This is a genomic window from Streptomyces sp. NPDC052910 (assembly GCF_055585605.1).
This window is the reverse complement of sequence record NZ_JBVJJR010000001.1, coordinates 768,965-826,635: the sequence shown is the minus strand read 5'-3', so window position 1 is coordinate 826,635 and position 57,671 is coordinate 768,965. Positions and strand designations below refer to the sequence as shown.

At 70.1% G+C, this 57,671-nt stretch carries 43 protein-coding genes, 1 tRNA gene and 3 pseudogenes (2 of these 47 running past the window's edge); 24 read left to right on the top strand and 23 right to left on the bottom strand.

All coding sequences use genetic code 11. The features are described from left to right. The 3 genes from ACZ6X9_RS03510 to ACZ6X9_RS03500 form a co-directional block, all read left to right on the top strand. Window positions 1-307 carry the 3' portion of a PhoH family protein gene (locus ACZ6X9_RS03510; RefSeq protein WP_469776226.1) on the top strand. Its footprint begins 1,016 nt before the window's first position, so 307 of the gene's 1,323 nt are visible here — the last part of the coding sequence; the start codon falls outside the window, past its left edge; its stop codon occupies window positions 305-307. Window positions 308-790: 483 nt separating this feature from the next. After that, on the top strand, window positions 791-1,525 hold the full coding sequence (locus ACZ6X9_RS03505) for an aggregation-promoting factor C-terminal-like domain-containing protein (RefSeq protein ID WP_469776225.1): 735 nt from the start codon (window positions 791-793) through the stop codon (window positions 1,523-1,525). 182 nt (window positions 1,526-1,707) lie between these two features. After that, window positions 1,708-3,156, top strand: a complete 1,449-nt coding sequence (locus ACZ6X9_RS03500) for an AI-2E family transporter (protein WP_469776224.1) — start codon at window positions 1,708-1,710, stop codon at window positions 3,154-3,156. A 79-nt stretch (window positions 3,157-3,235) separates the two neighbouring features. Here the strand turns inward: ACZ6X9_RS03500 and ACZ6X9_RS03495 are convergent, their stop codons facing one another. Together ACZ6X9_RS03495 and ACZ6X9_RS03490 are read right to left on the bottom strand one after the other, a co-directional pair. Beyond that, window positions 3,236-3,769, bottom strand: coding sequence for an alkyl hydroperoxide reductase (locus ACZ6X9_RS03495; RefSeq protein ID WP_469776223.1), 534 nt, complete (start codon window positions 3,767-3,769; stop codon window positions 3,236-3,238). Between the two features lie 11 nt (window positions 3,770-3,780). Continuing rightward, a complete protein-coding gene (locus tag ACZ6X9_RS03490; RefSeq protein ID WP_185941816.1) occupies window positions 3,781-4,335 on the bottom strand; it encodes a peroxiredoxin in 555 nt (184 codons plus the stop codon). 132 nt (window positions 4,336-4,467) lie between these two features. On the opposite strand from ACZ6X9_RS03490, the gene ACZ6X9_RS03485 reads away from it, so the two are divergent. Further along, window positions 4,468-5,490, top strand: a complete 1,023-nt coding sequence (locus ACZ6X9_RS03485; RefSeq protein ID WP_469776222.1) for a LysR substrate-binding domain-containing protein — start codon at window positions 4,468-4,470, stop codon at window positions 5,488-5,490. A 31-nt stretch (window positions 5,491-5,521) separates the two neighbouring features. On the opposite strand, the gene ACZ6X9_RS03480 is transcribed toward ACZ6X9_RS03485, so the two are convergent. The 6 genes from ACZ6X9_RS03480 to ACZ6X9_RS03455 all read right to left on the bottom strand — a co-directional run bounded on the left by ACZ6X9_RS03480 (window position 5,522) and on the right by ACZ6X9_RS03455 (window position 11,246). Next, a complete protein-coding gene (locus tag ACZ6X9_RS03480; protein WP_469776221.1) occupies window positions 5,522-6,127 on the bottom strand; it encodes a Uma2 family endonuclease in 606 nt (201 codons plus the stop codon). A gap of 136 nt (window positions 6,128-6,263) precedes the next feature. Beyond that, complete coding sequence (locus ACZ6X9_RS03475) at window positions 6,264-8,705, bottom strand: FtsX-like permease family protein (protein ID WP_469776220.1); 2,442 nt, start codon at window positions 8,703-8,705, stop codon at window positions 6,264-6,266. Further along, the gene (locus ACZ6X9_RS03470) at window positions 8,702-9,388 is read right to left on the bottom strand and encodes an ABC transporter ATP-binding protein (RefSeq protein WP_469776219.1); all 687 of its coding nucleotides are present in this window, start codon (window positions 9,386-9,388) and stop codon (window positions 8,702-8,704) included. The genes ACZ6X9_RS03475 and ACZ6X9_RS03470 overlap by 4 nt, the downstream gene beginning before the upstream one ends. Beyond that, window positions 9,385-9,909 carry a PadR family transcriptional regulator gene (locus ACZ6X9_RS03465; protein WP_469776218.1) on the bottom strand — a complete coding sequence of 175 codons (525 nt, stop codon included), beginning with the start codon at window positions 9,907-9,909 and terminating at the stop codon, window positions 9,385-9,387. The genes ACZ6X9_RS03470 and ACZ6X9_RS03465 overlap by 4 nt, the downstream gene beginning before the upstream one ends. Window positions 9,910-10,017: 108 nt before the next feature. Further along, entirely contained in the window at window positions 10,018-10,290 is a 273-nt protein-coding gene (locus ACZ6X9_RS03460; protein WP_469776217.1) for a type II toxin-antitoxin system antitoxin, read from the bottom strand. Then, window positions 10,287-11,246 (bottom strand): SPFH domain-containing protein, encoded by a 960-nt coding sequence (locus tag ACZ6X9_RS03455; RefSeq protein WP_469776216.1) that lies wholly within the window; start codon window positions 11,244-11,246, stop codon window positions 10,287-10,289. The genes ACZ6X9_RS03460 and ACZ6X9_RS03455 overlap by 4 nt, the downstream gene beginning before the upstream one ends. 204 nt (window positions 11,247-11,450) lie before the next feature. Between ACZ6X9_RS03455 and ACZ6X9_RS03450 the strand changes: the two genes are divergently transcribed. The 4 genes from ACZ6X9_RS03450 (at window position 11,451) to ACZ6X9_RS03435 (ending at window position 19,728) form a co-directional block, all read left to right on the top strand. Then, complete coding sequence (locus ACZ6X9_RS03450) at window positions 11,451-13,748, top strand: transglycosylase domain-containing protein (RefSeq protein ID WP_469776215.1); 2,298 nt, start codon at window positions 11,451-11,453, stop codon at window positions 13,746-13,748. A 491-nt stretch (window positions 13,749-14,239) separates the two neighbouring features. Then, entirely contained in the window at window positions 14,240-14,635 is a 396-nt protein-coding gene (locus ACZ6X9_RS03445; RefSeq protein ID WP_469776214.1) for a hypothetical protein, read from the top strand. A gap of 232 nt (window positions 14,636-14,867) precedes the next feature. Further along, on the top strand, window positions 14,868-19,004 hold the full coding sequence (locus tag ACZ6X9_RS03440) for a NocE (RefSeq protein WP_469776213.1): 4,137 nt from the start codon (window positions 14,868-14,870) through the stop codon (window positions 19,002-19,004). Between the two features lie 190 nt (window positions 19,005-19,194). Further along, on the top strand, window positions 19,195-19,728 hold the full coding sequence (locus ACZ6X9_RS03435; protein WP_469776212.1) for a hypothetical protein: 534 nt from the start codon (window positions 19,195-19,197) through the stop codon (window positions 19,726-19,728). Here ACZ6X9_RS03435 and ACZ6X9_RS03430 read toward each other — a convergent pair. From ACZ6X9_RS03430 to ACZ6X9_RS03415, 4 genes and pseudogenes are all read right to left on the bottom strand, one after another. Beyond that, window positions 19,718-21,825, bottom strand: a pseudogene (locus ACZ6X9_RS03430) (SpoIIE family protein phosphatase). The gene ACZ6X9_RS03435 and the pseudogene ACZ6X9_RS03430 sit on opposite strands and share 11 nt — an antisense overlap. After that, the gene (locus ACZ6X9_RS03425; protein WP_469776635.1) at window positions 21,806-22,486 is read right to left on the bottom strand and encodes a class I SAM-dependent methyltransferase; all 681 of its coding nucleotides are present in this window, start codon (window positions 22,484-22,486) and stop codon (window positions 21,806-21,808) included. Before ACZ6X9_RS03425 ends, ACZ6X9_RS03430 begins: the two are co-directional and overlap by 20 nt. Window positions 22,487-22,622: 136 nt before the next feature. Continuing rightward, window positions 22,623-23,315, bottom strand: a complete 693-nt coding sequence (gene fomD, locus ACZ6X9_RS03420; RefSeq protein ID WP_469776211.1) for a cytidylyl-2-hydroxypropylphosphonate hydrolase — start codon at window positions 23,313-23,315, stop codon at window positions 22,623-22,625. Window positions 23,316-23,458: 143 nt separating this feature from the next. Further along, complete coding sequence (locus ACZ6X9_RS03415) at window positions 23,459-24,853, bottom strand: class II fumarate hydratase (RefSeq protein WP_469776210.1); 1,395 nt, start codon at window positions 24,851-24,853, stop codon at window positions 23,459-23,461. 108 nt (window positions 24,854-24,961) lie between these two features. Between ACZ6X9_RS03415 and ACZ6X9_RS03410 the strand changes: the two genes are divergently transcribed. After that, a complete protein-coding gene (locus ACZ6X9_RS03410) occupies window positions 24,962-26,488 on the top strand; it encodes a ricin-type beta-trefoil lectin domain protein (RefSeq protein ID WP_469776209.1) in 1,527 nt (508 codons plus the stop codon). 174 nt (window positions 26,489-26,662) lie between these two features. Here the strand turns inward: ACZ6X9_RS03410 and ACZ6X9_RS03405 are convergent, their stop codons facing one another. After that, window positions 26,663-28,348, bottom strand: coding sequence for a fumarate hydratase (locus ACZ6X9_RS03405; protein ID WP_469776208.1), 1,686 nt, complete (start codon window positions 28,346-28,348; stop codon window positions 26,663-26,665). A 209-nt stretch (window positions 28,349-28,557) separates the two neighbouring features. On the opposite strand from ACZ6X9_RS03405, the gene ACZ6X9_RS03400 reads away from it, so the two are divergent. Continuing rightward, window positions 28,558-29,226 (top strand): DUF1707 SHOCT-like domain-containing protein, encoded by a 669-nt coding sequence (locus ACZ6X9_RS03400; RefSeq protein ID WP_469776634.1) that lies wholly within the window; start codon window positions 28,558-28,560, stop codon window positions 29,224-29,226. A gap of 270 nt (window positions 29,227-29,496) precedes the next feature. Beyond that, a complete protein-coding gene (locus ACZ6X9_RS03395) occupies window positions 29,497-29,802 on the top strand; it encodes a WhiB family transcriptional regulator (RefSeq protein WP_469776207.1) in 306 nt (101 codons plus the stop codon). Window positions 29,803-29,997: 195 nt separating this feature from the next. On the opposite strand, the gene glpX is transcribed toward ACZ6X9_RS03395, so the two are convergent. Further along, a complete protein-coding gene (gene glpX, locus ACZ6X9_RS03390; protein WP_469776206.1) occupies window positions 29,998-31,029 on the bottom strand; it encodes a class II fructose-bisphosphatase in 1,032 nt (343 codons plus the stop codon). A gap of 210 nt (window positions 31,030-31,239) precedes the next feature. Here glpX and ACZ6X9_RS03385 point away from each other — a divergent pair, with 210 nt between their 5' ends. Then, a complete protein-coding gene (locus ACZ6X9_RS03385; RefSeq protein WP_469776205.1) occupies window positions 31,240-31,782 on the top strand; it encodes a DUF4245 domain-containing protein in 543 nt (180 codons plus the stop codon). 147 nt (window positions 31,783-31,929) lie between these two features. Here ACZ6X9_RS03385 and ACZ6X9_RS03380 read toward each other — a convergent pair whose 3' ends face one another. The 4 genes from ACZ6X9_RS03380 to ACZ6X9_RS03365 all read right to left on the bottom strand — a co-directional run bounded on the left by ACZ6X9_RS03380 (window position 31,930) and on the right by ACZ6X9_RS03365 (window position 35,783). After that, window positions 31,930-32,520 (bottom strand): malonic semialdehyde reductase, encoded by a 591-nt coding sequence (locus ACZ6X9_RS03380; RefSeq protein WP_469776204.1) that lies wholly within the window; start codon window positions 32,518-32,520, stop codon window positions 31,930-31,932. Between the two features lie 154 nt (window positions 32,521-32,674). Continuing rightward, the gene (locus ACZ6X9_RS03375) at window positions 32,675-32,947 is read right to left on the bottom strand and encodes an exodeoxyribonuclease VII small subunit (RefSeq protein WP_469776203.1); all 273 of its coding nucleotides are present in this window, start codon (window positions 32,945-32,947) and stop codon (window positions 32,675-32,677) included. A gap of 40 nt (window positions 32,948-32,987) precedes the next feature. Next, on the bottom strand, window positions 32,988-34,205 hold the full coding sequence (gene xseA, locus ACZ6X9_RS03370) for an exodeoxyribonuclease VII large subunit (RefSeq protein WP_469776202.1): 1,218 nt from the start codon (window positions 34,203-34,205) through the stop codon (window positions 32,988-32,990). A gap of 198 nt (window positions 34,206-34,403) precedes the next feature. Next, the gene (locus ACZ6X9_RS03365) at window positions 34,404-35,783 is read right to left on the bottom strand and encodes an APC family permease (protein ID WP_469776201.1); all 1,380 of its coding nucleotides are present in this window, start codon (window positions 35,781-35,783) and stop codon (window positions 34,404-34,406) included. A 126-nt stretch (window positions 35,784-35,909) separates the two neighbouring features. Between ACZ6X9_RS03365 and ACZ6X9_RS03360 the strand changes: the two genes are divergently transcribed. Beyond that, on the top strand, window positions 35,910-36,923 hold the full coding sequence (locus ACZ6X9_RS03360) for a 4-hydroxy-3-methylbut-2-enyl diphosphate reductase (protein ID WP_469776200.1): 1,014 nt from the start codon (window positions 35,910-35,912) through the stop codon (window positions 36,921-36,923). 30 nt (window positions 36,924-36,953) lie between these two features. Beyond that, window positions 36,954-37,718 (top strand): polyphosphate--glucose phosphotransferase, encoded by a 765-nt coding sequence (gene ppgK, locus ACZ6X9_RS03355; protein WP_469776199.1) that lies wholly within the window; start codon window positions 36,954-36,956, stop codon window positions 37,716-37,718. Here the strand turns inward: ppgK and ACZ6X9_RS03350 are convergent. Further along, a complete protein-coding gene (locus tag ACZ6X9_RS03350; protein WP_469776198.1) occupies window positions 37,615-38,238 on the bottom strand; it encodes a DUF6542 domain-containing protein in 624 nt (207 codons plus the stop codon). The genes ppgK and ACZ6X9_RS03350 overlap by 104 nt on opposite strands. A gap of 210 nt (window positions 38,239-38,448) precedes the next feature. Here ACZ6X9_RS03350 and ychF point away from each other — a divergent pair, with 210 nt between their 5' ends. The 3 genes and pseudogenes from ychF (at window position 38,449) to ACZ6X9_RS03335 (ending at window position 40,498) form a co-directional block, all read left to right on the top strand. Then, window positions 38,449-39,537, top strand: a complete 1,089-nt coding sequence (gene ychF, locus ACZ6X9_RS03345; RefSeq protein ID WP_469776197.1) for a redox-regulated ATPase YchF — start codon at window positions 38,449-38,451, stop codon at window positions 39,535-39,537. Window positions 39,538-39,817: 280 nt separating this feature from the next. Beyond that, window positions 39,818-40,103 (top strand): annotated as a pseudogene (locus ACZ6X9_RS03340) (hypothetical protein). Continuing rightward, the gene (locus tag ACZ6X9_RS03335) at window positions 40,085-40,498 is read left to right on the top strand and encodes a PIN domain-containing protein (protein ID WP_469776196.1); all 414 of its coding nucleotides are present in this window, start codon (window positions 40,085-40,087) and stop codon (window positions 40,496-40,498) included. Before ACZ6X9_RS03340 ends, ACZ6X9_RS03335 begins: the two are co-directional and overlap by 19 nt. A 305-nt stretch (window positions 40,499-40,803) precedes the next feature. Here ACZ6X9_RS03335 and ACZ6X9_RS03330 read toward each other — a convergent pair. Together ACZ6X9_RS03330 and ACZ6X9_RS03325 are read right to left on the bottom strand one after the other, a co-directional pair. Beyond that, window positions 40,804-42,041, bottom strand: a pseudogene (locus ACZ6X9_RS03330) (IS3 family transposase). Between the two features lie 399 nt (window positions 42,042-42,440). Next, window positions 42,441-44,189, bottom strand: coding sequence for a DUF6119 family protein (locus ACZ6X9_RS03325; protein ID WP_469776195.1), 1,749 nt, complete (start codon window positions 44,187-44,189; stop codon window positions 42,441-42,443). Between the two features lie 352 nt (window positions 44,190-44,541). Between ACZ6X9_RS03325 and ACZ6X9_RS03320 the strand changes: the two genes are divergently transcribed. From ACZ6X9_RS03320 to ACZ6X9_RS03290, 7 genes are all read left to right on the top strand, one after another. Continuing rightward, window positions 44,542-46,707 (top strand): hypothetical protein, encoded by a 2,166-nt coding sequence (locus tag ACZ6X9_RS03320; RefSeq protein ID WP_469776194.1) that lies wholly within the window; start codon window positions 44,542-44,544, stop codon window positions 46,705-46,707. Between the two features lie 17 nt (window positions 46,708-46,724). After that, complete coding sequence (locus ACZ6X9_RS03315) at window positions 46,725-48,359, top strand: class I SAM-dependent DNA methyltransferase (RefSeq protein ID WP_469776193.1); 1,635 nt, start codon at window positions 46,725-46,727, stop codon at window positions 48,357-48,359. Continuing rightward, a complete protein-coding gene (locus ACZ6X9_RS03310) occupies window positions 48,352-49,572 on the top strand; it encodes a restriction endonuclease subunit S (protein WP_469776192.1) in 1,221 nt (406 codons plus the stop codon). The genes ACZ6X9_RS03315 and ACZ6X9_RS03310 overlap by 8 nt, the downstream gene beginning before the upstream one ends. Then, complete coding sequence (locus ACZ6X9_RS03305) at window positions 49,569-52,877, top strand: type I restriction endonuclease subunit R (protein ID WP_469776191.1); 3,309 nt, start codon at window positions 49,569-49,571, stop codon at window positions 52,875-52,877. Before ACZ6X9_RS03310 ends, ACZ6X9_RS03305 begins: the two co-directional genes overlap by 4 nt. 158 nt (window positions 52,878-53,035) lie before the next feature. Then, window positions 53,036-53,221, top strand: a complete 186-nt coding sequence (locus ACZ6X9_RS03300) for a hypothetical protein (RefSeq protein WP_469776190.1) — start codon at window positions 53,036-53,038, stop codon at window positions 53,219-53,221. Window positions 53,222-53,424: 203 nt separating this feature from the next. Next, window positions 53,425-54,624 carry an N-6 DNA methylase gene (locus tag ACZ6X9_RS03295; RefSeq protein ID WP_469776189.1) on the top strand — a complete coding sequence of 400 codons (1,200 nt, stop codon included), beginning with the start codon at window positions 53,425-53,427 and terminating at the stop codon, window positions 54,622-54,624. Between the two features lie 103 nt (window positions 54,625-54,727). Further along, entirely contained in the window at window positions 54,728-55,798 is a 1,071-nt protein-coding gene (locus ACZ6X9_RS03290; RefSeq protein WP_469776188.1) for a restriction endonuclease subunit S domain-containing protein, read from the top strand. A 123-nt stretch (window positions 55,799-55,921) separates the two neighbouring features. Here ACZ6X9_RS03290 and ACZ6X9_RS03285 read toward each other — a convergent pair. Next, window positions 55,922-55,993: transfer RNA gene (locus ACZ6X9_RS03285), tRNA-Arg, on the bottom strand. A gap of 513 nt (window positions 55,994-56,506) precedes the next feature. Next, window positions 56,507-57,671, bottom strand: the 3' portion of a protein-coding gene (locus ACZ6X9_RS03280; RefSeq protein WP_469776187.1) for a M1 family metallopeptidase. It continues 239 nt past the right edge of the window; the window shows 1,165 of its 1,404 coding nt (coding positions 240-1,404); the start codon falls outside the window, past its right edge — the gene reads right to left on this strand; it ends in the stop codon at window positions 56,507-56,509.

The following is a 57,671-nucleotide window of genomic DNA, read 5'->3' as shown; positions in this document are numbered from 1 at the left end:
GCTGCCGCTGACGCACATCCGGGGCCGTTCGCTGCACGACGCGTTCGTCGTCGTGGACGAGGCCCAGTCGCTGGAGCGCAACGTGCTGCTCACCGTGCTCTCGCGCATCGGCGCCAACTCCCGTGTCGTCCTCACCCATGACGTGGCGCAGCGCGACAACCTGCGCGTCGGGCGATACGACGGGGTCGCGGCCGTAGTGGAGAAACTGAAGGGGCACCCGTTGTTCTCGCATGTGACCCTGACGCGTTCGGAGCGGTCACCGATCGCGGCACTCGTCACGGAGATGCTGGAGGACGGGCGCATCTGACGCGGCGCCCGATCACGGCCCGGCGAAGGTGAGGCGGTCTTTCGCGGACAACGCGCGGCAAAGCCTGGGAGCTTAGCCGCGCGTTGTGCTGCCGCGCCCCCTCTTCCCGGAATTCCGGGGCGTCGAACATGGTGTGACGTTTCCCACGCAACGCGGAATTGCCTCCGAGCGTGCGCGTCGGGCAGAGTCTGGTTCCTGTCAGGCCCCGCATACGGCACTTGCGCCTCGGGCTCCCCAGGGAGTGCGCGGTTCCCCGCCACCTGAACCAACAGGGGAACCGACAACTGAACAGTGTCGCCGTATGCCGCCCGCGCACCGTGCGGACCTCCTTCACCAGGGGTTCACCGCCGGTCCGCCGGGCCAGTGCCTCCAGTGACCGGCCGGTCCCGCGAGTTCGCGGGACCGTACCAGCAGAGGCCAGCGTCAGGGGCGCGATCGCGTCCGCGAGGGTCACCTGCGCGGGCGATGCTGGAAGGAAAGCGTGTGAGCCGGATCTCGGTCCGGGGATTCGCCGTGGCCTCCGCCACCGCGGTCACCACCGTCGGCGCCGTCGTGGGCGTCGCCCAGGGCGACGAGCAGAACATGACGACGACGGGCGGAGTGCAGGCTGCCGCCGCCGACGCGACGCTCCTCGCGGAACTTCCCGCCGGGCAGAACGCCGTCCAGACCGCCTCGCTGACGCAGCAGGCGGACACCCAGGTCGGCGTGGCCCAGACGGTCGCCAAGAAGGAGGCCGAGGAGGCCGCCCGCAAGCAGGCCGCCGAGGACGCCGCCGCCAAGAAGGAGGCGGCCGAGGCCGCCGCCAAGAAGGAGGCGGAGGAGAAGGCCAAGGAGAAGGCCGAGAAGGAGCGGGAGAAGGAGAAGGACGACGTCGCGAGCCGTTCGGCCACCCGCGACTCCGTCGACATCCCGGTCAAGGGCTCCTACAGCACCGCCGAGGTCCAGGCGATAGCCCGGCAGATCGTCCCCGCCGACCAGTTCCAGTGCTTCAGCAACATCGTGAACAACGAGAGTAGCTGGGACTACACGGCCACCAACGCCTCCTCCGGCGCCTACGGTCTCGTCCAGGCGCTTCCCGCCGAGAAGATGTCCTCCGCGGGCGCGGACTGGCGGACCAACCCGGCCACCCAGATCAAGTGGGGCCTCAGCTACATGAACGAGCGGTACCACAGCCCGTGTGGCGCGTGGTCCTTCTGGCAGGCCAATAGCTGGTACTAGGCCCTCCGGCGCGCGCCGCGCGACGCTTCCGCGAGCCCCCGACCCCAACCGGTCGGGGGCTTTGTGGGTCTTCCGGGGGGAACGAGGGCCCTGTGGGCGGAAACCTTTCGTCTCCGACCCGCGGGGCCCAGGTAACGTTCATGCCGGATGGCCGCGGGGGATGTGGGGGTAGAGGAAGAGAAATGTCCAGATTGCCACAATGGCTCGGCAGTATCGGCTCGGGCCTGACGCGGCTCTCCCACCGACTGGAGGAGCGCAAGGCGCGCACCGACCCGGACGGTGTGCCCGCCTGGGCGCAGCCGCCGGCCGATGCCCCCATCAGCGAGCGGCCCACCACGGAACCCGTGGGCAAGGAGGCCGCCGAACCGGAATCCGCCGCGTCCGCCCGCCCCGCCCACGGCGATCCGACGGCCGCCTCCCCGGCACCGGACGGCGAACCGCCGCGAACCGACGCCACCACCTCGTCCACCGACACCGGGCCCGGCCCGACCCCGGCTCCGGCCGAACGGACGCCGCCGCTCTCCGCCGCGGCCGTCCTCGCCGAACCCCCGCGCCCCGAACCCGTCGCCGTCGTCCCCTGGGGCATGCGGGTGGCGGCCGAGGCGGGCTGGCGGCTGCTGGTCCTCGCGGGAACGGTGTGGGTGCTGATGCGTGTCATCAGCGCGGTGCAACTGGTGGTGCTGGCGTTCGTCGCGGGCCTGCTGATCACCGCGTTGCTTCAGCCGACGGTCGCCGCGCTGAAGCGGCGGGGTCTGCACCGGGGGCTGGCCACGGCCGTGACCTTCATCTCCGGCTTCGTGATCATGGGGCTGGTGGGCTGGTTCGTGGTCTGGCAGGTGATGGAGAACGTCGACGACCTGTCCGGGCAGCTCGAAACGGGTCTGCACGACCTGAAGGACTGGCTGCGGAAGAGCCCGTTCCATGTCACCCAGAAGCAGATCGACAACATCACCGGCAACCTCAGTGACGCCCTGAGCTCCAACACCAAGGAGATCACCTCGGCGGGCATAGAGGGCGTCCAGGTCATCATCGAGACGATGACCGGCATCATCCTCGCGATGTTCACCACCCTCTTCCTGCTCTACGACGGGCCGAGGATCTGGCGCTGGGTGCTCCGGCTGGTCCCGAGCGCGGCGCGCGAGGGTGTGGCGGGAGCCGGGCCGCGCGCCTGGGCGACGCTGACCGCCTATGTGCGCGGCACGGTGATAGTGGCCATGATCGACGCGGTCTGCATCGGCATCGGCCTGTACTTCCTGAAGGTGCCGATGGCCGTGCCACTGGCCGTCTTCATCTTCCTGTTCGCCTTCGTCCCGCTGGTCGGCGCCGTGGTCTCGGGCGCGCTGGCCGTGGTGGTGGCGCTGGTGACCCAGGGTGTCTTCACCGCGACGATGGTGCTCGTCGTCGTCCTGGCCGTACAGCAGATAGAGGGCCACATCCTCCAGCCGTTCATCCTCGGCCGGGCCGTGCGCGTCCATCCGCTGGCGGTCGTGCTCTCCGTGGCGGCCGGTTCGATGGTCGCCGGCATCGGCGGCGCGGTGGTGGCGGTGCCGCTGGTGGCGGTGACCAACACGGTCGTCGGCTACCTGAAGGCGTACTCACGCGGCGAGGTACCGGGCGAACGGCCGGAGTGAACCGGCCCCGCGCACGGCGAAAGGCGGCCCGCCGACCGGGGAGGTCGGCGGGCCGCCTTTCGCTTTGCGAGGGGTGTGCTCAGCCGTTGAGAACGGCCTCGGCGTCGAGCGTGGCGCCGACGGCCTGGAGCACGGAGGCGATCTTGAACGCCTCCTGGATCGTCTCGCGGGCCACACCGGCCTTGCGCAGCACCTGCTCGTGCGAGTCGAGGCACATGCCGCAGCCGTTGATGGCGGAGACGGCCAGCGACCACAGCTCGAAGTCGACCTTCTCCACGCCCGGGTTGCCGATGACGTTCATCCGCAGACCCGCGCGCAGGTTGCCGTACTCCGGGTCCGACAGCAGGTGCCGGGTGCGGTAGTAGACGTTGTTCATCGCCATGATGGCGGCGGCGGCCTTGGCGGCGGTGTACGCCTCCGCGGACAGGTTCGCCTTCGCCTCGGGCTCCAGCTCGCGCAGGACGATCGGCGAACGGGTCGCGATCGCGCAGGCGAGGACGGTGCCCCACAACTGCTGCTGCGGAAGGTCGGAGTTGCCGATGACCGAGCCGAGGTTCAGCTTCAGGTCCTTGGCGTAGTCCGGTATGGCGGACTTCAGTTCATCGAGAGCCATGGGAGATCAGCTCACTCGCCCGAGAGGAGCGCGACCGGGTCGAGGGTCTCGTCGCCCTTGCTCCAGTTGCAGGGGCACAGCTCGTCGGTCTGCAGCGCGTCGAGGACCCGCAGGACCTCCTTGGGGTTACGGCCGACGGAGCCGGCGGTCACCATGACGAACTGGATCTCGTTGTTCTGGTCGACGATGAAGACGGCGCGCTGGGCGTAGCCGTCCTCGCCCTCGACGCCGCACGCGCGCATCAGCTCGTGCTTGGCGTCGGCCAGCATCGGGAAGGGCAGGTCACGCAGGTCGGCGTGGTCCTTGCGCCAGGCGTGGTGCACGAACTCCGAGTCACCGGAGACGCCGAGGATCTGGGCGTCACGGTCGGCGAACTCGTCGTTCAGCTTGCCGAACGCGGCGATCTCGGTCGGGCAGACGAAGGTGAAGTCCTTCGGCCAGAAGAAGACGACCTTCCACTTGCCCTCGTAGGTCTTGTGGTCGATCTGCGCGAAAGCCTTGTCCGCGTCGAGGTCCACACAGGCGGTCAGGTCGAACTCGGGGAACTTGTCACCGACAGTGAGCACGCGCTCTCCTTGCAGCGAAGAAAGTCCCTGGTTGCGGACTTTCTGCGGGGTTGGACGTGATCCACCCTGCCACAGGAGGCATTGATAGCGGAAATAGTTAGACTGATTGGTGTTGATCGGAGGTGGTTATCGATGGAGTCGTCCATATCGCGGAACCGGGCCGCCAGGGGCGCCGAGCCCCAGGAGCCGGCCGCCCGCCCGGGCGGGGCGAAGGCGCCGTCCGGCCGCCCCCGCCAGCCCAGCCTCGCCCAGCTCAGGGCGTTCGCGGCGGTCGCCGAGCACCTGCACTTCCGGGACGCCGCCACGGCGATCTCGATGAGCCAGCCGGCGCTCTCGGGCGCCGTCTCGGCCCTGGAGGAGTCGCTGGGAATTCAGCTCTTCGAGCGTACGACGCGGAGGGTGCTGCTCAGCCCGGCGGGTGAACGGCTGGCCGCACGGGCCCGTACGGTGCTGGACGCGGTCGGCGACTTCATGGAGGAGGCCGAGGCCGCCCGGGCGCCCTTCACCGGCGTACTGCGGCTGGGCGTCATCCCCACCGTGGCGCCGTACCTGCTGCCCACCGTGCTCCGGCTGGTCCAGGAGGTCTACCCCGACCTCGACCTCCAGGTGCACGAGGAGCAGACCTCGTCCCTCCTCGACGGCCTCGGCCAGGGCCGGCTCGACCTGCTGCTGCTCGCGGTGCCGCTCGGCGCCCCCGGGGTCACCGAAATGCCGCTGTTCGACGAGGACTTCGTCCTGGTCACCCCCTGTGGCCACGAACTGGCCGGGCGCACCGACGTCCCGCGCAGCGCGCTGCGCGACCTGGACCTGCTGCTCCTGGACGAGGGGCACTGCCTGCGCGAACAGGCCCTCGACGTCTGCCGCGAGGCCGGCCGCGCCACCGGAGCGCCCGTGGCCACCAGCGCCTCCGGACTGTCCACACTGGTGCAGTTGGTCGGCGGCGGGCTCGGCGTCACACTGCTGCCGCGGACGGCCGTCCGCGTCGAGACCGCCCGCAGCGACCGTCTGGCCACCAGTTGCTTCGCCGCGCCCCCGCCCTCCCGCCGGATCGCCTTGGCCATGCGCTCGGGCGCGGCGCGGCAGAGCGAGTTCGAGGAGTTCGCGGACGCGCTGCGGGACGCGTTGAGCTCGTTGCCGGTACGGATCGTGGGCTGAGCGGCGTCGGCCCCGGATCGTGGCCCGGACGTCAGCCCCGGCGGCCGGCCTTCTTGAGGATGCCGTCGACGTCGAGTTCGACCGTCGCGCCGATGGACTCCGGGAGCACGGCACGCTCACCGGGCGCGTAGACGCGGTGGCTGCGGTACTCGTTGGCGAACGGGTCCGTGAGGACGTGCAACCGCTGCCTCTTCCGGTCGACGATGACGTAGACCGGGATCTTGGCGATCGCGTAGGCGGCCACCTTGGTGCGCACGTCCTGGGCGTAGTTGGACGAGGTGACTTCGAGGACCAGGCGGAAGACGGACGGGTCGTAGTAGGTCGACTCGATGGCGTGTTCGCCGATGTCCGCGTCGGCGACGGCCAGGTCGGGGATGGCGTAATCGCAAGGCCCGTCGGGCAGCCAGATGCCCACGCCTTGCATGACACAGGTCTCCTCCGTTTCCGCCGCGTGGAAGTCGAAGGTCAGACTGGTCAGCGAACAAGCATGGGATGAGTCGGGCGGTGGTGTCACGGCGATCTGTCCGCCCAGGACCTCGACGCGGTGGCCGGGGAGCCGGTCCGCGAGCTGCTCGGCCTGCTCCAGCAGGGTCGGCTCGTCGTCATCGCAGGGGTACTCGATTGCTGCGGCGGACATCATGTGCCTCCTGGCGGCCGGAATCGAGACCATCATCGTAGGTCGGTACAGCCGTTCTGTTCCCTCGCGCACGTGTTCACTCGCAGGGGGGAACGGCGCTCGGGACACCGGTCTGACCTGTGGCAGAAGCGGCCCGCTACTCCGTCCGCAGCCCCTCCGGCCGCGTCATCCGCAGCAGCGCCGGGAGCGTGGCGAGGGTGACGAGACCGACGAGCCCCACGCCCGCGCCCGCCACCGGCCAGAACGCCCACCAGTCGGCCGACCGCGCGCCCGTCAGCCGCAGCACGGCCCAGCCCAGGCCCAGGCCGCCCGCCACGGCGACGGCCGTGCCCAGCAACACCGGGACGGCCGTCTGCCACAGCACCGACCACGCCAGTGTGCGGCGGGGCGTGCCGACGGCCACGAGGGCGGCCAGCGTGCGCCGCCGTTCGCGGAGCTGTTCCAGCGTGGTGACGAGCAGACCCGTGCCGATCAGGGCCAGTATCCCCAGGGCGCCCACCAGCAGTCCGCGCCGGACCAGCGGTGCGTTGTCCTCCTTCACCACGCCGCCCCGCCGGTCGGTCCGGAGGGCCGGGTCGATGCCGGCGGCGGTGTTGCGGACCCGCTCGATGGCGTCGGGATCGCCCGGCTCGGTCTGCACGGCCAGCCGGGTCCTGGCGTCGGGGAGGGCGAAGGCGTCGATGGCGGTGGGGGTGGCGAGGACGCCGTCGGGGTGCTCGCCCAGCGGGTCCGGCCGGGTCCGTGCCACCCGGGCCGAGTCGGGGACGGTCCAGCGGTACGTACGGGCCGAGCCCTCCGTGTACGGGCTGACGACGACCTTGGTACCGGGCCCGAACGCGTCGGCGCGGCCGGGGTCCCCGGAGCGGCCGAGGAAGACGTCGCCGTCCCGGCAGGAGCCGATGTCGGCGAGCTCGGCGAGGGTGGCGCAGTCGCCGACGATGACGCTGGTGACCGTGCCGGGCTCGCCGTCCTTCTCGATGTACCGCTCCACGTACCCGGTCACCGCCCGCACCCCCTCGGTGCGCCGGAACCGGTCCACCCAGTCGTGTACCTGCGACGGGGAGCCCACCACGTGCGAACCGGTGAGCCGGGAGTGGTTGGCGAGCGCTTCGGGGGAGTCGTCGAGGTGCCCCCGTACGCCCGTGAGGACCGTCTGGACGGCGATCACGCCGGCCACCGCGACGGTGATGCCGCCGACCGCGCGGGCCGCCGGACCGCTGTCCAGTTGGAGCCGCCGCACGGCCAGTTGCCAGGAGGGCGGGCCGCCGCGCAGCCGGGCGACGAACGCCTCGACGCCCCACGGGAGCAGCGCGGTGACGCCCAGCAGCAGCAGCGCGGCACCGGCCGCCACCTGCCAGGCGTCGACCGGCAGCCCCGGCAGGAGCGGCAGCTCGGACAGCACCGGCAGTCGCCCGGCCATCCGGCCGGACAGCGGGGTGAGCAGGACGGCGCCCAGGGCCGGGACCAGCAGGCGCCACCACAGCCGGCGCCGCCGGGGCGCCGTGCCGCGCACCACGCCCAGCGGCTCGACGACGACGCCGCGCAGGGTGAACAGGGTGACCGCGACCGCGCAGGCCGGCACCGCGACGACGATCAGCGCCAGCATCCAGGGCGTGGGCATGACGTCGGACGGAAAGACGGCGGTGTCGCGGATGGTGAGGTCGCGGGCGTACTCGCGCAGACGGAGGAAGAGCGCCGCGCCGACGCCCAGCCCGAGCACCGCGCCGGTCAGCGCCTCGCCCGCGGCGATCCGGCGGACCATCCGCCGGTCCGCGCCGATCAGCCGCAGCGCGGCCAGCCTGCGGTCGCGTCCGGCGCCGCCGAACCGGACGGAGGTGCCGATGAAGACGGCGACCGGCGTCAGCAGCACCACACACCCGAGGACGCTGAGCACCACGAGGACCGGGTCCATCGGCACGTCCGGTTCGTCGTATCCGAACCGGTCGACGCGCTTGGCGCCCGTGGCCGGGCGGATCCGGTCGCTGCCCGCGTAGTAGAGGAGCTCGTCGGGGCCGACGAGCCCGGCCTCGCCGATGGTGCCGACCGGCCGGTAGGCGGCGAACCGGTCGCGCAGCAGCGCTCCCCGGTCCGATGCCAGCAGCGCGGCGAGCGCGGGGGAGACCACCATCTCGCCGGGCTCCGGAAGCCGGTCCACGCCCGGGGGCCGGGGGGCGTCCGGCCCGTCCGGGGCCAGCAGCCCGCCGGTGACGGGCTTGTCCCGGAAGTCGGTGTGGACCTCCTGGTAGAGCAGGGTGTCCGGACCGCGTCGGGCGTCCGGCTCGGTCCTGTCGCGGAACTCGCCGGTGACGCCCACCGAACGGGCCGTCTCCCGGGCATGCCGGTTGGCGAGCATCGACGGGACGGACGCGACGAGCAGCAGCAGGGCCACGCCGAGCCCGACGCCCACCGCCGTGCACGCGGTCCGCAGCAGGCCCTCCCGGCCGCCGGCGACGGAGTACCGGGCGCCCAGGGACAGATCGCGGAACCAACGGGCGGGACCACGGGGGCCGGTGGGCCGGAGGGCGCCTCGTGCGACGGCCGGCTTCACCCCATCGGGAGCCGACTCCCCGTTCGTCACAGGACTCCCGCCATGTCCCGGACCGTGCCGTCCCGGACGATGACCTCGCGGTCGGAGTACGCGGCGACCCGCGACTCGTGGGTGACGAGCACGACGGCCGCGTGGGTCTCCCGGGCGGCGGCGGTGAGCAGCTCCATCACGCGCTCGCCGTTGAGGGTGTCGAGGGCGCCCGTCGGCTCGTCCGCGAAGATCACGCGGGGCGTGGTGACGAGCGCGCGGGCGACGGCGACGCGCTGGCCCTGCCCGCCGGAGACCTCGCCGGGACGCTGGCCGCGGGTGTCGACGACGTCCAGCCGTTCCAGCCAGTGCAGGGCCCTGGCCTCGGCCTCCTTGCGCCGGACGCCGGCCAGCCGCAGCGGCAGGGCCACGTTCTCCCCGCAGGTCAGCTCCGGCACCAACTGGCCGAACTGGAAGACGAAGCCGAACTCCCCGCGCCGCAGGGCGCTGCGCTCGGCGTCGGTCAGGTCCGTCAGACGGTGGCCGTCGTAGGTGACGACGCCCTCGTCCGGCCGCACGATGCCCGCCAGGCAGTGCAGCAGCGTGGACTTGCCGGAACCGGAGGGGCCCATGACGGCGACGACCTCCCCCGGGTGGACGGAGAAGTCGGCGCCGTCGAGGGCGCGCGTCGGACCGTACGCCTTGCGCAGGCCGACGGCGCTCAGCAGGGAGCCGGCGGGTATCACGCGCCCACCGCCTCGGCGAGCCGGTCGAGCCGGGCGGCGGTGACTTCCAGCCAGCGCAGGTCGGCCTCCAGGTGGAACAGCGCGTGGTCACAGATCAACTGGTCGGCCAGGTCGCCGGAGCGCTTGCGCTCGGTCAGCCCGCGCATCAGCCGCAGGTGCTCCGCCCGCTGGGCGTCGAGCAGCCCGGCCGCGCTCCGGCCGGTCAGCAGGGCGAGGACGACCTTGGTGTAGAGGGTCGACTGGAGGTACGGCTCGGGCTTCTCGGGCCGGGCCAGCCACTGGCCGACGTCGGTGACCCCGGCCTCCGTGATCGCGTAGCGCTTGCGGTCCGGGCCGCCGCCCTGCTCGATCCCGTCGACCTCGACGAGCCCGTTCTTCAGCAGGCGCGACATCGTCGCGTACACCTGGCCGTAGTGCAGCGGCCGGTCGTGGCCGAAGTGCTCGTCGAAGGCCCGCTTCAGGTCGTAACCGTGGCGCGGGCCGGATTCCAGCAGACCGAGCAGAGTGTGTCCGATCGACATGCCGCGACTGTACAACAGCTCTATACCCCATATGTATAGACATGGTGTAGAGCTGTGGTGGCAGCCAAGCGCGTCCGCGCGGGGAGCGGCTCCGAGGTCTCGGACGCCTCAACCGTCGCTTTCGGTTCCCAGTCTCCCCTCTGATTCCTCCCGCCCCTCCGACGCGGCCGGGCGGCCGGGCCGGCGGATCGCGCCGACGTTCCGGGGCAGCCGGCCCGCCTCGGCCAGCGCCTTGCGCAGCAGGAACTCGATCTGCGCGTTGGCGCTGCGCAGCTCCTCGGCGGCCCAGCGCGAGAGCGCGTCGTGGACCAGCGGGTCGAGCCGCAGCAGCACCTGCTTGCGCTGCCGCGGCCGTCCTTGCGGGGGAAGGTCGTCCGTCACTGGTACAGGGTGCCGGTGTTGAGGACGGGCTGTGCGGCCCGGTCCCCGCACAGCACCACCATCAGGTTGCTCACCATCGCCGCCTTGCGTTCCTCGTCCAGCTCCACGATGCCCTGCTCGTTGATGCGGGCGAGGGCCTGTTCCACCATCCCCACCGCACCCTCGACGATCATCTGCCGGGCCGCGACGACCGCGCCGGCCTGCTGCCGCTGGAGCATCGCGGAGGCGATCTCCGGAGCGTAGGCGAGGTGGGTGAACCGCGACTCGACGATCCGGACGCCCGCCGCCGCCACCCGGGCGTGCAGCTCGACGGCCAGCTTCTCGGTGATCTCCTCGGCGTTGCCGCGCAGGGACAGCGCCGCCTCGTCGTGGGCGTCATAGGGGTACTCGATGGCGATGTGCCGGACGGCCGCCTCGGTCTGGACGGCGACGAACTCCTGGAAGTCCTCCACCGCGAACATCGCCTGGGCGGTGTCCTCGACCCGCCACACCACGACCGCCGCCAGCTCGATCGGGTTGCCGTAGGCGTCGTTCACCTTCAATACGGCCGTCTCGTGGTTGCGCACCCGCGTGGAGATCTTCTCCCTGCTGGTGAACGGATTGACCCACCGCAGGCCCTCGGTGCGGATCGTGCCGCGGTAACGGCCGAAGAGCTGGACGACGCGGGTCTCGCCGGGAGCGATGGTGTTCAGCCCGCACATGGCGATGATCGCGCCGATGCCGACGACCACCCCGCACGCGATGAGCCCCCCGGCCGCCCCCTTGTTTCCGTCCGACCCGAAGCCGGCTCCCAGTACGACCAGCCCCACACCGGTCAGTAGTCCCAGCAGCCCCAGCAGCAGGGCGAGTCCGCCGCCGATGTCCTTGGCCGGCAGCTCGCGGACGACCGGCGCGCCGGCGCCGGTCGGCGGGCTGGTGGTGACGGTGGTGGTGCTGTCGAGCGGCGCTTCGGGCATGGTGGTCCCCCTGAGTGGTGTCTAGCAAACTGATATCAGTTTACCGCCCTGTACGGTTTCCCGCATCGCGCCGCACCCGGGTTCCGTCCTCCGGGGTGCTATATGTCACGTGCGCCAAACCCTTGATCGATGGGCCTTTGGTCACACTTGCGGTGTTAGCTTCGTGAGCTGGTTGGGGGCGGACAGAGTGGAGCTACGGGAGAGATGGGTCGAGCCGAAGCACGACGGGCGCAGAAGGGCAGTGCCCGCAGCGCCAAGGGCAAGAAGCCCAAAAAGACCGGTATACGTCGCTTTTTCACGTGGAAGAAGCTGCTCGCCTACTTCTTCGGGCTGATCGCCCTGGGGGCGGGCGCCTTCGCGGCGCTGTACATGTACGTGGACGTGCCGAAGGACGGCAAGCACGCCGCCATGGCACAGGCCACCGTCTACAAGCTGCCGAACGGCAAGGTCATCAAGCGGGACGGTGAGTTCAACCGCGAGGTGGTCGAGTTCTCGAAGATTCCCAAGAACGTCCAGAACGCCGTCATCGCGGCGGAGAACAAGGACTTCTGGGACGACTCGGGCGTGGACCTGATGGGTACCACACGCGGCATCCTCAAGACGGTGATGGGCGAGGGCAAGCAGGGTGGTTCGACGATCACCCAGCAGTACGTCAAGAACTACTACCTCGACCAGCGCCAGACCGTCAGCCGCAAGGTCACCGAGCTGATCATCTCGCTCAAGCTCAAGAACGAGATGTCCAAGGAGAAGATCCTCGCCGGTTACCTCAACACGAGCTTCTTCGGCCGCAACTCCTATGGCATCCAGGCGGCTTCGCACGCCTACTTCAACAAGGAGCTCGACAAGCTCACCGTCGAGGAATCGGCGTACCTCGCCGCCCTGCTCCAGGCGCCCAGCTCCTACGACGTCGCCACGGCCTCGGAGACCGGCAAGAAGCTCGTCCACCAGCGCTGGAACTACGTCCTCGACAAGATGGTCGAGAAGAACTGGCTGGCCAAGGACAAGCGCCAGACCATGAAGTTCCCCGATGTGAAGAAGCCCAAGCCGGACACCGGTCTCAAGGGGCAGAACGGGTACTTCTACCAGTTGGCCAAGGAACAGGCCTCGGAGATCCTCAAAAAGAACAACATGGACATCGGCGCCGGCGGTTACACCATCACGCTGAGCATCGACCCCAAGCGCCAGGCGGCCCTGGAGAAGGCGGTCGACGACAAGCTGTGGAGCCATCTGGACCCGAAGAACCGCAAGGTCGACCGGGCCGTCCAGCCGGGTGCCGTCTCCGTGGACCCGAAGACCGGAAAGATCGTCGCGATGTACGGCGGCAAGGTCTTCCAGCAGCACCAGATCAACAACGCGACTCGTGAGGACTACCAGCCGGGTTCGACGTTCAAGCCCTTCATCTACGCCGCCGCTCTGACGAACAACTCCAAGACCCGTAGCGGCGACCCGATCAACGCCAACACCATCTACAACGGCGACAACCGGCACGTCATCGAGGGCCCGGGAGCCAACGGCTACAACCCGGAAAACGAGGACCAGCGCAGTTACGGTCCGGTCACCGTCGAGTTCGGGATGCAGAAGTCGATCAACCCGGTCTTCGCGCAGATGGCCGTGGATGTCGGCCTGAGCAAGGTCAAGGAGACCGCCGTCGCCCTGGGCATGAACGGCAACGCCAACGACTTCGGCGCCCACCCCGCCATGGCGCTCGGCGCCATGTTGCAGAGCCCGCTGCACATGGCGGCCGCCTACGCGACCCTGAACAACCACGGAAAGAGCGTCGAGCCCAGCATCATCAAGTCCATCAGCCGCAACGGCCAGGACATCGACCTTCCGAGCACGTCGGGCCGGGAGCAGGTCCTCAAGCGCGACGCGGCCGACGGTGTCACCGCGGTCCTCAGGAGCGTGGTCGAGAGCGACGACGGCACCGCCAACATGGTCAAGAACTCGCGCTACGAGGTGGCGGGCAAGACGGGTACGTCCGAGTACGACAAGTCCGCCTGGTTCACGGCCTACACGCCGGAGCTGACCACGATCGTCGCCGTCTACGGCGAGTCCGGCAAGGATCACGTGCCGCTGTACGGCGCGGGCGGAAGGGACCGGATCGGCGGCAGCAGCTTCCCCGCCGAGATCTGGTCCGCCTACACGGACGCGGCCCTCGGCGACGACGCCGAAGCCAAGTTCGACCTGCAGACGGAGAACGGCGCCGCCACCGCGGCGCCGCCGCCGGCCACCACGGCCCCGCCGGCCACCACGGCCCCGCCGTCCACGCCGCCGCCCAGCACGAAGGCGCCGTCCACGCCGCCGCCGACCAAGAACACGCCGAGCACGCCGAAGACGCCCAGCGACAAGGAAACGAAGCACACGCTTCCGCCCAAGCCGCCCGTCACCAAGCCGCCGCACACCGGCCGACCCAAGCCGCCCGACACCGGCGGCCCGGGCGATACCGGTGATCCGGGCGGCCAGGGTGGCCCGGGCGGAGACGACGGGCTGAACCTGCCGTAGCCGAACCGCCCTGGCCGAACCGAGCGGCTGCCGTGCCTCATGGGCACGGCAGCCGCTTTTTCGTCTGTGGGGCAGATGTTCGTCTGTGGGGCAGGAGAACCGCCCGCTCACGACGTCAAGTCCCGGCCACGGGCAAGGGCCGGTGGTGAGGCTCCGAGCCGGGCCGTGACCGGCCGGAATCATGCGTACCTGAGGGCGGCCCTGGGTAATGCCGCGCGGTTCCGGCCGCGACGGCCGCCCCGGCCCGCCGGACCGGCCGCGCCCGCCTGCTCCCGAATTGCACGGAAGGGGAGCGGCGGCGCTGCGACCGCGTGCCTCGCATAGTCGCCATAGCGCCCCTAAAAGATGGCTTTTCCCGCAACATCTCCCATGAGTGGCAGCGGCGGAATCGATCGGCTCCGGCCACGCGCCGGCGCCCGGCCGCACGGCTGGAAAGCAACGTGGCGGGATAGCGCCTGGTGCCTGCCTGTTTCCCGCGGGAATGATCTCCGGTGTTCGCCTTCAAGACGAAGGAGAAGTCCATGAGTTGGGCGACGAAGGTCCGTGCTGTGGCGGTATCGGCCGCGACGGGAGCCGCTGTGCTCACGTCCGCCGGCGTCTCCTCCGCGGACACCGTCACAGTTGATCGCCAGGAGATCGGAGGTGTCACCCGGAGTGTGAGCGGCAGTAGGTGCTCGGCGTGGACCCAAGGGGACATGGGCATCGCCTACTGCAAATCCATTGCATTTCGCCCCGCAGTGCGGTGCAGTAAAGTGAATGGCTGGTATTTCGGTCACTGGACCAATCCCAACGCGACGTCATACGTCGTGTGCCCCAAGGGAACGGGTTACGCGGTCGAGGCAAGTGCCGATTCACAGGCGGAGTTCCGGGCGCGTGACGCCCGCTGAACGTTCCGCGTACGACGTGAGAGCGTGGACCGCTCCACGGTGCCTCCGTTCACTTGACGGAAGCGGGGGCTCGGCGTCTTTCTGAGCGACGGCCGAGACCACCCTCCCTTGCGGGGCCTTGAGCGACAGCCCAAGGCCCCGCTCGGCTTTCCCCTACGCGCCCCTCGGGCGTGATTTCCCCCTGTCCCGATCGCAGGGACGTTTCGCTCCCCCATCCCAGTGAGGAACGAAAGTGATACGCATTCTGTGGAGACACACGCGCCTGCCCGTGACCTTGGCCGTGGCGATGGCGCTGGCCGCCGGCGTCGGCACCACCCAGGCGTTCGCGGGAGCGACGCCACCCCCCGGAAGGGCCGACGGCTGGTCGGCGCCCGCCGGGCCCGGCAACGGCGAAGGCGGTGAGAAGGCGCCCGCCGTACCGGTGGAGAAGCGGGCCGAGCTGCTGGGCAAGGACTGGAAGACCTCCGGTGACCGCGCCTTCACCACCTCCGGTGACGGCACCGGATTCCACCTCATGGTCGCGGACGAGAAGAACGGCTACGCCTGGCGGACGGCGGCGTCGCTGTCCGAGGCCGGGTTCGACACCGATACCTGGATCGGCAACGCCTGCGTGACCGCGTCGGGTGCGTACGCGGCCGTCGCCTATGCGCCGCGCACGTTCACGAACAAGCCCGAGCTGATGTCGCGCGGTGCCTTCACCGCGGTTGTCGACCTGGCCGCCGGAAAGGTCACCAAGCTGCCTTTCCAGGCCACGCTCGGCTACTTCTCGCCCGGCTGCGGCCACGGCGACCAGGCCGTGTTCACCGCGTTGTCGGACGACAAGGCGGAGAAGAACCAGACCCGTCTCGTCACGGTCGACGCCGCCACCGGGCGGGTCGCCGAGAAGCAGACGGTGGCCGGTCAGGTCACGTCGGCGATACCCACCCGGCACGGCGTCGTCGGCGCCTCGGGGCCGCACATCGTCACGGTCAAGGCCGGCAAGGTCCGCCCGGTCGCCACGACCAAGGCCTGGCCGTTCCAGCTCAAGGCGGACGCGGACGGCGGCGTCACCTTCATCGACCGCACCCCTGCGGCCACCGGCCCCCAGCGGACCGCGACCGCGGCCGCCGCCCCGGCCGGGGAGACCGCCAGCGTCTCGCGCGTGGGCGCGAACGAGCTCGCCAAGCCGAAGGAAGCCACGAAACCGGCGGTTCTCGCCCAGGGCAGGCTGTCGGAGTTCGACCTGTCGGCCTCCCCGGGCGGGCAGGTGTACGTCACCGGCAAGGCCACGACGAAGGACCGTGCGCGGGGCCCGCTGCACAACCCCGGCGGGATCGACAAGGACGCCCGGGTGTCCAGCGCGGGGCGGGCCGCGGTCACCTCGCGATGGGCGGATGGCAAGGACTCCCGCATCCGGCCCGAGGAAGCGCTCGAAGAGCGCACCGTGCGGACCACGGTGAAGGCCCTGCGCACCGGCAGGGCGATCGAGCTGGACGCCCCGCCCACGCAGGACCCGGTCGGCGGGCGGAGCGGTCTCCGGGCGGGAAGCACCACGTCACCGGCGCTCACGGCGCAGGGCGGTGGAACGTCCCGGCGCTCCGTCGCGGGCGGTACGGTCGAACCCGACCGCTACTGCTCCGTGCCGCGCAACGACCCGCGGAAGCAGGCGTTCCAGCCGACGCCCCGCCAGATCGAGTGGGCCGTGGACCAGGCGGTCGTCGGCCAGTTGAACAAGGGCGCCACCCGCCCGGCGAACTGGAAGAACACCGGCATGGCGGCGTACGCGCCGCAGTCGCTGTTCCCCCTCACACCGCTGAGCGGCGGTACGGGGGGTGACTGGCACGTGCCCGCGACGGTCATGCTCGGCATCACCGCCCAGGAATCCAACATGTGGCAGGCCACCCGGTTCGTGGTGCCGGGAGCCACCGGCAACTCCCTCATCGGCAATTTCTACGGGGTCAAGTACTCCGCCGACGGCAACCAGGCCGACCCGTTCGCCATCGACTTCAAAGAGGCCGACTGCGGCTACGGCATCACGCAGGTCACCGACGGCATGCGGATGCACGGCAGAGAGAAGACCGACAAGAACGGCAACAAGATCGAGCAGCCCAAGACCACGGTGCAGCAGGAGGCCGTGGCGCTGGACTACGCCGCGAACATCGCCGCGGGCGTCAACATCCTCGTCGAGAAGTGGAACGCCACCCAGAAGGACGGCCTCGTCATCAATGACGGCAGTCCCAAGTACATCGAGAACTGGTTCTACGCCCTGTGGGCGTACAACGCGGGCTACCACCCCAAATCGAGCCCCGAGAACGGCAAGTGGGGCGTCGGCTGGACGAACAATCCCGCCAACCCGCTGTGGAAGGAGAACCGGACCCCCTTCCTGGAGAAGCCGGACGGCACCGACGACTACAGCCACGCGGCTCACCCTCAGGACTGGCCTTACGAGGAGAAGGTGATCGGCTGGGCCGCCCGCCCGATCTCGGCGATGACCAAGCCCGGGGATTTCCAGCCCGGCTACCGGGCCGCCTGGTGGAACAGCAAGGAGGCCCGCACCGCGGCGAAGCCGCCGATCGGCCTGTTCTGCGACGGCAGCAACGACTGCAATCCGTCGGCCATCGGCACCGACGCGTCGAACAACACCGGCAAAGGGCCGTGCCTGCTGCCCGGTGACCCCGACACCAAGAATCCGCTGTACCTGAAGTGCTGGTACAACCGTCCTGCGAAATGGAAAGAGTGCACGGTCCTCGCCCAGTGCGGCAATCCGGTGCACCGGTTCGACGACACCTATCCCGAGCAGCCGGACGCGGACTCGTACCCGCCGCGCTGCAACACGGGTCTGCCGGCCGGCTCGCTGATCGTGGACGATCTGCCCGGCGGGACGGTACCGGCCGGATCGCCGTCACGCGGATGCGGGGCCGTGTCCTCGCAGGGATCGTTCGACTTCGACTTCGGCAGCGACAACGCCAGGGTCGACCTGCATCAGATCGGCGCGGGCAACGGCAACCACTTCTGGTTCGCCCACACCCGCTGGAAGGCGACGGCCGAGGGCAAACGCATGGCCGTCAGCGGCAAGTGGACGCTGAACTCGTCACAGCGGGGCTGGATGCGGGTGTACACGCACATTCCGGATCACGGAGCGCACACCCGGCAGGCCGCGTACCTGGTGGGGGGAACCGATTCGACCAGTCCGAAGCGGGTGCAGCCGCAGCGCATCGGCAAGAACAGTTGGGTCGATCTGGGTGTCTTCCGCTTCACCGGCACCCCGACCGTGACGCTGGAAGCGGATACGGACGACGGCGTCGGCACGGAGGACATCGCCTGGGATTCCGTGGCGTTCCAGCCGTTGCCGGGCAAGCCGAAGGACTTCGTCGTCGCGATGGGCGATTCCTATTCGTCCGGTGAGGGTGCCTCGGAAGGCAACCGGGACTACTACCCGGAGACCAATTTCCGGGACAAGCAGAACTCCTCGGCGCGCGACGCCTGCCACCGGTCCACCCAGGCGTGGTCGCGGCAGGCGACCATTCCGGGCCGCGGGGCGTCCAACGGGTCCCGCGCCGACCAGCGCGACCCGTCGCTTGACTACCACCTCATCGCCTGCTCGGGTGCCCGTACGTACAACGTGCTCCCCTACGGCGTGGTCCAGGACAACGGCGGCGAACTGCCGCAACTGGACAAGGGATACCTCGACCAGAACACGTCGCTGGTCACGATCAGCATCGGTGGCAACGACGCCCGCTTCGCGGCGGTCATCCAGAAGTGCCTGATCAAGATGGGTTCGTCGAGCTGCGAGGGGGACACTTTCGGGGAAGGCGACACGGACCGGCACGTCGAGGGCCGGGACCGGAAATTCGTCGGGCAGCCCCTGAAGGACGCCGTTCCCGGAATCATCAACGAGGTGGTCCGCGCCGACATCGCCAAGACGCTGAAGGAGATCCACGCCAAGGCCCCGAACGCGAAGATCGTGCTCATGGGGTATCCGCCGCTGATCTCCAAGAAGGGTGAGTGCCTGCGCTTCGAGTTCGGCGTCTCGTTCGGCTTGTCCGAGGATTCCAGCGCCTGGCTCAACACCGTCGCGGACACGCTGTCCGGCGCGATGCAGGGCGCGGTCGACGACGCCCGGAAGGGTGGAGTCCAGGCCTGGTTCTCCAATCCCAAGGGCAATTTCGACGGCAAGACCGTCTGCGGTGATCCCGAGACCGTGCACGGAGTGGTCAAGACGCTCGTGGACTCGGACGAGCCGCTGGACGACTTCCCGATCATCGGCAAGTACTCCCGGGTGATCACCGAGAAGTACGGGCTGTCGGCCCAGTCGTTCCACCCGAAGATCGCGGGAGCCCGTCTCTACGCCGACGCGCTGGAGAGCACGATGGCCGGCATGGGCCTCTAGCTTCCCGAACGGTTCCCCGAACAACTCCCCGCAGAGCTCCTCGCAGAGCTTTTCGAAGGAGGCCGGAACCACTCGGCTCAGGCGTGAAGGACCGGGTTCCGCGGGAGCGGGCCCGGTCTCTTCGCGCGGGAGCGGGAATTGAGTACGGGTACTCATGAACACCGTCCACCCGAGCGGGGAGACTTGCCGTATGTCGCAGCACGCATCTGCACGACGGACGATCGGCGCCCTCGTCGCCGTGGTGGCCGCTCTCACGGTGACGGGGTGCGGGGCGGTCGACGGAGACGACCTGTTCAAGAACATGAACGGTCACGACGCGCCCACCACGTCAACCCCGACGGCGCCCCGAGGGGACGCGCCGCCGAACCATTCCGACAATTCCCGCGTCACCCGCGCCGCCGCGATGGACCCGCACGACGAGAAGGACGCGCGCGCGAAGGCGGAGGAGGCGGAGAAGGCGCTCGACGCGTCGCGCCGGCACGGTGACGTCGGCCCGGCGGCGGTGCGGAGGACGCTGGGGCGGATCGTCGACCGGTCCACCCTTTCCGTGGCCGGACCGGGGCCGGCGCGGTCCGGAGCGCGTCCGGAAGAAGGCTCCGTGTTCTCCTTCGCCGTGGGCGCGACCGCGTGTGTGTCGGGAAGCGTGGCCACGAGCCGTGTCGCGGTCGACGTCCACGGCCCGTATCCGGACACGGGCTGTGGAGCGCCCCCTTTCACCCATTGACGGGCGGAGACCCCGACGGCCCGGGCAGCCCCAGCTCGAACCACACCACCTTCCCCGTGCTCAGCCGTGTCGCCCCCCACCGCCGGGCCAGCTTGTTCACCAGGTACAGGCCGCGGCCGCCCTCGTCCGAGGGGCGGGCCTGGCGCAGCCGCGGGAGTTGGGGCACGTCGTCACCGACCTCGCAGCGGAGTACGTCCGTCCGCAGCAGGCGGAGGGTGATCGGCCGTTCCGCGTACCGGACGGCGTTGGTGATCACCTCGCTGACCAGCAGTTCCACCGCGTCGGTGAGCTCCGTCAGGCCCCAGCGGTCCAGCGCCCGGCGGGCCAGCCGGCGGGCCTGGCGGGCGGTCTGCGGGCGCGGGTCGAGGAACCAGTACGCGACGTCGCTCGGCGCTATGCCCTCGAAGCGGGCGGCGAGCAGGGCGATGTCGTCGTCCCGGTCGCCCGGGCCGAGCATGCCCAGCACCTCGTCGCACAGCGGCTCCAGCGGCGGCGGGTTGGGAAGGGTGAGGCGGGCGGTGTCGATGAGTCGCTCACGGAGCTGCTCTATGCCCGTCCAGACGTCCCGGATCCGCGACTCGACCAGCCCGTCGGTGTAGAGCAGCAGGGTGGCGCCCGCGGGCGCGTCCAGCTCCACGGCCTCGAAGTCCACCCCGCCGACGCCGATCGGCGCGCCCGGCGGCACCCGCAGCACCTCGGCCCGGCCGCCGCGGTGCAGCATGATGGGCGGCGGATGGCCCGCGTTGGCGATCACGATGCGGTGCGAGACCGGGTCGTAGACCGCGTAGAGGCAGGTCGCCATCCGGTCCGAACCCAGCCGCTGCGCCTGCTCGTCGAGATGATGCAGCACCTCCTGCGGGGGCAGGTCCAGGCCCGCCAGGGTCTGCGCGGTGGTCCGCAACTGGCCCATGATCGCGGCGGACGTCATGGAGTGGCCCATCACGTCGCCGACGACCAGCGCGATGCGGTTGCCGGGCAGCGGGATGGCGTCGTACCAGTCGCCGCCCACCCGGCGGTCTCCGCGGCCGGCAGGTAGCGGCTGGCGAGCCGGACACCGGTGGGCTGCGGGAGGGAGTCGGGGAGCATGGTGCGCTGGAGCTCGTCCGCGATGTACACCTCGCGGCCGTAGAGCACCGCCTTGTCCACGCCGAGCGCGGTGTGGGTGGCGAGCTGCGCGGCCACCAGCAGGTCGTCGCCCTCGAACGCCGAGCGGTCGGGGCGGCGGATGAAGACCGCGGCGCCGATGACCCGGCGGCGGCCGCGCAGCGGCGCGAGGATCGTCCGGCGCCGCTGCGGTACGTGCCGGTCCTCGCCCAGCAGTTCGGGCAGGGCCGCCCGCGCGGCCGAGGAGTCCCCGAAGACGGGCCGGACACCCCGCAGCACCTCCGCGAGCGGCCCGCCTATGCGTACCTCGCAGCGCTCGGCCGCCTCGTCGGCGAGCTCCAGCCCGAGGCCGGGGGAGTCGGCCGGCCGGGATCCGGCCTCCGGCGCCGCGGGGCCCTCCGGCGGCCAGGTGGTGTCCGGCGTGCCCAGGCCGCGCGCGTACTCGGGGAGCCGGTCGGTGCGGCGCAGCCGCAGGACGACGGGGCCGACCGGCCGCTCGTCGCCCACCGGCAGCGGGTCGCGCAGGTAGACGAGGATGGCGTCGGCGAACGTCGGCACGGTGGCCCGGCAGAGGCCCAGCACGATCTCGTCCAGGTCGATGCCGCGGGCGATCCGGCGGGTGGCGGCGCCGACAAAGCGCAGCCGCTCCCCGCCGCCGGAGTGCGCCCCGGCCGCGGGGCCCGTGCCGCCGGGCGGTCCGGCCGCTTCGGAGGCGCTCACGACGGGCCGTACGGGCCGCGCCCCGCGCGGCAGCGGCAGGTTGTCGTCGGACCTGTCACCGGACCTGTCACCGGGCCTGTCGTCGGGGGCGTCGCCGGGGCGGGGGCGCGGTGCTGTGGCCGGCGCGGGCGTCGGCGCGGTGGTATGCCGGACTGCGGCATTCCGCTGTCCTCCGTGGGAGTCGGTCTGCTCCGTCACGCGTGGGGTTCCATCCGTCGGGGCGTCAAGCCCGGTCGCACAGGGCGCACCATGGTCAGGCGGCGCGTCGCAGATTGAGGAAGAGCTGGATCTCGGGGGGGACGTCCGTACTCAGCGGGGCGTAGGCCAGCGAGTTCTCCCCGACGATCTCGAACCCCGCCTCGCGGACGACCTCCCGCAACTCGTCGCGCAGGTAACCCGATACCCGAATCGTGTTACCGAGGAACGGTATCGCATAGTCGTCCACGTCCGCCTCCACCATCGAGAGAGCCATCAGCCCCCCGGGTCTCAGCAGCCCGTGCAGCATCCGCAGCGCGTGGGGTATCTCCGGGCGCGGCAGCATCAGCAGGGCGAAGAAGGCCGCGACGCCGTCGAAGGTGCCCAGCCGTCCGTCCCGCAGCTCCGCGAGGTCGGCCTGGTGGAACTCCGCCCCCGGGACGTGAGCCCGGGCCAGCTCGAGCATCCCTTCCGACAGGTCGACGCCCACCACCTCGTGCCCGGCCTCCACCAGTTGCCGGGCCGTCGGCAGGCCGGTGCCGCAGCCGACATCGAGGATCCGGGAGCCGGCCGGCAGCGACTCCGCGAGCCAGGCACCGGAGGCGAGCTGGCCCTCCTTGTGCGGGAACGCCTCGTCGTACCGGTCGCCGATGGCGTCGAACGCCTCGGCCTGCCCGCTGCGGTCCAGGCCCGCGGGGGCGTAGCCGTCGTAGGCCCGCCGGATGTGGTCACCGCTCACCGCTCCGCCCTTCCGCCTGACTGCTTCTGACTCCACGTCATGTTCCCCGGCGCGCCGGGTGCGTTGCCGGTGGGCGACGCACACGGGGGCGCGGAGGACGATCCTACGGTTGCCCCGCGGGGCGACGGCAAGCGCTTCACGCCCGCAGGGGCGCCGGAGTGCGCCCCCAGTCGTCCGGGAGTGCCGGCACCGGCCACGCGGGGTCGGGCCGCCAGTGCTCCCAGCCGGAGGCGAACGGGGCGTCCCACGCCTCGATCCGCCTGACCGCCGCCCGCCCGGCGGCCCGCACCTCCTCGGCACGGGCGGCCGGCATCAGGCCCACCCGCTGCGCCTGGGCGAACTCGTCCTCGTCCTTCCACTCCCAACTGCGGTCCGGGTAGACGGCGATGTCCAGGAAGTGGTCCTCCGAGTCGACCCCGCCGGCCCAGCGCGTGAGCGGTTCCTCAAGATTCACGTACCAGTTCCTGAACCGCCAGTCGAGGTCCCAGAAGAGCCAGACCGACCAGGATTCGCCGGGCCGGGCCAGCTTGAGCACCCCGGTGCCCGACCAGGCGTCGACCCGCGTGGTCCGCGGCTTGGTGTACCGGGTCGCCAGGGGCTCCTGGTACGGGGGCGTGCCGTCGGCGAGCACCGGACGGACGCACTCCGTCCCGGGCGCCACCCAGACGGCGAGCAGGTCCGCGGTGTCCTGGACGACCGTCACCGGCCGGCAGATGTGCACCTGGTCCCCGGCGTTGGCGCGGTAGCGCCAGAGGATCCGGTCGCCGGGGGCCCAGAACCCGCCCGCGGAGCCTGTCGTAGTCCTGGTGTCCGCTGTCTCCGCTGCCATGCGCAGATCTTAGGGGGCGCGGCCGGGCGCGTGCCGTGATGTGTACCGCACGGGTGGCGACGCCCGCGCCCCGCCGAGGCCGTGCCGTCGCCCGCGTCCCGCTACCGCCGCGCAGCCACCCGTGTCCCGCTAGGGCCGCGCCGTCACGGCCGTGTCATGCGCAGTACGTCCAGAGCCTCGTCCAACTGCTCCGCCGTCAGCAGGCCGCGCTCGACGTACCCCTCGTCCAGCACCACCTGACGAATGGTCTTCCGCTCGGAGAGGGACTTCTTGGCGACCTTCGCCGCCTCCTCGTAGCCGATGTACCGGTTGAGCGGCGTGACCACCGAGGGCGAGGACTCGGCGTACTCCCGGGCCCGCTCCACGTTCGCGGTGATCCCGTCGATCGTCCGGTCGGCCAGCAGCCGCGCCGCGTTGCCGAGCAGCCGGACCGACTCCAGCAGGTTCCTGGCCATCACCGGCAGCATCACGTTGAGCTCGAAGTTGCCCGCCGCGCCCGCCGTCGCCACCGTCGCGTCGTTGCCGATCACCTGGGCGGCCACCATCAGGACGGCCTCCGGGATCACCGGGTTGACCTTGCCCGGCATGATCGAGGAGCCCGGCTGGAGGTCGGGAAGGCTGATCTCGGCCAGACCGGTGCGCGGCCCCGAGGACATCCAGCGCAGGTCGTTGGCGATCTTCGTGAGTCCGACGGCGATCGTCCGCAACTGGCCGCTGGTCTCCACCAGCCCGTCCCGCGCGCCCTGCGCCTCGAAGTGGTCGCGGGCCTCGGTGAGCGGCAGCCCGGTGGTCCGGGCGACCTCGGCGATGACGGCGGCGGAGAAGCCGGCGGGGGTGTTGATGCCCGTGCCCACCGCCGTCCCGCCCAGCGGGAGTTCGGCCAGTCGCGGCAGGGAGGCGCGCAGCCGCTCGACGCCGTACCGGACCTGCGCCGCGTACCCGCCGAACTCCTGGCCGAGCGTCACCGGCGTGGCGTCCATCAGGTGCGTCCGGCCCGACTTGACGACCTCGGCGAACTCCTCGGCCTTCCGCTCCAGCGCCTCCGCCAGGTGCTCCAGCGCCGGGATCAGCTCCCGGGTGACGGCGGCCGTGGCGGCGATGTGGATCGAGGACGGAAAGACGTCGTTGGACGACTGGCTGGCGTTGACGTGGTCGTTGGGGTGCACGTCCCGGCCGAGCCGTTCGCTCGCGAGGGTGGCGAGGACCTCGTTGGTGTTCATGTTGGACGAGGTGCCGGATCCGGTCTGGAAGACGTCGACCGGGAAGTGCTCGTCCCAGCGTCCCTCCGCGACCTCGGCCGCGGCGGCGGCGATCGCCTCCGCGATCTCCTTGTCGACCACGCCCAGCTCGGCGTTGACCTTGGCGGCGGCGGCCTTGATCCGGGCCAGCGCCTCGATGTGCGCCCGCTCCAGCCGCTGCCCGCTGACCGGGAAGTTCTCCACGGCCCGCTGGGTCTGCGCCCGCCACTTGGCGTGCGCGGGGACGCGTACCTCACCCATCGAGTCGTGCTCGATCCGGTACTGATCGCTCTCGGTCATCGTCACTTACCTCCTGTGGAGTACAGCGTTTGGCCGGTTCACGGTGTTCCCGAAGGCCACTACCAGCCAGTAAATACCGCGAGTAACAACAGAAATCGGGGAGGCTCCATGACACGCAGACCCACCCTGCGCTGTTCACTCGCGGCCGTCGCGGCTTTCACAGCCGTGTTCGGCGGTATGACCGGAACCATGGCCACCACCGGCACCGCGCACGCCGCGGGCCGTCCCGTCGCCTCGACCCCGCTCACCCCCGAGCTGGAGAGGATCCGGGCCGCCGAGGCGGTCGGACTCTACGGCGACGCCGCCGAACGCCCGCTCGCCGAACGGAAGACCTCCCTGTTGTCCCTGGGCGACAGCGAGATATCCGGCGAGGGCGTCGGCACCTACGAACCCGGCACCGACGGCCCGGACAACTGGTGCCACCGCTCACCCGACGCCGCCATCCACCGCACCTCGATCCCCGCCGACGTCACCTACAACGTCGCCTGCTCGGGAGCCACGACCGTCAACATCCGCGCCGGCGGCACCAAGCAGTACGCCGACGAGCTCGTACAGAGCGACAACCTGGCGATCAAGGCCCGCAACACCCGCGTCAAGCTGGTCCTGCTCGTCGCCGGCGCCAACGACGACCTCCAGTTCGGCCCGGTCATGACCGACTGCGTCACCCGCTACCTCACCCTCCAGGGCACCTGCGAGCCGAAGTACGCCCCCGGCTGGCAGGCGCGCGTCGACGGCCTGGTGCCCAAGGTCGAGCAGACCGTCCGCGACCTGCGCACGGTCATGCGCGACGCGGGCTACGCCGACGGCGACTACAAGCTCGTCGTCATGGGCTACCCGAGCCCCATCGGCCCCGACTTCGAGGACAACCCGGACTACCCCGGCAAGCTCCCCGGCGGCTGCGTCGGCTACACCTCGGACGCCGCCTGGGGCCGGAACAGCGCCGTGCCCGCCTTCGAACGCGGCATGCGCCGGGCCGCCCGCGAGAGCGGCGCCTCCTTCCTGGACAACTCGCGCCTCTTCCACGGCCACGAGGTCTGCATGGACGACGCCTGGGCCCGCGGCCTCTACGTCGACCTCTCCCACCCGTTCCCGCCGGACTCCAACTCCGTCCGCCAGTCCTTCCACCCCAACGCCCGCGGCCACGCCGCCTTCGCGGCCTGCCTCAGCGCGTTCTACGCCTCCGCCCACCGCGAGGCGGGCTGCGCCGACCCCGCGAGCACCGGGAAACCCGAGCTCTACGGTGGCGCGTGGGACGACGCGTACCGGCCGCTGCGCAACGACGCGACCGGCACCTGCGTGGACGCCTACGGCTCCACCTCCCGCAACGGGACGACGGTCGGCGGCTGGGACTGCACGGGCAGCCGCAACCAGGAGTGGATGTACGACGCGGCGCGCGGCTCGCTGCGGACCGCCCTCTCCCACGACCGGTGCGTCGACGTCCCCGGCGGCAAGTACACGGCCGGCGCCGCTGTCGCCCTCTGGAACTGTCACGGCGGTGCCAACCAGCGCTTCACGCGCTCCGGCGGAACGTTCCGCCCGGCGGCCGCTCCCGATCTCTGCCTGACGCTCGCGTCGGCGAAGGACCCCGTGCGGCTCCAGCGGTGCGACGGGTCGCGGAGCCAGAGCTTCGCCTGACGGCGGGGAGCGAGCCCCGCACCCCGAAGCGCCCTGCGGGCGCTGTCCTCAAACGCCGGACGGGCTGATATAGCCCGTCCGGCGCTTGAGGACGAGCGGCGAAGCCGCGACAAGGGGGGTCCGGGGGCGCAGCCCCCGGGAATCGGCGAAGGGGAGGGACCGGGGCGAACCCACCTACAGCCCGGGCCCCCGCACCGGGATCGACGTGAACGTCGGAGACGACGGTGCCGGATCCTGGAAGAAGTCGTTCCCCTTGTCGTCGACGACGATGAACGCCGGGAAGTCCTCCACCTCGATCCTCCAGACCGCCTCCATCCCGAGCTCCTCGTACTCGACGACCTCGACCTTCTTGATGCAGTCCTGCGCGAGCCGGGCCGCCGGACCGCCGATCGACCCGAGGTAGAACCCCCCGTGCGCGGCACACGCGTCCGTGACCTGCTTCGAACGGTTCCCCTTCGCGAGCATCACCTTCGAACCGCCCGCCGCCTGGAACTGCTCGACGTACGAGTCCATCCGCCCGGCCGTCGTCGGCCCGAAGGACCCGGACGCGTACCCCTCGGGCGTCTTCGCGGGCCCGGCGTAGTAGACGGGGTGGTCGCGCAGGTACTGCGGCATCTCCTCACCCGCGTCCAGCCGCTCCTTGATCTTCGCGTGCGCGATGTCGCGGGCGACGACCAGCGGCCCGGACAGCGACAGCCGCGTCTTGACCGGGTACTTCGTCAGCTCGGCCAGGATCTCGTCCATCGGCCGGTTGAGGTCGATCCGCACCACGTCGGACGACTCGTCCAACTGCTCGTCCGTGGTGTCCGGCAGGAACCGCGCCGGGTCCGTCTCCAGTCGCTCCAGGAAGACGCCCTCGGCGGTGATCTTCGCGACGGCCTGGCGGTCCGCCGAGCAGGAGACCGCGATGGCGACCGGGCAGGACGCACCGTGCCGCGGCAGCCGCACCACGCGCACGTCGTGGCAGAAGTACTTGCCGCCGAACTGGGCGCCGATGCCGATCTTCTGCGTCAGCTCGAAGACCTTCTCCTCCAGCTCCTTGTCCCGGAAGCCGTGCCCGAGCGGCGAGCCCTCCTCGGGCAGCTCGTCCAGGTAGTGGGCGGAGGCGTACTTGGCGGTCTTCAGGGCGTACTCGGCGCTCGTACCGCCGACCACGATCGCGAGGTGGTACGGCGGACACGCGGCCGTACCCAGCGAACGGATCTTCTCCTCCAGGAACTTCATCATGCTCGCCTCGTTGAGCACGGCCTTCGTCTCCTGGTAGAGGAAGGACTTGTTGGCCGAGCCGCCGCCCTTGGCCATGAAGAGGAACTTGTACGCGCCGCCGTCGGTGGCGTACAGCTCGATCTGGGCGGGGAGGTTGGAACCGGTGTTCTTCTCCTCCCACATGGTGAGCGGCGCCATCTGCGAGTACCGCAGGTTGAGCTCGGTGTAGGCGTCGAAGATGCCGAGCGAGAGCGCCTCCTCGTCCCGGCCCTCCGTGAGCACGTTCTGGCCGCGCTTGCCCATGACGATCGCCGTGCCGGTGTCCTGGCACATCGGGAGGACGCCCGCGGCGGCGATGTTGGCGTTCTTCAGCAGGTCCAGGGCGACGAACTTGTCGTTGGACGACGCCTCGGGGTCGTCCACGATCTTCCGCAACTGGGCGAGGTGCGCCGGGCGCAGGTAGTGCTGGATGTCGTGGATCGCCTCCGCCGCGAGCCGGCGCAGCGCCTCGGGCTCCACCTTGAGGAACGTGCGTCCGTCCGCCTCGAAGGTCGACACGCCCTCGGAGGTGATCAGTCGGTACGGCGTCTCGTCCTCGCCCAGGGGCAGCAGATCCGTGTAGGCGAACCCTGGGGGGACTGACCGGTCAGACATCGCGGCGATTCCTCACTCACTCTGCGGGTTGGGGGTGCCGGACGGGCCCGGGGTCCGTCGGCGCCTCTCAGGGTAGGCCGCCGGGCGGCCGGCGGGCCGGTGAGGTTGCCCTCACCCGGCCGCGCGGAACCGCCACCCGCCCCCTGTCGCGATCTATCGCGAATGGTTAGGCTGGTGTCGTGGACGAGTCATCGCCGGCGAAGCGCCGAGTGCCCCTGACCAAGTCGCCCGCCGTGCCCGGCCGGGCCGCGCCGACGGCGCCCGCCGCGCCGGATCTGCGCGCGTCCGACGCGGACCGCGACCGCATCGCCGACATCCTGCGGGAGGCGCTGGCCGAGGGCCGGCTCACCCCGGACGAGCACGCCGACCGCGTGGACGCCGTGTACCGGGCCCGTACGGCAGGCGAGCTGGAGCCGCTGGTCCGGGACCTGCCGGCCGGTGCCGCCCGGCCCGCCGTCGCCCACCGTCCGGCGCCGGCGGACCCGGACGGCTCCTACGCCCCGGCCGCCCCCGCCGAGAACCTGATAGCCGTCTTCGGCGGCGCCACCCGCCGGGGCCGCTGGCGCGCGGGCGGCAGGCTGAACGCGTTCGCCCTGTTCGGCGGGGTGGAGATCGACCTCACGGAGGCGTTCTTCGAGCGGCGGACCGTGGTCATCAGCAGTTGGGCCCTTTTCGGCGGCATCGAGATCAAGGTCCCGGAGAACGTCTCGCTGCGCTGCACCGGCACCGGTGTCTTCGGTGGGTTCGACGTCGACGCCCACGAGTCGCCCGACGAGGGCGCGCCCGAGGTCGTGGTGACGGGCTGGGCGCTGTTCGGCGGAGTGATGGCCAAGGCCCGGGCGGGCAAGCGCGTCAAGGACCTCCGCGCGGCCGGCTGACCGCGCCGCAGGCGGTCACGCGGCCCGGAGGGCGGGGCGGGGGTGACGGACGGGATTCCGGTCATGGCAACGGTGTGAATAAGCACGCGCACAGCGGGTAAAGCTTGGTGCATCGTCTCTCGTACGGCTGCGGGTGCGACTGTCGGACAGGGGCCGTGCAGGGTGAGACGGGCAAGGGTGACTCAACCGGCCGAGCAAAGCCGTCGTCAGGAGTGGACCGTGCTGCTACCGCATCAGCCCCTGCAGGAAGCCGCCGTACCGTCGCCGCGGATGTCCGCGCGGGATCAGGCCGGCCCCTGGCATTCGGAGGCGGTGTGCCGCCGGGATGAAGCCGGTCTGTTCTTCGCACCGTCGAAGGAGCCCACGGCGGCCCGTCTGTCCCGCGAGGAGGCCGCCAAACGCGTCTGCGCGCGCTGCCCCGTGATGGTCGAGTGCCGGGAGCACGCGCTGCTCCAGCCCGAGCCGTACGGCGTCTGGGGCGGCCTCACCGCCGCCGAGCGCCGCGTCGTGCTCGCCCGCCGCCGGCGCCGGGACGCGGAGCTCCAGCGGTCGGCCCGGGTGGCCGCGGCCGGGTAGCGGACGCCCCGGGGTTCCCGGACGCCGGACGGGCCGGCCGAGGCCGGCCCTCCCGGCCCCGCCCGTCCGGCGTCCGGGGACGAGCGGCGAGCCGCTTCCCGGGGCGTGCCCCGGCCGGAGCCTCCGCGGAGTCCCGGCCTAACCCCTCAGCCGGGCCCCTCAGCGGGCTTCGGCCCGACGGGTCCAGGCCGCGTCTCAGCTAGGCCGCTCGAAGTCGATCGCGCTGTACGCCCGGAGCTTCGACAGCCGGTGCACCGAGTCGATCTGCCGGATCGTCCCGGACTTGGACCGCATGACCAGCGACTGCGTGGTGGCCGTCTCCGCCCGGTAGCGCACGCCGCGCAGCAGGTCGCCGTCGGTGATGCCGGTGGCGACGAAGAACACGTTGTCGCCGCTGACCAGGTCGTCGGTGCAGAGCACCCGGTCCAGGTCGTGCCCGGCGTCGATCGCCCGCTGGCGCTCCGCGTCGTCCTTGGGCCACAGCTTGGTCTGGATGGTGCCGCCGAGGCACTTGATGGCGCAGGCGGCGATGATGCCCTCGGGCGTCCCGCCGATGCCCAGCAGCAGGTCGACGCCGGTGCCCTCACGGACGGCCATGATGGCGCCGGCCACGTCGCCGTCGGAGATGAACTTGATGCGGGCGCCGGCCTCGCGGATCTCCTTGACGATGCCGTCGTGACGCGGCCGGTCCAGGACGACGACCGTCACGTCCTCGGGGGAGGAACGCTTCGCCTTCGCGATCCGGCGGATGTTCACGGCCACCGGCGCGTTGATGTCCACGAAGTCCGCGGCCTCCGGGCCGGTGACCAGCTTGTCCATGTAGAAGACGGCCGACGGGTCGAACATCGAGCCGCGGTCGGCCACGGCCAGCACGGAGACGGCGTTGGCCATGCCCTTGGCGGTCAGCGTGGTGCCGTCCACCGGGTCCACGGCCACGTCGCACTCCGGGCCGGTCCCGTCGCCGACGCGCTCACCGTTGTAGAGCATCGGGGCGTTGTCCTTCTCGCCCTCGCCGATGACGACGACGCCGTTCATCGACACGGTGTGGATGAGCGCGCGCATGGCACGGACGGCGGCGCCGTCGGCGCCGTTCTTGTCTCCGCGGCCGACCCAGCGGCCCGAAGCCATGGCGCCCGCCTCGGTCACCCGGACCAGCTCCAGGGCGAGGTTGCGGTCCGGGGCCTCCGGGCTGACCTCAAGCTGGGACGGGAGTTGGTGATCGGTCATCGGGCGCACCTTTCTGTACGGCGGTCGGCCGTGGGTCCCCTCCTGCCGGGTAAGCCAGGAGGGTGAGGGTGTCCATGACTTTATCCGCTGATTTCGAGAATGAGCAGGGCGCCCCACGCATGAGCGCCGTCAAGGCCCCGCCGCCCGCCGCCGCGCGGACGGGCCCCCTCCGCCGTCATGATCGCCGAGGCCATGGGGGACGATGGGGGCGTGGCAGGCAGGAATGGGAAGAAGAAGACCGTACGGAACATGCTGCTGTCGCTGGCGGTGACGGTTCCGGTCGCGGCTACGGGCTATCTGGTGCTCCCGCACGAGGGCAGCGGACGCGACCCGGTGAAGACGGTCGACTACCGCGTGGAGCTGGCCTCCGCCCGGCGCGCGGCGCCGTACCCGGTGATGGGCCCGGAGGGTCTGGGCTCCGACTGGCGGGCGACCTCCGTCTGGTACCGCCAGGAGCGCGGCGAGGGCAGGGTGTGGCACCTCGGCTTCATCGACCCGGACACCGAGTACGTCCAGATCGAGCAGAGCGACGGCCCGGCGGGGGACTTCATCGAGGACTCCACGCAGCACGCCGAGCCGACGAAGCGGACGCGGCGCGTGGGCGACACCGTCTGGCAGCGCTACGAGGGCGAGAAGTACAACGCCCTGGTGCGCTCGGAGGGCGGGGCGACCACGGTGATCGCCGGGACCGCGTCGGAGAGCCGGCTCGCGGAGATGGCCGCGGCGCTCAAGGGCGGCAAGGCGAAGGGCTGACCCGGGGGCCGGAGCGGGACTGACCGGGGCGGGCAGGCGAAGGGCCGGCCCGGCGGTGCCGGTCTTCCCGGCGCATCGCGGCCGCCGCCTCCCGGTACGCCGAAGGGGCCCACGAGGGGCCCCTGGAAGATCACGGCGTCAGTGGTGTCAGACGACCGAGACGACCTGGTCGTAGGCCAGGCGCGGGGAGCGCGGACGGTAGGCGTCCTCCGACGGCTTGCCGATGTTGACGACGAGCATCGGGGTGTGGTCGCCGTCCAGGAACTCCTTGCGGATGCCCTCGGCGTCGAAGCCGGTCATCGGGCCGGCGGCCAGGCCGGCGGCGCGGATGCCCAGGATGAAGTAGCCGGCCTGCAGCGCGGCGTTCAGCTCGGCGGACTTCTCGCGGACCGGGCGCTCACTGAAGAAGACGTCCTTGGCCTGCGGGAAGTGCGGGAACAGGGCCGGCAGCTCCTCGTGGAACTCGCTGTCGGCGGCCAGGATCGCGACCAGCGGCGCGGCCTTGGTCTTGGCCTGGTTGCCCTCGGACATGTGGGCGACGAGGCGGTCGCGGGCCTCCTCGGAGCGGACCAGGACGATGCGCAGCGGCGACTGGTTGAAGGCCGTGGGAGCGTACTTGATCAGGTCGTACAGCGCCTGCATCTGCTCGTCGGTGACCGGCTCGTCGGTGAACGCGTTGGCCGTGTGGGCCTCGCGGAAGAGCAGGTCCTGCGCGGCGGTGTCCAGGGCGAGAGTCATGGGAGTGACCTTCCTTGCTGTGGGGGTGTGCCGGGGGCGGCCGGTGTCCACACTAGGGGAAAGCTGTGTGAACTTTCAACTGAATCTTAAACTAAAGCGGCGTATGTCACCCCACTGCCGGGGCGCACCGGAACCGCCGGCCGCCCCTCCCGGATCACTCCTCGTCGGCCGATTCCGCTCCCGGCCCGGACTCGGGCGCGGACAGCGCCGCGTCCAGCCGCGCCCTCGCCCCCTCCAGCCAGTGCCGGCACACCCGCGCCAGCGCCTCGCCGCGCTCCCACAGGGCCAGCGACTCCTCCAGCGTCTGCCCGCCGGTCTCCAGCCTGCGGACGACCTCGATCAGCTCGTCCCGCGCCTGCTCGTAGCCGAGCGCGCTCAGCTCCTCGTCCGCGCCGGTCCCGGTGCCGGACTCACCCGTGTTCGCCATGCCGCCCAGCGTAGGGCCTGCCGGGAGGGACACCGCGGGCTCAGCCGGCCCGCCCCTCGGCGCGCACCGTGAACGCGCCCTCGGCGACCCGCGCCCGCAGTTCCTCGCCCGCCGCCACTTCGTCCGCGGCCCGGACCACCGAACCGTCGGCGTGCTGTAGGACGGCGTACCCGCGCCGCAGCGTCGCGGCGGGGGAGAGGGCCACCACCCGGGCGTGCGTGTGCGTCAGCTCCGAGTCGGCCCGGTCCAGCAGGTGCCCGAACGTCCGCCTGGCCCGGCCCAGCAGCCCCTCGACCTGTTCCTCCCGCTCGTCCACCATCCGCTGCGGACGCTCCATGCAGGGCCGCGCCCGCACGGCGGCCAGCCCGCGCTCCTCCCGGTCCAGCAGCGAGGTCACCGCCCGCAGCGCCCGGCCCCCCAGTTGCCCGACGCGCGCCAGCTCCTCGCCCACGTCGGGGACGACGCGCTTGGCGGCGTCGGTGGGCGTGGACGCCCGCAGGTCGGCCACGAGGTCGAGCAGCGGGGAGTCCGGCTCGTGCCCGATCGCCGACACCACCGGCGTCCGGCACGCGGCCACCGCCCGGACCAACTGCTCGTCCGAGAACGGCAGCAGATCCTCCACACTGCCGCCGCCGCGCGCGACGACGATCACGTCCACCTCGTCGAGCGCGTCCAGCTCCCGGACCGCCTCGACCACCTTCGGCACCGCGTGCACGCCCTGCACCGGCACATTGCGCACCTCGAAACGGACGGCCGGCCACCGGTGCCGGGCGTTCTCCAGCACGTCCCGCTCGGCGGCCGACGCCCGTCCGCAGACAAGTCCGATCAACTGCGGCAGGAACGGCAGCGGCCGCTTCCGCTCCGCGTCGAACAGCCCCTCCCGCGCCAGCGACTTCTTCAACTGCTCCAACCGCGCCAGCAGCTCTCCGACCCCCACCGGCCGGATCTCCGCCGCCCGCAGGGACAGCGACCCGCGCGGCGCGTACCACTCCGGCTTCGCGTGCACGACGACCCGGGCGCCCTCGGCGACGACGTCCGCGACCCGGTCGAACACCGCGCGGTAGCAGGTCACCGAGAGGGAGATGTCGTGCGAGGGGTCACGCAGGGTCAGGAAGACGACCCCCGCGCCCGGCCGCCGGGACAACTGCGTGATCTGGCCTTCGACCCAGACGGCGCCGAGCCGGTCGATCCAGCCGCCGATGAGCCGGGAGACCTGTCCGACGGGGATCGGGGCGTCGGGGGAGGTGGAGAGGGCCATGGGACCGAGGGTATCGGGGCCGGCCCTTCGGCCCGTCCGGAGCTTTCGGACAAGCGGCGCGGCCGTTTGCCGGGGCTCGGGAACCAGGGAAAGGGCGGGACCGGGGGCAGCTCACCGCGCCCCGCCCCACCACCCTCCGCACCACGATCACCGTCTTGCGGGGGCCCGGGAACCAGGAAGAGGGGGGACCGGGGCACCTCACCGCGCCCCGCGCGCCACCACCCTTCGCACCATGAGCACCGTCAACCCCACCGCCAACCACACCATCCCCACCACCCGCGCCGACACGGCCGCCTCGGCGATCACCGCCACCACCACGCCGAGCCCGAGAAGCGGAACGAGCACGTTCCGCAGCACGCCACCCCCGTCGGCCCCCCGCCGCCGTACCGCGAACCATGCGATCACCGACAGATGCAGCAACCCGAAAGCCACCAACGCCCCCACATCCACCACCGACACCAGCCGATCCAGCCCGTCCCCCCGCCGAGCGGCCCACACCGCCGCGACCAGCGTGACGACGGCGGCGCCGGCTAGCGCCCGCCGCGGCACCCCCGTGGCCGGGTCGACCACGGCCAGGGCGCCGGGCAGCCGCCGGTCCCGCGCCATGGCGAACAACAGCCGCCCGCCCGCCGCCTGCCCGGAAAGAGCCGCGAAAGCGGCCCCGCCCGCCTTGCTCGCCGCGACCAGATCGTGCAGCCACCGCCCGGTCGAGGCGTCCACCGTGTCGTAGAAGGCCGCCCCCTGCCGAGCCGGCCCGGCGGCCAGCTCGGCCGCCGACAGCGGCACGAGCAGCGCCGCCAGATACGTCTGGACGAGGAACAGGACGCCCGCCGTCACCAGACAGGTGAGCACCGCGCGGGCCACCCGCCCCGGCCCGCCCGTCGCCTCCTCCGCGAACGCGGCGATCGCGTCGAATCCGAGGTACGACAGCACCGCCACCGACACCGCCGCCAGCACGGCACCCGTGTCGAAGGCGCCCTCGCCGGTCAGCGGCGCGAGCCAGCCGCGCCGGGGCCCGTCCACGGCCAGCGCCCAGGCCGCCGCGGCCACGAAGACGCACAGCACCGCGATCTCCACCACCAGCACCACGAACCCCGCCAGCGCCGCCACCCGTACGCCCGCCAGGTTGAGGGCCGTCGTCACCGCGACCGCGAGCGCCGTCCACACCCACGGGTGCGCGGCCGGCACGAGGGCGTGCATCGCGATGCCTGAGAAGAGGTACGCCACGGCGGGGACCAGCAGGTAGTCGAGCAGGGCCATCCACCCCGCGATGAACCCGGCCCCTTCGCCCAGCCCCACCCGCGCGTAGGCGTAGACGGAACCGGCCCGCGGCACCACCCGGACCATGCGCGCGTAGGAGTACGCGGTGAACCCCATCGCCACCGTCGCCATCAGGTACACCGTGGCCACCGCGCCGTGCGCCTTCGCCACCAGCGTGCCGAAGACGCCCACGGGCGCCATCGGGGCGATGAACAGCAGGCCGTAGACGACGAGGTCCCGGAAGGACAGCGTGCGGCGGAGCGGCCCGTCCTCGACGGCGCGGGGTTCGGGGAAAGGAGGTGCCGACGACGCGGGCATACGGATGCCTTCCCAGCGGGGCGGACGGGACGGGTGCGGTGGCCGCCCGGCCAGTATTCGGCCCGGCCCGGTGCGGGGCACCGGGACGCGCCGCCGTTGTCGGTGACGGCCCGTACGATGGACGGCATGACTGCAACCAGCGCTCGGAAGGTCCTGCTCGCCGCCCCTCGTGGCTACTGCGCGGGGGTGGACCGTGCCGTGATCGCGGTCGAGAAGGCCCTGGAGCAGTACGGTGCGCCGGTGTACGTGCGCCATGAGATCGTGCACAACAAATACGTGGTGAAGACGCTGGAGAAGAAGGGCGCGATCTTCGTCGACGAGACGTTCGAGGTGCCCGAGGGCAACATCGTCATCTTCTCCGCGCACGGCGTCGCCCCGGTGGTGCACGAGGAGGCGGCCCGCGGCAGGCTCGCGACGATCGACGCGACGTGCCCGCTGGTGACCAAGGTCCACAAGGAGGCCGTGCGCTACGCGCGCGAGGACTACGACATCCTCCTGATCGGCCACGAGGGCCACGAGGAGGTCATCGGCACCTCCGGCGAGGCCCCGGACCACATCCAGCTCGTCGACGGCCCCGAGGACGTGGCCAACGTCGAGGTCCGCGACCCGGACAAGGTCGTCTGGCTCTCCCAGACCACCCTCTCCGTGGACGAGACGATGGAGACCGTCGGCGCGCTGAAGAACAAGTTCCCCAACCTGCTCTCCCCGCCGTCGGACGACATCTGCTACGCCACGCAGAACCGGCAGACCGCGGTGAAGCAGATGGGCGCCGAGGCCGACCTCGTCATCGTCGTCGGCTCGAAGAACTCCTCCAACTCCGTGCGCCTGGTCGAGGTCGCCCTCGGCGCCGGCGCCCGCGCCGCCCACCTCGTCGACTACGCCGAGGAGATCGATGAGGCGTGGCTGGAGGGAGTGTCCACCGTCGGCGTCACCTCCGGCGCCTCCGTCCCGGAGATCCTCGTCGAGGGCGTCCTGGAGTGGCTCGCCGCCCGCGGCTACGAGGACGTCGAGACCGTCAAGGCCGCCGAGGAATCCATCACCTTCTCCCTCCCCAAGGAACTCCGCCGCGACCTGCGCGCCGAAGCCGCGGCGGCCGTCGCCGGTCCGCCGGCCGCTTCCGGTGGCGCGATCGGGGGGTGACGGCGGGCTTCCGCCCGTAGCGTGGTCGCCATGGACGCATTCGGTGTGGACATCGGCGGATCAGGCATCAAAGGCGCTCCGGTAGACCTGAAGCGCGGGGCTCTGGCGGACGAGCGCCACAAGGTGCTCACCCCGCACCCCGCGACCCCGGACGCGGTCGCCGACCGCGTCAAGGAGGTGCTGGACCACTTCGGCCGGTCCGGCGGCCCCGTCGGGGCCACCTTCCCCGGCGTGGTCACCGGCGGCGTTGTCAGGACGGCCGCCAATGTCGACAAAGGCTGGATCGGCGTGGACGCCGCCGCCCTGCTCGGCGCACGGCTCGGTGCCCCCGTGACGCTGCTGAACGACGCGGACGCGGCCGGCATCGCCGAGATGACCTTCGGCGCCGGCCGGGGCCGCACCGGAACCGTCATCATGCTCACCTTCGGCACCGGCATCGGCAGCGCCCTCTTCACCGGCGGCAGGCTCGTCCCCAACACCGAGCTCGGCCATCTGGAGCTCGACGGCCACGACGCCGAGACGCGGGCCTCCGGCCGGGCCAAGGAGGACGGCGACCTCACCTGGCACCGCTGGGCACGCCGGGTGCAGAAGTACCTCCGGCACGTCGAGGCGCTGTTCTCGCCCGAGCTCTTCGTCATCGGCGGGGGCGTCAGCCGCAAGGCGGAGCGGTTCCTGCCGCTGATCGAGGGCGTCAGTGCCGAGATCGTGCCCGCTGAGCTGGAGAACGACGCGGGGATCGTGGGGGCCGCGATGGCCGCCGCCGGGCCTGCGCCCGGGCCAGCCGCCGGCGCCTGACCAGCAGCACCCGGCGGCCGAGGACGATCAACCCGGCGAGCAGCGTCCCGCCGTACAGCCACCCGGCCTGCAACGACAGAAAGCCGACCAGGGCCATCGCCCGGCCGGCGAGCCCGCCGGAGCCGGCCGTGACGGCGGTGATCGGGAGGGCGCCGACGGCGAACGCGATGGGCGCGCTCACCGGCGCGGCCACCAGTTCCGCCGGGCGCACGCCCAGCGCGCAGAGGGCACAGCAGACGACGAAGAGCGCTCCGTAAGCGGCCGGCGACCCAGCGGCCAGCCGGGCGACCAGCACCCCGGCGGCCAGCATCGCCAGCACCGCGAGGAGCCCGCTGCCCAGCCCGGTCAGCCGGACCGGCTGGTCCCGCCGGAGGACGCGCAGCAGCGGCGGCGGGGTGCGGCCCGCCCCTTCGGGCTCGACCGGCGCCCCTCTGCCCTGCCCCACCGGGGCGGCCGGGCGGGGCACCGGGGCCGTGCGACGGATCCTGTGCTGAGTGATGCGTGCGCCGGGTTGCTCCACCCGACCAAACTAGGTCGAAGACCGGCGGGAATCCGGCCTTGGACACGTTCCGTACCCCCTGTCGGCCGTTCGTTCGACCTGCTCGGCACCGGGTGCCCCCGCCGCCCCGGCCGGTGCCCGCCGCGGACCCGTAGACTGGTGGACCGGCCCGGACCGGGCCCCCTTGCTGCCTTTGTTCGCCCTGGGCCCTCACTATCAGGAAGTCGCCACGTGTCGCTCACGATCGGAATCGTCGGTCTGCCCAACGTCGGCAAGTCGACGCTGTTCAACGCCCTGACCAAGAACGACGTGCTGGCGGCCAACTACCCGTTCGCCACCATCGAGCCCAACGTGGGCGTCGTCGGCGTCCCCGACGCCCGGCTGACCAAGCTGGCGGAGATCTTCGGCTCGCAGAAGATCCTCCCCGCCACCGTCGACTTCGTCGACATCGCCGGCATCGTGCGCGGCGCCTCCGAGGGCGAGGGCCTGGGCAACAAGTTCCTCGCGAACATCCGCGAGTCCGACGCCATCTGCCAGGTCATCCGCGCCTTCAAGGACGAGAACGTCGTCCACGTGGACGGCAAGGTCTCGCCCAAGGACGACATCGAGACCATCAACACCGAGCTGATCCTCGCGGACCTCCAGACCATCGAGAAGGTGCTGCCGCGCCTGGTCAAGGAGTCCCGCATCCAGAAGGACAAGGCGGCCAAGGTCAAGGCCGTCGAGGAGGCCAAGGCGATCCTGGAGAGGGGCGACACGCTCTTCTCTGCGGGCATCGTCCAGGGCTCCGGCAACGAGGAGCTCCTGCACGACCTGCACCTCCTCACCACCAAGCCCTTCCTCTACGTCTTCAACGTGGACGAGGAGGAGCTCTCCGACGAGGACTTCAAGAACGAGCAGCGCGCCCTGGTCGCCCCGGCCGAGGCCATCTTCCTCAACGCCAAGCTCGAGGCCGACCTCGCCGAGCTGGACGAGGACGAGGCCCTCGAACTGCTCCAGTCCGTCGGCCAGGACGAGCCCGGCCTCGCCACCCTCGCCCGCGTCGGCTTCGACACCCTCGGCCTCCAGACCTACCTGACGGCCGGCCCCAAGGAATCCCGGGCCTGGACCATCAAGAAGGGCGCCACCGCCCCCGAGGCCGCCGGTGTCATCCACACCGACTTCCAGAAGGGCTTCATCAAGGCCGAGGTCATCTCCTTCGACGACCTCGTCACCTGCGGCTCCGTCGCCGAGGCCCGCGCGGCCGGCAAGGCCCGCATGGAGGGCAAGGAGTACGTGATGGCGGACGGGGATGTGGTGGAGTTCCGCTTCAACGTATAGCGGGTGACATATCACCACATCGCTGATCTGGCAAACGTGCAGGTCAGAGAGGGTCCGACTCTTCGGGGTCGGGCCCTTTGTTTTTCCCGTGCTGGGATGGTGCTGTGATAGCTGACCCCTCGTCACCTGTCATCGCCCCTGCTCATCCCTACCGTGCTGGGATCGTGCTGGGATGGGATGGGGGTGCCCGTGCTGGGATTTGCGTGAGCGGGGCGCTGACCGAGCTGTGAAGGTAGTGCAGACGTGGCGATTTTCCTACTCGTTTGACGCAATTGAGGGTATGGCTGAGGCGACGTACAGCATCGGGGAAGGGCCAGCGACGCGGGTGAGCTTGTCGCTGCCGGAGGGGACCGCGGAGGCGATCCGGGCTCGCGTGGGCAAGCGGGAGTTCTCCGCGTTCATCGCCGAGGCGGTCGAGCGTGAGCTGCGCGGGCAGGTCCTGGACGAGTACCTGGCGGACTACGAGAGCCGCAAGGGGCCGGTCTCCGAGCCGGCTCGTCAGCGGGCCGCGGCAGGTCTTCGACGAGGTGTTCGCCGAGGAGGCCGAGTGGCCCGCCGCAGGCTGAGTCACGAGGGGACGCTCGTCCTCGACAGCGAGGGACTCTCGAAGCTGCTCGCTGACGAAGAACAGGTGGTGGCTCTGATCGCCGAGGCGCGCTCGCGTGGCATGGAGGTCGTGATCAGTGCGCTCACCATCATCGAGGCCGTCCACGCCCGTACGAACAAGTCACGCCTGAACTGGGTGCTTTCCGGGCTGCGGGTCGTCCCGATCGGTGACGAGGAGGCGAGGGCTGCCTCGAAGTTGCTGATGAATGCCGGATTGCACGGACACAAGTACGCGATCGATGCGGCCGTCGCCGAGGCCGCGCTGCGACAGCACCGCCCCGTGGTCACGCTGACTTCCGATACTGACGACATGGCCAAGCTGTGCGGCGAGCGGGTCCGGCTCGTGGCGGTGTGATTTCCCTTGGTCCGGCTGAGTAGGAGCGGGGTCCGTAGGGGCTCCAGTGACCGAGGAAGGGCTTGAGGTCGTCGCCGCTGGGTTTCGGCGGCGTGGGCAGTTTCGGCGCTGAGACCGATCCGGTGAGGTTTTGGAGGTGCGCGTCCGCGAACGCGAGCCACGCCTCGACCTCGGTCCGCTCCTGCCCGGGCGGAAGTGATGTGGCATGGACGCCTACTGCTGCGACGTATTCAGTCAGGCGGCTGGCCTGGTACCAGGTGTCTGCCTGTTCTCCGAGGGGCCTTGACCCCGGATGTTGAACACGTCTATGCGGCTTGGGCCAGGGTAGTTGCTATTGGTTGGAAGTCGTTCTCGTAGGCGATCGGGGACCGTTGGCCGAGGCGTGCCTGCGTCGGGTGTTGTATCGGGTCAGCCAGCGGAAGGCGTCGAGCCGTGCCTGGCTCTCGTCCGGCCAGCTTTTGCGGCCCTTGAGCGTCCCTCTCTTGAAGGCGGCGTTGAAGCTCTCGGCTGCGGCGTTGTCCGCGCTGGACCCGACCGCTCCCATGCTTTGCCGGACCCCGGCTGACCTGCAGATTTAGCGAATGCCCGACGCGAATACTGGGACCCGTGGTCCGTGTGCGTGATCGCTCCCTCGAGACTGCCGCGGGTTTGCTCGGCGGCCGCCAGGGTCGATGACGAGCTCAGTTCGCATGTGATCGGCGATCGCCCACCCGGCCAGCCGGCGTGAGGCGAGGTCGATGACGGTGGCCAGGTAGAGAGGCTTTGCGCCGTTGACCGGCAGATAGGTGATGTCGCCGACGTACTTCGTGTTCACGGCGGCAGCGGTGAAGTCACGTCCGAGCAGGTCCGGTGCCTCCGCCGTGGCCGGGTCGGCGAGCGTGGTTCGGTGTCGGCGGCGCAGGCGGACCCCCTCGAGCCCGATGGTCCGCATGATTCTCGCGACGCGCTTGTGGTTGACCACCGGGCCGCCTTCGTCGCGGAGTTCGGCGGTGATTCCGGGGGCTCCATATGTGCCCTCGGAGTCCTGGTGGATCTTGCCTATCCGGGCGGCGAGCTCGGCCTCGGCGGCTTGCCGGGCGGCCCTGGCGGCCGCGGTGCGGCGCCAGTAGTAGAAGCTCGAGCGGGCCAGGCCGAGGATGGTGCAGAGCCGCTTCACGCCGTGACGGCGCTGGTGGTCCTCAACGAACTGGCAGCGGTTCACCAGCGCGTCTCCGTCGCGAAATACCGGGCCGCCTTGCGGAGGATGTCGCGTTCTTCCTCCAGCTCACGGATCCTCTTGCGGGCAGCGGGCAGCGGGCAGCGGGCAGCGGGCAGCGGGCAGCGGCCAGCTCCGCCTCGACGGCGTTACTACTTTCCGGGACGACGGCCAGCGGCGAGGAATGGGCACCGGCCCGATGTCCATCGGCAGCCCGATCCAGTTCCTCAGCGTCTCGGTGTTCACTCCGAGATCGCCGGCGACGGACTTGATCGTCGCGCCCGGCCTCGACCGGTACAACGCGACCGCGTCCGCTTTGGACTCGGCGGTGTAGTGCTTCATCCCCACGGGGACTCCGTTCTCCTGGACCGTCAAGATCCATGTTTCTCCGGTGTCCCGGGGTCAGGGCCCCACTCGTGCACTCGCGGTGATCGAACTCGGCCTCGACAGCCCTGAGCCGGAGGCCTGACAGCAGGCCCGGCCCGGGGCGCCTCAGCCGGTCAGGGCCGTGGGGCGTGGTCGATCAGCTTCAGCAGGCTCAAAAGCTACTTGGTCTCCGTCGGCGCCTCGGCTTTCGTCTCCGGGGTGTCCATGTCCCAGTGAGCCAGCTCACTCCGGTACTCCTTGACGGCGGTGATGCGGCGCACGAGTGGGAGCGTCGGCCGCTCGCAGGTAGGGGTGCGCTTAAGGGGAAGCGGATACGGCCAGGCTCCGGGAACGCTGCACGTGGTGAGCGGGCCCGGGCGGCTATGCAGCCTTGTCGAGCATGGCGGACTGGGCCGACTCGCTTTCGACGCCGATGACTTCGACGGTCACGCCGCGAGCGGCGAGGGCCTTCGCGGTCTGGGCCAGGGTGATGGCGGAGAACGGGAAGAGGGAGTCCGGCGTGAGCTTGGCTCCGTCCTTCAGAAGGATCGCGAAGACGACGCGGCGCGGGGTGAAGTCCTCGGGGATGCTGCGGGCCGGATCGCTGTTGACGTGTACGGACCGGGCGAACTCCGCGCGTACGGCCGCGTTCTCGAAGAGGAGCTCAACGGAGACGCGCGCCTGGCTGAACAGGTGACTCAGCGGGCTTGAGGAGTGCGCGGGCTTCACGAGGACAAGAGTGTCGTCCTCGGTGAACAGGTCGCAGATCTCGACGGAGTTGCTTGCCCGAAAGGGGTTGTGGACATTCTTCTTGTCCAGGCAGACCCAGCCGCGACGGGCCTGGGCGGCCAGCTTGTTGTAGTCGCCTTCGTCTACGGGACGCATCACGCGCATACCCTTCTTGTTGAGCTTCTCGACGAGCGGCCAGCGGGGGAGATCGACGGAGGGCGTGTCGGGGAACAAGGGAGCCACGGTCTCGTTGACGTTGCGCAGGTAGCCCGCCCCGAGCTCGTACCACTCACCGTCGAGCAGACAGAACGTGCGGGAGTCGAGGGAGAAAGTGGCCTCGATCCACTTCATGGCGGTTTCCTTGGACAGGGCTTCCAGGGAGGCGGTGCGCGGGGCGAGCGCGGTCCGTGCGGAGAGCGTGTCACGAAACAGTTCGACGGTGCCCTGCCGGAGCGCCGTGACGCGGGCGCCTGCCTTGATCACACGGGCCCGCTCCAGGACGTAGTCGAGACTGAACTCGTCCCGGAGGTGGGGCGGGCAGGACCCGATCTTGATGGTGCAGGCGGTGGACCGGGGCAGGTCGGTGCTCTGGGAGAAGGGGACGGCGGTGATGATCCGGCCGTCTGCGGGACGGCCGAGCGTGGCGTCCAGTTCCGCGTCGAGCGCGTCGACGAGGGAAGGGTCCTTGACCGCGGTGATGTGCTCGACGAAGGCCAGGTCGGGGTGGGGGACGCCGTGCTCACAGATCGCGGCGATGGCGCGGATGTCCTTGATCAGTGTGGCGGGGGTGGTGCCGAGTTTGATACGGAGACCGATGCCGCCCTCCGCGGTCATGGCCCCGTTCCTGGTGCCGCTCCCCGCGGTGAGGTCGACTTCGTCGAGGTAACCGCCGAGGTGGCGGATGATCCGCCCGTGGTCCCGGAGTCCGAGTGCCGGTACGGAGGCGCCGGCAGGGATCAGGGAACTGTCGATGCGCGCCTGGCCGAGGACACTAGCGGTGAAGTCCCGCACCTGACGCGGGTTGATGGCGCGGATACCGAAGGACAGACCGAAGCGCGCGTCCTTGAGCTGGGCGGGAAGAAGCCGGTAGCCCTGGTCGAAGCCGATCGCGTACACCACGTCGTCGACGGCGAGCACGAGCAGTGCGCCGGTGCGCTGCTCGCTCTGCAGCAGGTCCGATTCGCCGGCGAGCCGGAGGATGTCCTTGCCCCAGGCGGCTTCCTCCTTCGCTACGGCGAAGGACACCGCGAGGGCGGGAACTCCCATGTGATCGCTGACGTCGCGCACGACCGCGTCCAGGGTGTCGAGGGCGTCGACGTCGAGGGCTTCGAGCATCGACTCAGGGGTCGCCTTGACGTGGGTCAGGCGGTACAGGGTGCGCTTCGACGCGGTGCTGGACACAGAGGTCTCCTGGGGCGAGGTTGCGGTGCGGTTCGGTAACACGAGCGGCCTTACGGGACGGGTGGTGTCGAGGCGGACAGGGGTGAGTGCCCGGCAAGGGAGCAGAGGTGCGGCGATGAGGACGCCGATGCGGTCGGACCCGTATGGGGCTGGCGTCCCGGCGGGTGGTGCCGGGGTGATGGTGACGACGGTGCCAGAAGATTGGAGGTTAAATCGTTCGAGAACCTGATAACCCTGGTTATCAACCGCTGGCGAAGTTGAGAGCTCGATCGGCTGTAGCGTGTGAGGCGCCCTGGGAGAAACGTTCTCGACCGAGAGCACGAGGCAGTCGTCACGAAGGGAACGGAACCGCATGGCTGGCGCACGTGAAGCGACCGATCCCATCCTGCCCGAGGAGATCTCCTGGCGGATCAGTTACGCCGAAATCGGGACCTTGGCCCAGGTCCAACGTCCCGTCGTCACCACCTGGGCCCGCCGACACGCGGATTTCCCCGAGCCCATTGCGTACGATGGAGCCAGCCCGCTCTTCGACGGCCGCGAAGTCGCCGAATGGCTTCTGTCCACCGGCCGCGGCAATGCCGACGCCGGCCGGATCCGGGCGGAGCTGGTGCTCCACACCTTGTCAGCCTGGCGGCGCGCGATGCCCGCTCGCGCGCTGGTCGACACGGTGACGGCGCTGCTCTGCCTGCGTCAGCTCCTCGACGAACCGCTCGCCAACCTGCCCTGGCAGACGATCCTGGAGCGTGCCGCCGAGACCGACTTCGACGACACCTTCCTCCGAAGAGAGCTGCGCGAACTGCCGGACGCCGAACGGCAGGGCCCCCTGCTCGCCGTGCTCGCCGACCAGCTCACCGAGGCCGCGTACACCCCGGCCGAAGCGCTCGAACGGGTCATGGACGCACGCCGCCGCCTGGGCTGCGACGACCTCGCCGCCGATGGACCGATTCCGCTGGTGAGCCGGACGATGGCCCGCCTGACCGGCCTCGCGCGACTGAACGAGCGCGAGGAAGGGGCAACAGTCGCCGTCCTGCATCCCCGGAGCGGCGATCTGTTGGTCGCCCTGCGCGAATCCGTGTCCGATGCCGAGGATTCGCCTTTCTTCCTCTCCGCGGACCCGATGCCGGACCTGGCCCGGCTCGCCCGCCGTCGCCTCATGGCACAGGGCGTCCAGGAATTCGAGATGGACCTTGCCGACGGCGAGGAACTGGCTACGGAAGACTGGGGAAACCCGCACGTCATCGCCTGCTGCCTCCCTTACGAGGCGGCCGAGACCCGCAGTCCGCTCGCCGTCCTGCAGAGCCTGCAGGACCTCACCGACCTCCTCGCCGAGGACCGCACGGCCGTCGTCTTGGGACCCGCCGACGCGCTCGTCCGGCCCCTGCCCGCACGCGGGGAAGCGGACCGTCTGCGCCGGGACTTCCTGGAACAGCACCTCCTCAAGGCCGCGATCAGCCTCCCCGAAGGCGTACTCCCCTTCCGCCCGGCCCACCGCACCGCGATCTGGATCCTGCACCGCACCCCCGAAGACAAGCGCACCGGCCAAGTCCTCCTCGCCGACCTCTCCTCACGCAACCTCACCCCGCGGACCCTGGACGCGCTGGCCGAGGACATCGACATCTTCCGCGACGCCGGCTGGCGGGCGGACAGCCGCCACGAACCGCGCAACGCCGCCGTGGTCCGGGCCACCGCGCTGACCAGCGCACCCGGTGCCGCGTTCACCCCGCAGCACCGCCCGCACGCCGACCGCTACACCCGCACCGTCGTCGAACGCCCGGCCCGCATCTCCGAGACCGAACTCCGCCTCCAGCAGCTGATCGACGCCACCCGTAGCGCACTCGACCACGCGCCCACGATCCGCGCCAACGCCGTCCTGCGCCCCGACGACCAGCCGGCCCGCCGTACCACCGTGGCCCGCCTGCTCAAGGACCGCCGCCTGCGCCGACTGCCCGGCCACCGCATCGCCGCCGAACACCTCCTCACCGGAGGCAAGGGCCACTACACCGTCCTCACCCCGGCCGAGATCACCGGCAGCGCGCCGGTCGACAGTCACCGCATAGACCGCGCCGTACTGCTCAAGACCTACGAGCACGCCTACTTCACCGAACCCGGCGACATCGTCGTCACCGCCACCCCGAGCTTCGGCGCGTACGTCGACGACGAGGGCCTGTCCGTGGTCGCCTTCCCCGCCCGCGTCCTGCGCGTACGACCCGACGCCGAGCATCCTGTACGGCCCCGCGCCCTGGCGGCGCTCCTGCGCTCGGCGGCCACCGAACACCGGCGGGTAAGCGGCGCGGTCCGCTCCGCCCGCCGCATAGAGGACCTCCTCATCCCTGACCTCCCCGGCGACGAGGCCGAGCGGTACGACGCGCTCCTGGCCGACATCGCCCGCCGTACGGCCCTGCTGCGCCAGCACGCGGCGGCCCTCGACGACCTGACCACCCTGACCGCCGCCGGCCTCGTCGACGGCACGCTGACCCTCACCGAACCCCCTCTCGTCCGACCCTCGTCCGACTCTTGAAGGAGACCCGAGCGCCCATGCCTCCCCGGAAGAAGAAGCCCGCCGACCAGGCGGAGCTGTTCACCGCCTCCACGCCCAAGGAGATCCAGGCCATCCTTTGGAAGGCCGCCGACAAGCTGCGCGGCTCCATGGACGCCAACCAGTACAAGGAGTTCGTCCTCGGCCTGATCTTCCTCAAGTACGTCTCCGACGCCTTCGAAGAGCGCCGCGAACAGCTCGCCAAGGAACTGGCGGAGGAAGGCATCGCCGAAGACCGTCTGGAGGAGTTCCTGGAGGACCAGGACGAGTACACCGGGCACCACGTCTTCTGGGTCCCCGAGAGCGCCCGCTGGTCCTCGATCTCCGCCAACGCCAAGAGCGGCAACGTCGGCGAGGTCCTCGACCAGGCGATGGACGCCATCATGAAGGCCAACCCGTCGCTGATCGGCGTCCTCCCCAAGATCTTCAACAAGGACAACGTCGACAAGAAGCGCCTGGCCGAACTCGTCGACCTCATCACCGACGCCCGCTTCGGCGGCAGCGACGGCAAGCCTGCCCAGGATGTCCTCGGCGAGGTCTACGAGTACTTCCTCGGCAACTTCGCCCGTGCCGAAGGAAAGCGGGGCGGCGAGTTCTACACCCCGAGCAGCGTCGTCCGCCTCCTGGTGGAGGTCCTGGAACCGTACGAGGGCCGGGTGTACGACCCGGCCTGCGGCTCGGGCGGCATGTTCGTCCAGGCCGCCAAGTTCATCGAGGCCCACCGTGGCCGCGGCCACAAGGCCGACATCTCCGTCTACGGCCAGGAACTCAACGAACGCACCTGGCGCCTGGCCAAGATGAACCTCGCCATTCACGGCATCGACGGCAACCTCGCCGCCCGCTGGGGCGACACCTTCGCCGACGACAAACACCCGGACCTCAAGGCCGACTACGTCATGGCCAACCCGCCCTTCAACATCAAGGACTGGGCGCGCAACGAGTCGGACCCGCGGTGGAAGTACGGCGTCCCGCCGAGGGGTAACGCCAACTACGCCTGGCTCCAGCACATGATCAGCAAGCTGGGGGAACGGGGAACGGCCGGCGTCGTCCTCGCCAACGGCTCGATGAGCAGCCAGCAGAGCGGCGAGGGCGAGATCCGGCAGGCCCTGGTGGACGGCGACATGGTGGCGTGCATGGTCGCGCTGCCTGCCCAGTTGTTCCGGACGACGGCGATCCCGGCTTGTCTCTGGTTCCTGGCGAAGGACAAGTCGCCGGGGGGTGTGAAGGGGCAGAAGGTCGCGGCCGCGGACCGTCGGGGCGAGATCCTGTTCATCGACGCCCGGGACATGGGCGAACTGGTCGACCGTACTGAGCGGGTCCTGACGGACGCCGACCTCGCGAAGATCGCGGGGACGTACCACGCGTGGCGCGGGACGACGAGCGCGAAGGACGCGGGGGAGAAGTACGCGGACGTGCCGGGGTTCTGCGCGAGTGCGGATCTGAAGACGGTCCAGGAGCACGGGTACGTGCTGACGCCGGGGCGGTACGTCGGGGCGACTGAGGCGGAGGAAGAGGATGCCGAGGCGGTCGCGGAGAAGATTGCGCGGCTGACCGGGGAGCTGTACGAGCTGTTCGACAAGTCGGACGAGCTGGAGAAGACGGTGCGCGAGCAGCTGGAGAAGATCGATGGCTGAGCGTACTACTTCCACTTTCCTGGAGTTGATTCACCGAGGTGTACTAGAGATCGGTGATGGATACCGGGCAAAGAATAGCGAGCTTGATGGAGATGGCCTCCCGTTTATGAGGGCGGGGAATCTTACGGATCAAGGCTGGAAGACAGATGGCTTGGAGCGGTTTCATCGCCATCTCGCAGATAAGATTTCTGGGAAAGTTTCCCGTCGCGGAGATACGGTAATCACGACTAAGGGGAACAGTACGGGGCGGACCGGCTACGTTGCGCCTGGGATGGCTCCGTTTGTGTATTCCCCGCATCTCAGTTTTTGGCGCACTCTCGATCCATGCCAAATTGATGCCCGGTATCTAAGGTATTGGGCGATCGGTCCGGAGATGGCTGATCAGCTTGCTTCGATGGCGCATGGCACAGATATGGCGCCGTACCTGAGTCTGAGCGACCAGAAGCGGCTGAGGATTTCACTCCCTGAAATCTCGCAGCAACGCGCCATTGGCGCTATCCTCGGGGCGCTGGACGACAAGATCGCCGTTAATGAGCGCATCGCGGCCGCGGCGCGCAGCTTGGGCATGGTCATTTTCGTTCAGGCGGCTCAAGGCGATGGGGCGGTGGATGTCGGGGTCGATTCGGTGGCGATTGCTTTGACGCGCGGTGTCGCCCCGAAATATTCGGACGACCCTGACGAACTTATCGTCCTGAATCAGAAATGTATCCGGGATGGGCGGGTGAATTTGGCTCCGGCGCGTAGGACGCAGGGTGAGAAAGTGAAGTCCCCGAAGCTGCTTCACCGAAACGACGTACTGGTGAACTCGACTGGAGTTGGAACCCTCGGGCGGGTGGCTCGCTGGACCTCCGATAGCGAAGCGACGGTGGACTCGCATGTGACTATCGTGCGATTCGACGCTCAGCAGGTCGACCCTGTCTGCGCAGGGTTCGCGATGTTGAGAGCTCAGCCGGATATCGAGGCTATGGGCGAAGGCAGTACGGGCCAGACGGAACTCCGACGGGCCCAGGTAGGGGGCCTAGAGATCACCTTGCCCAGCCCTTCGCGGCAGCGTGAACTCCGAGTCAAGCTTGACTCACTTGAAGACCGTGCTGACCAGGCGCTGGCCGAGTCCGCTGCCCTCGCCACCCTCCGCGACACCCTCCTCCCCCAACTCATGTCCGGCCGCCTCCGCGTCAAGGACGCCGAGAAGATTGTCGAGGACCACGTATGACCATGCACGGGCACGACGACGGCAGCAGCGACACCCCCGACAACTTCCGCCCCCTCGAAATCGAGTGGGAGTTTCTCGCCCTTGAAGAGCTCGTGGAGCTCGACTGGCCGAAGGCCGAGGGCAATGAGCTCGCGCCCGGTTCCGGGCACCGCCGTTCCTGGGACGACCTGATCCTCTACTCCGATCTCCGCGAGGCCATCGAGCGGCTCAACCCCGACCTCCCCCCGGAGGCCGTCCGTGAGGCCCTCGCAACCGCCGCGACCCCGACCTCCCAGGACGCGTACGAGGAGAACCGGACGGCGCACGGCTACCTGACCGACGGCATCCACTCCGTCACGTACACCGATGCGCTCGGCGCCGAGCACACTCCGACCGTCCGGATCGTCGATCTGGAGCACGCGGACGCGAACACGTACCGCGCGGTCCGCCAGGTGACCGTGATCAACGGTGAGCGCAACCGCCGCTTCGACCTCGTCCTGTACGTCAACGGGCTTCCGCTCGCCGTCATCGAGCTCAAGCGGGCCGGCGACCCCAACGCCACCCTGGCCGCCGCGCATACCCAGATCCAGCACTACGTCGAGGAGTTCCCGACCGCCTTCCGCTACAACGCGGTCGTGCTGCTCTCCGACGGGATCACCGCGAAGTACGGCACGCCCTTCACCCCGTACGAGCACTTCGCCCCGTGGAACACCGACGAGTTCGGCGCCCGCGTGGACACCGTGGACGCTGCCGCCGTCCACGCCGACGCCGATGCCGACGTCCCAACCGGCCAGGACCTGGCCCTGCACGGCCTGTTCACCCAGCCCCGCTTCCTCGCCCTCGTCCGGTCCTTCATCAACTTCGTGCCCGCCAAGCGCATGAAGCGGATCGCCAAGCCGCACCAGTACTTCGCGGTCACCCGCGCCGCGGACGCTGTCCGCCGTGCCGCCGCGACCGACGGCAAGGCCGGCGTGGTCTGGCACACTCAGGGCTCAGGCAAGTCCGAGGAGATGGTGCTGACCACCAACCTCGTCATGCGCGACCCCGCCCTGCACAACCCCACCGTGGTGGTCGTCACCGACCGCACCGACCTCGACGACCAGCTCTTCGACACGTTCAAGGAGAGCGAGGTCCTCCCCGAGCAGCCCCACCAGTTCCTCAACCGCGCGGCACTCCGCGAAGAGCTCGCCGCCAAGCGCACCGGCGGCATCCTCTTCACCACCCTGCAGAAGTTCGGCCGCACCAAGCAGGAGAAGGAGTCTGGAACCGACCACCCGCTTCTCTCCGAGCGGCGGAACATCGTCGTCGTGGTCGACGAGGCCCACCGCAGTCACTACGACCACCTCGACGGCTACGCCCGCCACCTGCGCGATGCGCTCCCGCACGCCACGCTCCTCGCCTTCACCGGCACCCCGATCTCCGAGGCCGACCGCAACACCCGCGAGGTGTTCGGCGACTACATCGACACCTACGACCTCAAGCGGGCCGCTGACGACGGCGCGACCGTGAAGGTCTACCACGAGAGCCGCGTCGTCCAGCTCGTCCTCGACCGCGACGTCGACCCCACCGCCATCGACACCGAGGCCGACCGCATCACCGACGGCCTGGACGACACCGAGCGCACCCGCGTCGAGCAGGCCGTCGCCACCATGAACGCCATGTACGGCGCCCCCGCCCGGATACGCGACCTGACCCAGGACCTGGTCGAACACTGGGAAGCACGCCGTGCGGCGATGCTGCCCTTCGTCGCGGACGCCGACGACGCACCCGGCGGCGCCCCCGGCAAGGCGATGCTCGTCTGCGCCACCCGGGAGATCTGCGTCCGCGTCTATGACGCCCTGCGCGAACTGCGCCCGGACTGGCACACGGACGACCCCACCACCGGCGCCATGAAGATCGTCTACTCCTCGGACTCCCGCAAGGACTCCGAGGAGCTGCGCGCCCACGCCCTGCGCGACTCCCAGCGCAAGGCCGTCATCAACCGTGCCAAGGACCCCGAGGACGAACTCCAGCTCCTCATCGTCAACAACATGCTCCTGACCGGCTTCGACGCGCCGCCCATCCACACCATGTATCTGGACCGACCGCTCCGTGGCGCCGGCCTGATGCAGGCCCTCGCCCGCGTCAACCGCCGCTTCCGCAAGAAGGAGGAGGGCCTTCTCGTCGGCTACGCCCCCCTCACCGAGAACCTCCAGAAGGCCATCGCCGAGTACTCCGCCGACGACCAGGCCGACCGGACCCTCGGCCAGGACATCGACCGCGCCCTGGACGAACTCCGCAACGAGTACGACATCCTCGACCAGATGCTTCTCGGCTGGAACTGGCGTGAACGCCTCTCCCGCCCCGACCCGAAAGCCTTCGTCAAAACGGCCTACACCACGGCCGAGTACCTCCGCAGCCCCGCCACTCCGGGCAACAACCCCGACCAGCTCGACGACCCGAACCAGACCCTCAGCCGCCGCTTCCGTGAACACGGCTACCGCCTGGAACGCTTCTTCGCCCTCGCCGGTTCCTCCGCCGACATCTCCTCCCGGTTCACCCACCAGCCGTACTGGAAGCGCGACATCCAGTTCCTCGTCGAGGTCCGTACGTACATGGCGAAGCTCGACGCCATGGACCGCGAGGCCCAGGGTCTGCCGGTCGCCCGCGACGTCGCTCTCTATCTCTCCCAGCTCACCTCCGCTGTCGTCGAGACCGGCGGTGTCACCGACCTCTTCTCCGAGGCCGGACTGGACAAGGCGGACCTCACCCACCTCAACGACGCCCTCGTGGGCCGCCTGCAGAACAGCGAAACCCCGCACCTGGCCGCCGAAGCCCTGCGCCGCCTCGTCGAGCAGAAGATGCGCGAACAGACCCGGCACAACATCGTCCGCCAGACCGCGTTCTCGGAGCGCCTCCAGGACCTGATGACGCGCTACATGCGCCAGCAGCTCACCAGCGCCGAGATCATCGCCCAGCTGGTGGAACTGGCCAAGACGGTCGCGGAGGACGCCCGGCGAGGCGAGAAGTTCACCCCGCCGCTGGGTGACGACGAACTCGCCTTCTACGACGCGGTCGCCGACCTCGGCAGCGCTCGCGACCTCATGGGCGACGAGGTCCTCTCCGGTATCGCCCGGGACCTTGTGGTCCAGGTCCGCAAGAACCTCAAGAAGGACTGGATCGCCCGCGAACCGGTCCGGGCCAGGCTCCGTGCCACCATCAGGCGCCTCCTGGCCCGCCACGGCTACCCGCCGGAGCAGTCCAAGGAAGCGATCGATCTGGTGATCCGCCAGATGGAACACTTCGCCGACAAGTGGTCCCAGGACGGCTCGACCGCGGACGCATAGCCCTCGTCCGTATGGGCTCGTGCCCCGGCACAGCGCTTGCTCTGCGCGGCAGTTCGCAGCAAAGTCCAGTGCTGCGGGACGCGGGGAGCGCCCGGCCGCTACCTTCGAGTCCGCGGAACGGTCCGCGGAACGGTAGAGAAGTCTGGGGGAGTTAGGGCATGTCGCAGAGAGCGCTGCTGTTGATGGTGGTCGTCCTGGCGTCTGCGGTGGTGGGGCTCGTGGCCGGCATTCTTGAGTTCGCGGGCGCGGGGAAGATTGTCACAGCTGTCAAGTACGGCGGTGGTGCCTGTGGAGGCGCCATGCTCATCGGACTGGCCACTGTTACGTGGCTGATGTCGTCGTGATCCCGAAGGAGCGAGGGAGCGAGCTGGGGCGCCTGAAGTACCGGCGAGTGCTACTGGCCGTTGAGAAGCTGCGCAGCACGACTGATGCCGAGACGACGTACCGACTCGCCTTTCAAGTGGTCTACCTCCACTGCTGGTCCAGCCATGGAGCAGCAGTGGAGGCAGGGCGCCCGTGGCGACCCGGCTCGGGGTCCGCGGGTGCGATGCTGAATGCGATCTGGCCGCGTACGCCCGTCGCTCGTACCTACAACCTGCCAGCGTGTCGCGACGAAGGCCTGAGCCGTCCCTTCGAGCTCATCGATCCGGCTCTCCGCGAGCTGATCGTGGAGGTTCGGCGGCTGGAGCCCGACGTGGGGCTCTTCGATGTGTTGCTCGACATGTACTCGACGCGCTATTCGCGCGGCGATGACTACTTCACGCCGAATGATCTGGCGTACCTCTTCGCAGGACTGGCCGCTCCCCGAGGAGGCGAGGTGGTTCGGGACCCGGTGTGCGGAAGCGGGCGACTACTGCGAGCCGCCGCCTACCGGGCTCGAACCCAAGGTGGCGAAGCGCGCTTGTCCGGAGCGGATCTCAATCCGACGGCACGCTATGCCGCGGCCGTCAACCTTGCCCTGCACGGATTCCAGGCCGACCTTGGCAAGGGAGAAGCTGACAGCCTCCGGGCTGGGACGTCGCCGGAACCGGCCGACGTGATCGTCGCCAACCCTCCTGTGAACATGCGAGATTGGGGGCATGGCGAACTCAAGGACGACAGGCGGTGGACCCTGGCGGTACCACGGTCGGGCAACGCGAACTTCGCCTGGGTCCAGCACATTCTTGCCGACCTGACGCCGCAAGGGCGGGCCGTTGTCCTGCTCTCCCCCGGAGCAGCACACAGCAGCAATAGCACCGACGGGCTGATCCGTCGCAGGTTGCTCGAAAACGGTCTGGTTGTAGGCGTCGTGGCTTTGCCGGCATGGCTCTTTCCACACACCAGCACGAGCATGGCGCTGTGGCTGCTCGCCAAAGGGGAGCGGCCGAACACCGATCGGGTCCTGTTCGCGGATGCAGGAAAACTGCCGACAGCGAGGGACGGGTCACGGCGCATTTTCGATCAGGACTCGGTCGAGCGCCTTCTGCAGATCTTCGGTGAGTGGCAGGGCCTCCGGCGCTGTGGGGACGAGGGTGCCCCTGAATCCGCGCCATGGTGCCGTGCGGCGAGTCTTGAGGAAATCGCTGATGCGGGCTTCGACCTGACTCCCGCACGCTACGTACGGAACGGGGCCACCGCGCAGTTGCATTCAAGTGACGGAGACCGGGACCGGAAGGCCGAGCTGTATGAGTGCATGGATCGTAGCGCCGCAGCCAGGAACCGAGTCCGTGATGCCTTGGAGAGCAGGCATGACTACAGAATCGGATGATGTCCCTACTCCGTGGCCCGTCGTTGAGTTGCGTGAGTTCCCTGGGGTCGAGTACGCCGCCTACGGAATTGCGCGACCACAGAAGGCATCCGGCGGAATCCCTATGATCGGCGCCAGAGAGATTGTCGAGGGATGTGTGCACGTCCAGGAGCTCACATTTGTGCCTCCCGATGTGGCCAGACGCCACCCACGCAGCACGCTGAGGTCTGGGGACCTCCTTGTCGTGCTCGTGGGGCGTGTGGGGGAGGCAGCAGTTGCAGGGGAGGAGCATGCAGGATGGAATGTCGCCAGGTCGCTCGCGGTCGTCCGCTGGACACCAGAGGGCCGAGCCCAACAATGGGATCTGTGGCTTCGATGGTGGCTGAAGACCTCGCAGAGCCACAGCTATCTCACGCTGTCCTCGTCGAACGCCGAGCACATGACCTTGCCTCTGCAGGCACTCAACCGACTTCCCGTGCCAGTGCCTCCAGTGTCGGTGCGGGAGAGGCTGCTTTCGCTGATCTCGCTTGCTGAGCGCAAGAATGCGTTGAACACCCGGATTGTGTCTTGCGCGACGGGCCTAGCGGATGCGCATTTCGTGGAGGCGCTGCAGACGTGCGGGCAAGGTCCGGCTGCCGAGCGTGCAGTGGGCGAAGTGTGTCAGGTTAAGGCTGGTGTGGCACAGTCTCTGCCGGATACCGAGCAGTCAGCTATGCCGTGGGTGTCTCCCCGCGAAGTACTGAACTGCAGGACAGTACATCTGGGTGCAGTGACTTCACGCACCGTGGCGCAAGCGGAGGTTGTATGCCCGTCCGGCAGCCTCTTGATCGCGCCCCGTCCCGGGGAGGTGCGGACAGTGCTCACCACTACCCCGGTAGTGCCAGGTCGGCGGACGCTCGCGATTTACACGGAGTCAGAGGTCGATCGGATGTGGTTGTTGCACTCGCTGCGTTACCGGAGGCGGGAGTTGACGGCCGTTACGCAGGGCGAGCAGGCCCGCGCGATGAGGCGCAAGGACTTTTCCCGTTACAAGATCCCCTGGCCGACCGATGCGGTGAGGCGGGACTTCGCCAGGCGTGCTGCTGCCCTGCACGACCTCGCCTACGCCTCCGCCAGGGAGCGACACGTGATGGAGGAGCTGGTAGTGCACGAGCTGGAGAAGAGGGGCCTGGCGCGTCTTACTTCGGCCAGCTGAATGCCGAGCTGATCCACGTTGCCCCTCTCTGGAGCACGGAATCCAACGCGCTGAACAAACGGCGCAGTACCGCGCGCACCGTTTCTCCGCTAGCGGTCCGAGAGCGCCCTGACCAGACATGTTTGGGGCGCCCCGGCAGGACTCGAAGCTGCGGCCAAGCGCTTAGAAGGCGCCTGCTCCACCCGCTGAGCTATGCAGGCTGACCCGCGACAGCGCGGAAGCTTCTGAGTATGCCCCGCCAAACCGGGGGTATACGGGATCTGTGGACGCTCGCGCCAGCCCCGAGGTCTGGACGTGCATTCTGGGCGGCGGCCAGGTGTCGGAGCTGGCCGCTGGCGTCCGGGGAGACCGCGAGTGAGCGCGAGCGCTGTGCTGCTCTGAGGTTCGGTGCGATGGCACGAGCCTGACGTGCCGCTCGCACAAGTTCCGCAGACTTCAGGCGTGTGCGGGCGCTTCCGGGTAGCGTTGGCGATCTTCGCTCTTCTTGTGCTTTGTCGCGCATCCCGTGCTGGGATGGTGCTGGGATGCGCCCGCATTTCCGCAGGTCACAGCCTTGTGGTGGAGTTCCGCTTCAACGTCTGAGCGACGCATGGACACCACGTCGCTGACGTGGCGCATGTCCGGGTCGAAAGGGGTCGGCTCCTCCGGGGGCCGGCCCCTTGCGCTTTCCCATGCGGGGGCGGTGCCGGGATGCCCCCTCGGAGCGTGTCACGGCGTGGCCGGTTTGCCGCTGCTGTAGAGCCATTTCTGGAAGAGGGGCGTCAGGTCCTTGCCCGTCACCTTGGTGCACAGGTCCGTGAAGTCCGTCGTGCGGACGTTGCCGTGGCGGTGGTCGGTGGTCCAGGTGCGGAGGATCGTGGAGAAGGCGGTGTCGCCGATCGTCTCGCGGAGTGTGTGGAGGGCCATGGCGCCGCGGTAGTAGACGGGGTCGCCGGAGATGTCTTCGGCGGACGGGGGCTTCGCGGGCGGGAATGACCAGAGGTCGTCCGTCTTTGGGAGGGCGTAGTACTCGGCGAAGGTTTCGGCCGCGGTGGGGCCCGCGTGCTCTTCCTGCCAGAGCCACTCCGCGTAGGTGGCGAAGCCCTCGTTGAGCCACATGTCCTGCCAGGAGCCGGGGGTGACCGAGTCGCCGAACCACTGGTGGGCGATCTCGTGGACCACGGAGATCTCGTCGGGGGCGTGGTTGAAGTAGGGGCGGGTTTGGGTTTCCAGGGCGTAGTCGATGGACGGGCCGGAGCCGATCGTCGCGCCGGTGGAGGAGAAGGGGTAGGGGCCGAAGAGGCGGGTGCCCCAGTCCGTGATGGTGCCGACCCAGGACGGGACGTCGACGGCGCGCTTCGCCTGGGCGGTGTGGATGGCCACGGTCTGCGGCACCGTGCCGGCGGAGGTGCGGTCGAGGGCGAAGGAGCCGATGGCGACGGTCGCCAGGTAACCGGCCATCGGTTCAGCGGTGTGCCAGGTGAAGGTCGTCCGGCCGTTCGCCGTCTGCTGTTTGCTTAGTTCGCCGTTGGAAACGGCGGTTGTGCCCTCCGGGACGCTGACGGTCAGGTCGTAGGCGGCCTTGTCGGAGGGGTGGTGGTTGCCGGGGAACCAGGTCATGGAGCCGTTCGGTTCGCCGAGGGCCACGGCGCCGTCGGGGGTCTTGAGCCAGCCCTCCTGGGAGCCGTCGGGATCGGTGAGCGGCTCGGGGACACCGTGGTAGGTGATGACGGTGGTGAAGGGGGTGTCCGTGGCGAGTTCCTTCACCGGGGTCAGCCGGAGCGCGTCCCCGGTGCGGGCGACCGCGGCCGGGGCGCCGTCGACCGTGGCGCGGTCGATCTGGAGGCCGTGGAAGTCGAGGCTGAACGAGGACAGGGAGCGGTCGGTGCGGGCG

What these genes read in the sequence shown, in the direction of transcription:
- ACZ6X9_RS03500 (WP_469776224.1), top strand. Translation starts at nt 1,708, where the DNA reads ATGTCCAGATTGCCACAATGGCTCGGCAGTATCGGCTCGGGCCTGACG.
- ACZ6X9_RS03495 (WP_469776223.1), bottom strand. Translation starts at nt 3,769, where the DNA reads ATGGCTCTCGATGAACTGAAGTCCGCCATACCGGACTACGCCAAGGAC.
- ACZ6X9_RS03485 (WP_469776222.1), top strand. Translation starts at nt 4,468, where the DNA reads ATGGAGTCGTCCATATCGCGGAACCGGGCCGCCAGGGGCGCCGAGCCC.
- ACZ6X9_RS03480 (WP_469776221.1), bottom strand. Translation starts at nt 6,127, where the DNA reads ATGTCCGCCGCAGCAATCGAGTACCCCTGCGATGACGACGAGCCGACC.
- ACZ6X9_RS03465 (WP_469776218.1), bottom strand. Translation starts at nt 9,909, where the DNA reads ATGTCGATCGGACACACTCTGCTCGGTCTGCTGGAATCCGGCCCGCGC.
- ACZ6X9_RS03455 (WP_469776216.1), bottom strand. Translation starts at nt 11,246, where the DNA reads ATGCCCGAAGCGCCGCTCGACAGCACCACCACCGTCACCACCAGCCCG.
- ACZ6X9_RS03450 (WP_469776215.1), top strand. Translation starts at nt 11,451, where the DNA reads ATGGGTCGAGCCGAAGCACGACGGGCGCAGAAGGGCAGTGCCCGCAGC.
- ACZ6X9_RS03435 (WP_469776212.1), top strand. Translation starts at nt 19,195, where the DNA reads ATGTCGCAGCACGCATCTGCACGACGGACGATCGGCGCCCTCGTCGCC.
- fomD (WP_469776211.1), bottom strand. Translation starts at nt 23,315, where the DNA reads ATGGCAGCGGAGACAGCGGACACCAGGACTACGACAGGCTCCGCGGGC.
- ACZ6X9_RS03415 (WP_469776210.1), bottom strand. Translation starts at nt 24,853, where the DNA reads ATGACCGAGAGCGATCAGTACCGGATCGAGCACGACTCGATGGGTGAG.
- ACZ6X9_RS03410 (WP_469776209.1), top strand. Translation starts at nt 24,962, where the DNA reads ATGACACGCAGACCCACCCTGCGCTGTTCACTCGCGGCCGTCGCGGCT.
- ACZ6X9_RS03405 (WP_469776208.1), bottom strand. Translation starts at nt 28,348, where the DNA reads ATGTCTGACCGGTCAGTCCCCCCAGGGTTCGCCTACACGGATCTGCTG.
- ACZ6X9_RS03395 (WP_469776207.1), top strand. Translation starts at nt 29,497, where the DNA reads ATGTCCGCGCGGGATCAGGCCGGCCCCTGGCATTCGGAGGCGGTGTGC.
- glpX (WP_469776206.1), bottom strand. Translation starts at nt 31,029, where the DNA reads ATGACCGATCACCAACTCCCGTCCCAGCTTGAGGTCAGCCCGGAGGCC.
- ACZ6X9_RS03380 (WP_469776204.1), bottom strand. Translation starts at nt 32,520, where the DNA reads ATGACTCTCGCCCTGGACACCGCCGCGCAGGACCTGCTCTTCCGCGAG.
- ACZ6X9_RS03375 (WP_469776203.1), bottom strand. Translation starts at nt 32,947, where the DNA reads ATGGCGAACACGGGTGAGTCCGGCACCGGGACCGGCGCGGACGAGGAG.
- xseA (WP_469776202.1), bottom strand. Translation starts at nt 34,205, where the DNA reads ATGGCCCTCTCCACCTCCCCCGACGCCCCGATCCCCGTCGGACAGGTC.
- ACZ6X9_RS03365 (WP_469776201.1), bottom strand. Translation starts at nt 35,783, where the DNA reads ATGCCCGCGTCGTCGGCACCTCCTTTCCCCGAACCCCGCGCCGTCGAG.
- ACZ6X9_RS03360 (WP_469776200.1), top strand. Translation starts at nt 35,910, where the DNA reads ATGACTGCAACCAGCGCTCGGAAGGTCCTGCTCGCCGCCCCTCGTGGC.
- ppgK (WP_469776199.1), top strand. Translation starts at nt 36,954, where the DNA reads ATGGACGCATTCGGTGTGGACATCGGCGGATCAGGCATCAAAGGCGCT.
- ACZ6X9_RS03320 (WP_469776194.1), top strand. Translation starts at nt 44,542, where the DNA reads ATGGCTGGCGCACGTGAAGCGACCGATCCCATCCTGCCCGAGGAGATC.
- ACZ6X9_RS03315 (WP_469776193.1), top strand. Translation starts at nt 46,725, where the DNA reads ATGCCTCCCCGGAAGAAGAAGCCCGCCGACCAGGCGGAGCTGTTCACC.
- ACZ6X9_RS03310 (WP_469776192.1), top strand. Translation starts at nt 48,352, where the DNA reads ATGGCTGAGCGTACTACTTCCACTTTCCTGGAGTTGATTCACCGAGGT.
- ACZ6X9_RS03305 (WP_469776191.1), top strand. Translation starts at nt 49,569, where the DNA reads ATGACCATGCACGGGCACGACGACGGCAGCAGCGACACCCCCGACAAC.
- ACZ6X9_RS03300 (WP_469776190.1), top strand. Translation starts at nt 53,036, where the DNA reads ATGTCGCAGAGAGCGCTGCTGTTGATGGTGGTCGTCCTGGCGTCTGCG.
- ACZ6X9_RS03295 (WP_469776189.1), top strand. Translation starts at nt 53,425, where the DNA reads ATGCTGAATGCGATCTGGCCGCGTACGCCCGTCGCTCGTACCTACAAC.
- ACZ6X9_RS03290 (WP_469776188.1), top strand. Translation starts at nt 54,728, where the DNA reads ATGATCGGCGCCAGAGAGATTGTCGAGGGATGTGTGCACGTCCAGGAG.